The 54,470-nt window shown below is 66.3% G+C and carries 60 protein-coding genes and 1 riboswitch (1 of these 61 only partly in view); of the genes, 25 read left to right on the forward strand and 35 right to left on the reverse strand.

Going from position 1 to position 54,470, the window contains the following annotated elements; all coding sequences use genetic code 11:
- Positions 1-860, reverse strand: the 5' end (the start) of a protein-coding gene (locus AC5Y49_RS09895) for a nitrate reductase subunit alpha (RefSeq protein ID WP_499886527.1). Its footprint begins 2,809 nt before the window's first position; 860 of the gene's 3,669 nt are visible here — the first part of the coding sequence; its start codon is at positions 858-860; its stop codon lies beyond the left edge, outside the window.
- Positions 861-1,300: 440 nt separating this feature from the next.
- Positions 1,301-1,702, reverse strand: a complete 402-nt coding sequence (locus AC5Y49_RS09900; protein WP_499886529.1) for a (deoxy)nucleoside triphosphate pyrophosphohydrolase — start codon at positions 1,700-1,702, stop codon at positions 1,301-1,303.
- Positions 1,703-1,729: 27 nt separating this feature from the next.
- Between AC5Y49_RS09900 and AC5Y49_RS09905 the strand changes: the two genes are divergently transcribed.
- Positions 1,730-2,014, forward strand: coding sequence for a 4a-hydroxytetrahydrobiopterin dehydratase (locus tag AC5Y49_RS09905; RefSeq protein ID WP_499886531.1), 285 nt, complete (start codon positions 1,730-1,732; stop codon positions 2,012-2,014).
- On the opposite strand, the gene AC5Y49_RS09910 is transcribed toward AC5Y49_RS09905, so the two are convergent.
- A complete protein-coding gene (locus AC5Y49_RS09910) occupies positions 1,992-3,248 on the reverse strand; it encodes a mannosyltransferase (RefSeq protein ID WP_499887225.1) in 1,257 nt (418 codons plus the stop codon). The genes AC5Y49_RS09905 and AC5Y49_RS09910 overlap by 23 nt on opposite strands.
- A gap of 133 nt (positions 3,249-3,381) precedes the next feature.
- On the opposite strand from AC5Y49_RS09910, the gene AC5Y49_RS09915 reads away from it, so the two are divergent.
- Together AC5Y49_RS09915 and AC5Y49_RS09920 are read left to right on the forward strand one after the other, a co-directional pair.
- Positions 3,382-4,011: a hypothetical protein gene (locus AC5Y49_RS09915; RefSeq protein WP_499887227.1), complete on the forward strand. Its 630-nt coding sequence runs from the start codon at positions 3,382-3,384 to the stop codon at positions 4,009-4,011.
- Positions 4,008-5,033 (forward strand): Rv1157c family protein, encoded by a 1,026-nt coding sequence (locus AC5Y49_RS09920; RefSeq protein WP_499887229.1) that lies wholly within the window; start codon positions 4,008-4,010, stop codon positions 5,031-5,033. Before AC5Y49_RS09915 ends, AC5Y49_RS09920 begins: the two co-directional genes overlap by 4 nt.
- Before the next feature lie 87 nt (positions 5,034-5,120).
- Here AC5Y49_RS09920 and AC5Y49_RS09925 read toward each other — a convergent pair whose 3' ends face one another.
- From AC5Y49_RS09925 to AC5Y49_RS09940, 4 genes are all read right to left on the reverse strand, one after another.
- On the reverse strand, positions 5,121-5,267 hold the full coding sequence (locus AC5Y49_RS09925; RefSeq protein WP_007169078.1) for a hypothetical protein: 147 nt from the start codon (positions 5,265-5,267) through the stop codon (positions 5,121-5,123).
- Positions 5,264-5,833 carry an HhH-GPD-type base excision DNA repair protein gene (locus AC5Y49_RS09930; RefSeq protein WP_499886533.1) on the reverse strand — a complete coding sequence of 190 codons (570 nt, stop codon included), beginning with the start codon at positions 5,831-5,833 and terminating at the stop codon, positions 5,264-5,266. The genes AC5Y49_RS09925 and AC5Y49_RS09930 overlap by 4 nt, the downstream gene beginning before the upstream one ends.
- 99 nt (positions 5,834-5,932) lie before the next feature.
- Positions 5,933-6,121: a DUF5302 domain-containing protein gene (locus AC5Y49_RS09935; RefSeq protein WP_499886535.1), complete on the reverse strand. Its 189-nt coding sequence runs from the start codon at positions 6,119-6,121 to the stop codon at positions 5,933-5,935.
- 70 nt (positions 6,122-6,191) lie between these two features.
- Complete coding sequence (locus AC5Y49_RS09940; protein WP_499886537.1) at positions 6,192-6,635, reverse strand: PPOX class F420-dependent oxidoreductase; 444 nt, start codon at positions 6,633-6,635, stop codon at positions 6,192-6,194.
- Between the two features lie 77 nt (positions 6,636-6,712).
- Here AC5Y49_RS09940 and AC5Y49_RS09945 point away from each other — a divergent pair, with 77 nt between their 5' ends.
- Positions 6,713-7,228 carry a DUF1697 domain-containing protein gene (locus AC5Y49_RS09945; RefSeq protein ID WP_499886539.1) on the forward strand — a complete coding sequence of 172 codons (516 nt, stop codon included), beginning with the start codon at positions 6,713-6,715 and terminating at the stop codon, positions 7,226-7,228.
- Between the two features lie 24 nt (positions 7,229-7,252).
- Entirely contained in the window at positions 7,253-8,077 is an 825-nt protein-coding gene (locus AC5Y49_RS09950; protein WP_499886541.1) for a class I SAM-dependent methyltransferase, read from the forward strand.
- Here the strand turns inward: AC5Y49_RS09950 and AC5Y49_RS09955 are convergent.
- The gene (locus AC5Y49_RS09955; protein WP_499886543.1) at positions 8,074-8,439 is read right to left on the reverse strand and encodes an Rv1152 family transcriptional regulator; all 366 of its coding nucleotides are present in this window, start codon (positions 8,437-8,439) and stop codon (positions 8,074-8,076) included. The two genes, AC5Y49_RS09950 and AC5Y49_RS09955, sit on opposite strands and share 4 nt — an antisense overlap.
- Positions 8,440-8,475: 36 nt before the next feature.
- Here AC5Y49_RS09955 and AC5Y49_RS09960 point away from each other — a divergent pair, with 36 nt between their 5' ends.
- Positions 8,476-9,189, forward strand: a complete 714-nt coding sequence (locus AC5Y49_RS09960; protein WP_499886545.1) for an NAD-dependent deacylase — start codon at positions 8,476-8,478, stop codon at positions 9,187-9,189.
- Between the two features lie 97 nt (positions 9,190-9,286).
- Here AC5Y49_RS09960 and AC5Y49_RS09965 read toward each other — a convergent pair whose 3' ends face one another.
- Genes AC5Y49_RS09965 through AC5Y49_RS09975 form a run of 3 tightly spaced genes read right to left on the reverse strand, consistent with a single transcriptional unit; the run spans position 9,287 to position 13,000 of the window.
- The gene (locus tag AC5Y49_RS09965) at positions 9,287-9,922 is read right to left on the reverse strand and encodes a class I SAM-dependent methyltransferase (RefSeq protein WP_499886547.1); all 636 of its coding nucleotides are present in this window, start codon (positions 9,920-9,922) and stop codon (positions 9,287-9,289) included.
- Entirely contained in the window at positions 9,919-10,611 is a 693-nt protein-coding gene (locus AC5Y49_RS09970; RefSeq protein WP_499886549.1) for a TetR/AcrR family transcriptional regulator, read from the reverse strand. Before AC5Y49_RS09970 ends, AC5Y49_RS09965 begins: the two co-directional genes overlap by 4 nt.
- Complete coding sequence (locus AC5Y49_RS09975; protein WP_499886550.1) at positions 10,604-13,000, reverse strand: MMPL family transporter; 2,397 nt, start codon at positions 12,998-13,000, stop codon at positions 10,604-10,606. Before AC5Y49_RS09975 ends, AC5Y49_RS09970 begins: the two co-directional genes overlap by 8 nt.
- Positions 13,001-13,317: 317 nt before the next feature.
- Here AC5Y49_RS09975 and AC5Y49_RS09980 point away from each other — a divergent pair, with 317 nt between their 5' ends.
- A complete protein-coding gene (locus tag AC5Y49_RS09980) occupies positions 13,318-13,449 on the forward strand; it encodes a hypothetical protein (protein WP_499886552.1) in 132 nt (43 codons plus the stop codon).
- Between the two features lie 89 nt (positions 13,450-13,538).
- Here AC5Y49_RS09980 and AC5Y49_RS09985 read toward each other — a convergent pair whose 3' ends face one another.
- Genes AC5Y49_RS09985 through AC5Y49_RS09995 form a run of 3 tightly spaced genes read right to left on the reverse strand, consistent with a single transcriptional unit; the run spans position 13,539 to position 16,429 of the window.
- On the reverse strand, positions 13,539-14,540 hold the full coding sequence (locus AC5Y49_RS09985; RefSeq protein ID WP_499886553.1) for an NAD(P)H-dependent flavin oxidoreductase: 1,002 nt from the start codon (positions 14,538-14,540) through the stop codon (positions 13,539-13,541).
- Positions 14,537-15,289: a 3-hydroxyacyl-CoA dehydrogenase gene (locus tag AC5Y49_RS09990; protein WP_499886555.1), complete on the reverse strand. Its 753-nt coding sequence runs from the start codon at positions 15,287-15,289 to the stop codon at positions 14,537-14,539. The genes AC5Y49_RS09985 and AC5Y49_RS09990 overlap by 4 nt, the downstream gene beginning before the upstream one ends.
- A gap of 57 nt (positions 15,290-15,346) precedes the next feature.
- Positions 15,347-16,429, reverse strand: a complete 1,083-nt coding sequence (locus AC5Y49_RS09995; protein WP_499886557.1) for a CaiB/BaiF CoA transferase family protein — start codon at positions 16,427-16,429, stop codon at positions 15,347-15,349.
- Between the two features lie 145 nt (positions 16,430-16,574).
- Here AC5Y49_RS09995 and AC5Y49_RS10000 point away from each other — a divergent pair, with 145 nt between their 5' ends.
- Positions 16,575-17,375, forward strand: a complete 801-nt coding sequence (locus tag AC5Y49_RS10000; RefSeq protein ID WP_499886558.1) for an enoyl-CoA hydratase — start codon at positions 16,575-16,577, stop codon at positions 17,373-17,375.
- Between the two features lie 21 nt (positions 17,376-17,396).
- Here AC5Y49_RS10000 and AC5Y49_RS10005 read toward each other — a convergent pair whose 3' ends face one another.
- Both AC5Y49_RS10005 and AC5Y49_RS10010 read right to left on the reverse strand, forming a co-directional pair.
- Entirely contained in the window at positions 17,397-18,119 is a 723-nt protein-coding gene (locus AC5Y49_RS10005; RefSeq protein ID WP_499886560.1) for a CPBP family intramembrane glutamic endopeptidase, read from the reverse strand.
- Positions 18,116-19,255, reverse strand: coding sequence for an NAD(P)H-binding protein (locus AC5Y49_RS10010; RefSeq protein WP_499886562.1), 1,140 nt, complete (start codon positions 19,253-19,255; stop codon positions 18,116-18,118). Before AC5Y49_RS10010 ends, AC5Y49_RS10005 begins: the two co-directional genes overlap by 4 nt.
- 362 nt (positions 19,256-19,617) lie before the next feature.
- Here AC5Y49_RS10010 and AC5Y49_RS10015 point away from each other — a divergent pair, with 362 nt between their 5' ends.
- From AC5Y49_RS10015 to AC5Y49_RS10025, 3 genes are read left to right on the forward strand one after another with little or no spacing between them, the layout of a single operon-like run.
- On the forward strand, positions 19,618-20,700 hold the full coding sequence (locus AC5Y49_RS10015; RefSeq protein ID WP_499886564.1) for a type III polyketide synthase: 1,083 nt from the start codon (positions 19,618-19,620) through the stop codon (positions 20,698-20,700).
- Positions 20,701-20,703: 3 nt separating this feature from the next.
- Positions 20,704-21,207: an isoprenylcysteine carboxyl methyltransferase family protein gene (locus AC5Y49_RS10020; protein WP_499886565.1), complete on the forward strand. Its 504-nt coding sequence runs from the start codon at positions 20,704-20,706 to the stop codon at positions 21,205-21,207.
- A complete protein-coding gene (locus AC5Y49_RS10025) occupies positions 21,204-22,217 on the forward strand; it encodes an NAD(P)/FAD-dependent oxidoreductase (protein ID WP_499886567.1) in 1,014 nt (337 codons plus the stop codon). Before AC5Y49_RS10020 ends, AC5Y49_RS10025 begins: the two co-directional genes overlap by 4 nt.
- 11 nt (positions 22,218-22,228) lie before the next feature.
- On the opposite strand, the gene AC5Y49_RS10030 is transcribed toward AC5Y49_RS10025, so the two are convergent.
- Together AC5Y49_RS10030 and AC5Y49_RS10035 are read right to left on the reverse strand one after the other, a co-directional pair.
- Complete coding sequence (locus tag AC5Y49_RS10030) at positions 22,229-23,017, reverse strand: enoyl-CoA hydratase-related protein (RefSeq protein WP_499886569.1); 789 nt, start codon at positions 23,015-23,017, stop codon at positions 22,229-22,231.
- Positions 23,014-24,162, reverse strand: coding sequence for a thiolase family protein (locus tag AC5Y49_RS10035; protein WP_499886571.1), 1,149 nt, complete (start codon positions 24,160-24,162; stop codon positions 23,014-23,016). The genes AC5Y49_RS10030 and AC5Y49_RS10035 overlap by 4 nt, the downstream gene beginning before the upstream one ends.
- An 86-nt stretch (positions 24,163-24,248) precedes the next feature.
- Between AC5Y49_RS10035 and AC5Y49_RS10040 the strand changes: the two genes are divergently transcribed.
- Together AC5Y49_RS10040 and metE are read left to right on the forward strand one after the other, a co-directional pair.
- Complete coding sequence (locus AC5Y49_RS10040; RefSeq protein WP_499886573.1) at positions 24,249-24,899, forward strand: SDR family oxidoreductase; 651 nt, start codon at positions 24,249-24,251, stop codon at positions 24,897-24,899.
- Positions 24,900-24,971: 72 nt separating this feature from the next.
- Positions 24,972-25,189, forward strand: a riboswitch (cobalamin riboswitch).
- Between the two features lie 131 nt (positions 25,190-25,320).
- Positions 25,321-27,597 (forward strand): 5-methyltetrahydropteroyltriglutamate--homocysteine S-methyltransferase, encoded by a 2,277-nt coding sequence (metE, locus tag AC5Y49_RS10045; RefSeq protein ID WP_499886574.1) that lies wholly within the window; start codon positions 25,321-25,323, stop codon positions 27,595-27,597.
- Here the strand turns inward: metE and AC5Y49_RS10050 are convergent.
- A complete protein-coding gene (locus AC5Y49_RS10050; RefSeq protein ID WP_499886576.1) occupies positions 27,594-29,339 on the reverse strand; it encodes a DUF3556 domain-containing protein in 1,746 nt (581 codons plus the stop codon). The two genes, metE and AC5Y49_RS10050, sit on opposite strands and share 4 nt — an antisense overlap.
- A gap of 97 nt (positions 29,340-29,436) precedes the next feature.
- On the opposite strand from AC5Y49_RS10050, the gene AC5Y49_RS10055 reads away from it, so the two are divergent.
- Together AC5Y49_RS10055 and AC5Y49_RS10060 are read left to right on the forward strand one after the other, a co-directional pair.
- Complete coding sequence (locus AC5Y49_RS10055) at positions 29,437-29,985, forward strand: hypothetical protein (RefSeq protein WP_499886578.1); 549 nt, start codon at positions 29,437-29,439, stop codon at positions 29,983-29,985.
- Positions 29,897-30,238, forward strand: a complete 342-nt coding sequence (locus tag AC5Y49_RS10060; protein WP_499886580.1) for a thiol-disulfide oxidoreductase DCC family protein — start codon at positions 29,897-29,899, stop codon at positions 30,236-30,238. Before AC5Y49_RS10055 ends, AC5Y49_RS10060 begins: the two co-directional genes overlap by 89 nt.
- Here the strand turns inward: AC5Y49_RS10060 and AC5Y49_RS10065 are convergent.
- Genes AC5Y49_RS10065 through prpD form a run of 3 tightly spaced genes read right to left on the reverse strand, consistent with a single transcriptional unit; the run spans position 30,184 to position 33,754 of the window.
- Entirely contained in the window at positions 30,184-31,353 is a 1,170-nt protein-coding gene (locus AC5Y49_RS10065) for a bifunctional 2-methylcitrate synthase/citrate synthase (RefSeq protein WP_499886582.1), read from the reverse strand. The genes AC5Y49_RS10060 and AC5Y49_RS10065 overlap by 55 nt on opposite strands.
- A complete protein-coding gene (gene prpB / locus AC5Y49_RS10070) occupies positions 31,350-32,252 on the reverse strand; it encodes a methylisocitrate lyase (RefSeq protein ID WP_499886584.1) in 903 nt (300 codons plus the stop codon). Before prpB ends, AC5Y49_RS10065 begins: the two co-directional genes overlap by 4 nt.
- On the reverse strand, positions 32,249-33,754 hold the full coding sequence (gene prpD / locus AC5Y49_RS10075; protein ID WP_499886585.1) for a 2-methylcitrate dehydratase PrpD: 1,506 nt from the start codon (positions 33,752-33,754) through the stop codon (positions 32,249-32,251). Before prpD ends, prpB begins: the two co-directional genes overlap by 4 nt.
- A 127-nt stretch (positions 33,755-33,881) precedes the next feature.
- Between prpD and AC5Y49_RS10080 the strand changes: the two genes are divergently transcribed.
- Together AC5Y49_RS10080 and AC5Y49_RS10085 are read left to right on the forward strand one after the other, a co-directional pair.
- Entirely contained in the window at positions 33,882-35,285 is a 1,404-nt protein-coding gene (locus AC5Y49_RS10080) for a short-chain fatty acyl-CoA regulator family protein (protein WP_499887231.1), read from the forward strand.
- 46 nt (positions 35,286-35,331) lie between these two features.
- Positions 35,332-36,705: a flavin monoamine oxidase family protein gene (locus tag AC5Y49_RS10085; RefSeq protein WP_499886587.1), complete on the forward strand. Its 1,374-nt coding sequence runs from the start codon at positions 35,332-35,334 to the stop codon at positions 36,703-36,705.
- Here AC5Y49_RS10085 and AC5Y49_RS10090 read toward each other — a convergent pair.
- Positions 36,689-37,195, reverse strand: coding sequence for a DoxX family protein (locus AC5Y49_RS10090; protein ID WP_499886589.1), 507 nt, complete (start codon positions 37,193-37,195; stop codon positions 36,689-36,691). The two genes, AC5Y49_RS10085 and AC5Y49_RS10090, sit on opposite strands and share 17 nt — an antisense overlap.
- An 80-nt stretch (positions 37,196-37,275) precedes the next feature.
- Here AC5Y49_RS10090 and AC5Y49_RS10095 point away from each other — a divergent pair, with 80 nt between their 5' ends.
- The 3 genes from AC5Y49_RS10095 to AC5Y49_RS10105 are packed head-to-tail and all read left to right on the forward strand — an operon-like array spanning position 37,276 to position 39,988.
- Positions 37,276-37,878, forward strand: coding sequence for an NADPH-dependent F420 reductase (locus AC5Y49_RS10095; protein ID WP_499887233.1), 603 nt, complete (start codon positions 37,276-37,278; stop codon positions 37,876-37,878).
- Between the two features lie 2 nt (positions 37,879-37,880).
- Complete coding sequence (locus AC5Y49_RS10100) at positions 37,881-39,386, forward strand: pyruvate, phosphate dikinase (RefSeq protein WP_499886591.1); 1,506 nt, start codon at positions 37,881-37,883, stop codon at positions 39,384-39,386.
- Positions 39,383-39,988, forward strand: coding sequence for a MarR family transcriptional regulator (locus AC5Y49_RS10105; protein ID WP_499886593.1), 606 nt, complete (start codon positions 39,383-39,385; stop codon positions 39,986-39,988). The genes AC5Y49_RS10100 and AC5Y49_RS10105 overlap by 4 nt, the downstream gene beginning before the upstream one ends.
- Position 39,989: 1 nt before the next feature.
- Here the strand turns inward: AC5Y49_RS10105 and AC5Y49_RS10110 are convergent, their stop codons facing one another.
- Positions 39,990-41,228 (reverse strand): WS/DGAT domain-containing protein, encoded by a 1,239-nt coding sequence (locus AC5Y49_RS10110; protein ID WP_499886595.1) that lies wholly within the window; start codon positions 41,226-41,228, stop codon positions 39,990-39,992.
- A 105-nt stretch (positions 41,229-41,333) separates the two neighbouring features.
- Between AC5Y49_RS10110 and AC5Y49_RS10115 the strand changes: the two genes are divergently transcribed.
- Positions 41,334-42,698, forward strand: coding sequence for an HNH endonuclease signature motif containing protein (locus tag AC5Y49_RS10115; protein WP_499886597.1), 1,365 nt, complete (start codon positions 41,334-41,336; stop codon positions 42,696-42,698).
- 10 nt (positions 42,699-42,708) lie between these two features.
- Here the strand turns inward: AC5Y49_RS10115 and AC5Y49_RS10120 are convergent, their stop codons facing one another.
- From AC5Y49_RS10120 to AC5Y49_RS10135, 4 genes are all read right to left on the reverse strand, one after another.
- Positions 42,709-43,608, reverse strand: a complete 900-nt coding sequence (locus AC5Y49_RS10120; protein ID WP_499886599.1) for an alpha/beta fold hydrolase — start codon at positions 43,606-43,608, stop codon at positions 42,709-42,711.
- 92 nt (positions 43,609-43,700) lie between these two features.
- Positions 43,701-44,222 carry a hypothetical protein gene (locus tag AC5Y49_RS10125; RefSeq protein ID WP_499886601.1) on the reverse strand — a complete coding sequence of 174 codons (522 nt, stop codon included), beginning with the start codon at positions 44,220-44,222 and terminating at the stop codon, positions 43,701-43,703.
- Entirely contained in the window at positions 44,219-44,785 is a 567-nt protein-coding gene (locus AC5Y49_RS10130; protein ID WP_499886603.1) for an Rv1363c family protein, read from the reverse strand. The genes AC5Y49_RS10125 and AC5Y49_RS10130 overlap by 4 nt, the downstream gene beginning before the upstream one ends.
- Before the next feature lie 54 nt (positions 44,786-44,839).
- On the reverse strand, positions 44,840-45,313 hold the full coding sequence (locus AC5Y49_RS10135; RefSeq protein WP_499886604.1) for a VOC family protein: 474 nt from the start codon (positions 45,311-45,313) through the stop codon (positions 44,840-44,842).
- Between the two features lie 87 nt (positions 45,314-45,400).
- Here AC5Y49_RS10135 and AC5Y49_RS10140 point away from each other — a divergent pair, with 87 nt between their 5' ends.
- The gene (locus AC5Y49_RS10140) at positions 45,401-46,249 is read left to right on the forward strand and encodes an alpha/beta fold hydrolase (RefSeq protein WP_499886606.1); all 849 of its coding nucleotides are present in this window, start codon (positions 45,401-45,403) and stop codon (positions 46,247-46,249) included.
- On the opposite strand, the gene gnd is transcribed toward AC5Y49_RS10140, so the two are convergent.
- The gene (gene gnd, locus AC5Y49_RS10145) at positions 46,246-47,274 is read right to left on the reverse strand and encodes a phosphogluconate dehydrogenase (NAD(+)-dependent, decarboxylating) (protein WP_499886608.1); all 1,029 of its coding nucleotides are present in this window, start codon (positions 47,272-47,274) and stop codon (positions 46,246-46,248) included. The two genes, AC5Y49_RS10140 and gnd, sit on opposite strands and share 4 nt — an antisense overlap.
- 15 nt (positions 47,275-47,289) lie before the next feature.
- Positions 47,290-48,699, reverse strand: a complete 1,410-nt coding sequence (locus tag AC5Y49_RS10150; RefSeq protein ID WP_499887235.1) for a glucose-6-phosphate dehydrogenase — start codon at positions 48,697-48,699, stop codon at positions 47,290-47,292.
- A gap of 195 nt (positions 48,700-48,894) precedes the next feature.
- Here AC5Y49_RS10150 and AC5Y49_RS10155 point away from each other — a divergent pair, with 195 nt between their 5' ends.
- Positions 48,895-49,683, forward strand: coding sequence for an adenylate/guanylate cyclase domain-containing protein (locus AC5Y49_RS10155; RefSeq protein ID WP_499886610.1), 789 nt, complete (start codon positions 48,895-48,897; stop codon positions 49,681-49,683).
- Here AC5Y49_RS10155 and AC5Y49_RS10160 read toward each other — a convergent pair.
- Complete coding sequence (locus AC5Y49_RS10160) at positions 49,680-49,838, reverse strand: hypothetical protein (RefSeq protein WP_499886612.1); 159 nt, start codon at positions 49,836-49,838, stop codon at positions 49,680-49,682. The two genes, AC5Y49_RS10155 and AC5Y49_RS10160, sit on opposite strands and share 4 nt — an antisense overlap.
- A gap of 86 nt (positions 49,839-49,924) precedes the next feature.
- On the opposite strand from AC5Y49_RS10160, the gene AC5Y49_RS10165 reads away from it, so the two are divergent.
- The gene (locus AC5Y49_RS10165; RefSeq protein WP_499886614.1) at positions 49,925-50,617 is read left to right on the forward strand and encodes a guanylate cyclase; all 693 of its coding nucleotides are present in this window, start codon (positions 49,925-49,927) and stop codon (positions 50,615-50,617) included.
- A gap of 24 nt (positions 50,618-50,641) precedes the next feature.
- On the opposite strand, the gene AC5Y49_RS10170 is transcribed toward AC5Y49_RS10165, so the two are convergent.
- Entirely contained in the window at positions 50,642-51,154 is a 513-nt protein-coding gene (locus tag AC5Y49_RS10170) for an OsmC family protein (protein ID WP_499886616.1), read from the reverse strand.
- A gap of 32 nt (positions 51,155-51,186) precedes the next feature.
- Positions 51,187-52,452 carry an MFS transporter gene (locus AC5Y49_RS10175; RefSeq protein WP_499886618.1) on the reverse strand — a complete coding sequence of 422 codons (1,266 nt, stop codon included), beginning with the start codon at positions 52,450-52,452 and terminating at the stop codon, positions 51,187-51,189.
- 74 nt (positions 52,453-52,526) lie between these two features.
- Here AC5Y49_RS10175 and AC5Y49_RS10180 point away from each other — a divergent pair, with 74 nt between their 5' ends.
- Positions 52,527-53,405, forward strand: coding sequence for a LysR family transcriptional regulator (locus AC5Y49_RS10180; RefSeq protein WP_499886620.1), 879 nt, complete (start codon positions 52,527-52,529; stop codon positions 53,403-53,405).
- A gap of 12 nt (positions 53,406-53,417) precedes the next feature.
- Here the strand turns inward: AC5Y49_RS10180 and AC5Y49_RS10185 are convergent, their stop codons facing one another.
- Positions 53,418-53,969, reverse strand: a complete 552-nt coding sequence (locus tag AC5Y49_RS10185; protein ID WP_499886621.1) for a VOC family protein — start codon at positions 53,967-53,969, stop codon at positions 53,418-53,420.
- A gap of 71 nt (positions 53,970-54,040) precedes the next feature.
- Complete coding sequence (gene arr, locus AC5Y49_RS10190) at positions 54,041-54,442, reverse strand: NAD(+)--rifampin ADP-ribosyltransferase (RefSeq protein WP_499887237.1); 402 nt, start codon at positions 54,440-54,442, stop codon at positions 54,041-54,043.
- Positions 54,443-54,470: the final 28 nt, after the last annotated feature.

Below are 54,470 nucleotides of genomic sequence, written 5' to 3' on the forward strand. Positions count from 1 at the left end.
TTCTGCCCTCGGTAGCGGGCCTCGGCCATCCAGTGCGCATCCGGGGTGCGGGTGATCGGGACGTTGGAGCCCCACATCATCAGGTAGGCGGCATCCCACCAGTCACCGGATTCCGGCACGTCGGTCTGGTCGCCGAACACCTGCGGCGACGCCACCGGAAGGTCGGCGTACCAGTCGTAAAACGATGTCATCACGCCACCGAGCAGTTCGACGAACCGCGACCCCGCGGCGAACGACACCATCGACATCGCCGGGATCGGTGAGAACCCGGCGACCCGGTCGGGACCGTATTCCTTGATGGTGTGTACGTGGGCTGCGGCGATCATCTCGGTGGCTTCAGCCCAGCTGACCCGCACTAACCCGCCCTTGCCGCGGGCCTGTTGGTAGCGACGACGGCGCTCGGGATCGGCCTGGATATCGGCCCAGGCAAGTACCGGGTCGCCGAGCCGAGCCTTGGCCTCCCGGAACATCTCGACCAGCACACCGCGCGCGTACGGGTAGCGCACCCGGGTCGGGGAATAGCTGTACCAGGAGAACGAGGCGCCGCGGGGGCAACCGCGTGGCTCATACTCCGGCCGATCGGGCCCCACCGACGGGTAGTCCGTCTGCTGCGTTTCCCAGGTGATGATGCCGTCTTTGACGTAGATCTTCCACGAGCACGACCCGGTGCAGTTGACCCCGTGCGTCGAACGCACCACCTTGTCGTGGCTCCACCGATCGCGGTAAAACACGTCGGCTTCCCGGCCGCCTCGCCGGGTGACCGTGCGCAGGTCCGCGGAGAAGTCGCCGGGAGTGAAGAAGCGACCGCTGCGCTCCAACAACTCCTCGAGAGGACCTCCGACTCGCGGCGTCACAGTCAACGAAGACCTCCTCATCAGTGCCGTATGCCTGCAGCCTCAGCGCCGCGTATTTGGGATTGGCCAGCGCCCCGACGGCGATCTCGCCGACCCGTTTGACCAGCCCCGACGAGGCCGTCACCATCGGCGGCCCACGCGCTGGTCAGCAACCGCTCACAAGCATAAGTGCTCGCGACCACGCCGAGCACGCCGACAACCGGCGGGCTGTTGATAGGCGATGCTGGGTGGCCGACCTGGCGCGCACCGTTGTCGACCGAAACCGCCGTATCCACGGGTTACACGAAACCATTCAGGCTGGCAGCAGCATGACAGGCGGACGTTAATATTCCGTTTAGCTTTGTAAAAACCCGATTACGACGCGTTCCTTCGACAGTTCTGTGGCTTTCCTGGCAAACCGCTGTGCGCGTTTCGGACAGGTCGTTGCGAAGCTGAGCCAGGCCTCTTCAGTGCGCGTCGAGCGCCCGGATCAGCGCGGGCAACCATTGCCGGTCGGCGGGGACCCAGTCGATGTCGTGCAGTTCGGCTGCGGTCACCCAACGCAGTGCGCGGTGGTCGTGCGGATGGGGTTCGCCGCGCAGCAGAGCTACCCGATATGCCCGCAGCGTCGTCGTGGCGTTCAGGGCAATGTCGGCGCCCAGGCGTTCGCCGACCTCGACCGCGTCGGCGTCGACACCCAATTCCTCGGCCAATTCACGGGCCAGCGCATCGGGCTCGGTTTCACCGTCTGCCACCTTGCCGCCGGGCAACTCCCACCGACCGGCCAGTTCCGGCGGCCGGCAGCGCTGGGCCACCAGCAGCGCCGCATCCGAGATGATGGCGCCGGCGACCACGATCTGGTTCGGCATCGCGAGTGACGGTATACCGTCGGAAGTATGGCTGTGTTAACCGATGAGCAAGTCGACGCCGCACTGCCCGAACTCGACGGATGGGAGCGAGCCGACGGTGCCTTGCGGCGGTCGATCAAGTTTCCGGCGTTTCTCGCCGGTATCGACGCGGTACGCCGGGTCGCCGAGCACGCCGAGTCCAAAGATCACCATCCGGATATCGATATCCGTTGGCGTACCGTGACTTTCGCCTTGGTGACGCATTCCGAGGGTGGGATCACCGAGAACGACATCGCGATGGCCCGCGACATCAACGGAATTCTGGGGAGCTGACCGTTCGCCCAGTCGCCGCGATCCATGCCAGCGTCGCCAGCGTGGCGACGATGTAGACCAGCCCGGCCCAGGCCAGATACCAGGGCCGGTCGCTTTGCCAGATCGTCGGCTGGGCGAAGCTCAGCAGCCACGGCACACCGATGAGCGTCAGCACCAGCCAGCCCCACCCGAGGATTCCGGCGCCGCGCTGGCGGGACAGCGGCCCGTGGATCAACCAAATCATCAACGGCACCAACCACACCCAGTGATGGGTCCAGGAAATCGGCGAGAGCAGCAACCCGAACAACTCGACCACCAGCAGTCGGCCGAGCCCGTCGTCGTTCAGCGCTCGCCAGGCCAGGATGGCCAGCACGGCGGTGACCGCAAGCCCGGCCAGCACCACCGGGCCGTAGCCGGCGTCGTGGCCGACGAGGCGTGAGATGGCCCCGCGCCACGATTGATTGAACGACGTCGCGACCGGACCAACCCGGCTGGTGTCGCGCAACAGCACGGTGAAGTAGTAGCGGGTTTGATCGCCGACGACCAGCCACGACACTGCGACGGTGGCCATGAACACGACCGCTGAGAACACCGCGGCGCCCCACCGCCGGACTCCGAGGAAGTACAGACCGGTGATCGCCGGGGTCAGCTTCACCCCCGCCGCTACACCGACCAGCAGACCCGACAGCCACCACCGGGTGGTGTAGACCGCCAACAGGCCGGCCAGCACCAAGAGCACATTGACCTGTCCGTAGTCGAAGGTGCTGCGCAACGGTTCGATCCAGATGGCGACGGCGGTCCAGCACATCGCGACACGATGCCCTTCACCGGCCGCCACGCCGAGCAGTCGTTGGCTGATCCGTACCACGCCGTAGAGCGCGGCCATAGTGCCGACCTGCCAGCAGAACGCCACCAGTCCGAACGGCAGCAGGTGCAGCGGATAGAAGACGACCGCCGCGAATGGTGGGTAGGTGAACGGCAGCGGGAAATCGGGTGTCTGGTCGGCGTAGACGTAGCTGTACAGCGTGCCGGGGTGGTCGATGGCGGCTGCGCCGCCGATGTAGACGTGCAGGTCGACGAAGTTGGCGCCGTTGGGCACCAAGTAGGTCCAGGCCAGCCGCGCGGCGACACTCAAGAACAACAGCGCCGGCGCGGCAGCGTTCAACGAGATCGCGCGCCGGCGGATGATCGGTGCCGCCGGGGCGGCCGGGGTCGTGTCTATTCGCCCGACTCTAGCGATGGCGCTATCGATCAGGCAGCGCCGTCTGGCCGGATAACCGCAATCACTCGGGTGCGTAACGATCGAATAAATGCCACACGTGTCACTTGAGTCACTTTGGCATCACGCGAACGATCAGGTCGACCAGTCGTCGAAACCAGGGAGAACCATGACCATTTGGACGTTGTTACGCGCGGCCGCCGTCCTCGCCGGCGGGTCAGCGGCGTTGCTGGCCGGCGGTGTCGCCCACGCCGACCCGGCGCTGCCAGTGCCGGCTCCCAACATTGGGGAACAGCTCGTCAACACGGCAACCCACGCACCACAGATGCTGCAGAGCCTCGCGACGGCTCTCGGGGCCACCCCGCCCGCGCCGTCCACCCCGCCGCCGCTGGCCGGCGCCACGATCAGGGCCCCGCAGCAGCCCGGCGGCGCTCCCAACGCGGCGTCGACCGTCCCCGGTGCGAGTTCGCTTCTGCCCGGCGCAACCACGGGCGCCCCGGCGACCGCTCCGGCCACGCCCGGGGTATCCACCGGTATCCCGGGGCTTACGCCGGCGGCTCCCGCGGCTCCGGCCAGCCCTGCGCAGCTGATGCCGACGGCGCAGCTGGATATGCCCCAGGTGCCGTTCCTTCCGGTGCCGCTGCCGCAGCAAGTGTCGCTGCCCGGCGACCTGGCGTCGTTGGCTCCGGGTGGCCTGCCGGTTCCGCATGGCGTGCAACCGGGCATGCCCGCGGTTGCCGCTCCGGCGCCCGCCGCGCCGAGCAACCCGCTGCTGATACCGCTCTCCGCACTGCCCTGACACGCACGGTTAGCCGGCCAACCCACGTTGGCCGGCTCACCACAACCGAGGATCGGGAGAACACCGTGGTACGCACTTCGAATCTGACCATTGGTTTGGCCGCTGCGGCCATCGCCTCAACCACTGCATTCGGGCTCTGCCCGACCGCCGCCGCGGACCCGGCGCCCGCGCCACCGGCGCCGTCTCAGCAGTTGCCCGGCCTGCCGGCGCTCGACCAGTTGAGCCCGATCATCCAGCAGGCTGCCGCCGACCCGCAGCAGGCGTCGCAGCTGCTGATGGCTGCCGCATCGGCGTTTTCGCGCAATCCCTCGGCGCCGGCGGAATCGAAAAACGTTGCATCGTCGGTGAATCAGTTCGTGCAGGATCCGACGGCCCACATTCCGGCGGTCGGTGTGGAACCGGGTTTCCAAGCACATCTACCCACCGGTATCGACCCTGCCCACGCCGCTGGCCCGGGCCCCGTTGCCGCGACGGCACCGGCCCCGGCTATCGCGCCCGTCGCCGCGCCGGTGCCCGCTCCGGCACCGCCCGCCGGCGCACCAGCTCCGTCGGCAGGGGCGCCGGCGGCTGCCGACACCGCGGCACCGGCTGCCGCCCCGGCGTACAACCCCGACGCTCCGCCCACGCAGGACTTCATGTATCCCTCGATCGGCACCAACTGCCTGGCCGACGGCGGCAATGCCATCGCGACCGCGCTGTCCGTCGCGGGGCCGGCCAAGATCCCGACACCCGGCCCCCGGCCCGGCCAGACCGCCTACGTGTTCACCGCGGTTGGCACACCTGGACCCGGCGAGGTGCAGAAGCTGCCGTTGAATGTCACCTGGGTCAACCTGACCACCGGCAAGTCAGGCAGTGCCACGCTCAAGCCGCAAGCAGACATCAACCCCGAGGGGCCCACGACGTTGACCGCGATCGCCGACACCGGGTCGGGCAGCATCATGTCGACGATCTTCGGCCAGGTCACCACCAAGGACAAGCAGTGCCAGTTCATGCCCACCATCGGTTCGACGGTGGTGCCGTAGTCGCTCGGGGCGCGAGCGTGCGCAGTTGTACGCCGCACACGGCGTGTCGGCGTACAAACACGCACGCTCGCGGTAACGAGTCAGCCGTCAGTAGGCCATGAACAGGATCGCATCGCGGTCATACTCGAGGCCGGGATGAACGCTGGCAAGGTGCGCCTGGGTCAGTTCGACCAGTTCGTCTTCGTCCTTGCCGACGATGGCCTCTCCGCACGGACACGTCAGATGTGTCTTCACGTTGCCGCCTTTCCCTTCATCCGCTTCTTGTAGGACCGCACCTGGTCGAGCGACCGGGCGTCGACGATGTCGGCAACCGACATGTGAGTACCGGCCTTGCCGTACTCTCCGGCCGCCGCCCGCCAGCCGGTCGGGGTGACGCCGTATTGCTTGCCGAGCAGCGCCAGAAAGATTCGTGCCTTCTGCTCGCCGAAACCGGGCAGGCCCTTGAGCCGCCGCAGCAACTCCGCCCCGTCCGGGTCGTCGGCCGTCCACAGCGCGGTGGCGTCACCTTGGTAGCGATCCACGACGAGCTGCGCCAAGGCCTGGATCCGCTTAGCCATCGATCCTGGAAAGCGGTGTATCGCAGGCCTTTCCGAGCACAGGGCGGCGAACTTCTCCGGGTCGTAATCGGCGATCTCGGCGGCGTCGAAACCGCCGATCCGGTCGGCGATCTTCTTGGGGCCCGCGAACGCGGTTTCCATCGGCACCTGCTGGTCGAGCAGCATGCCGACGAGCAGAGCGAACGGGTTGGCCGCCAGCAGCGCGTCGGCGGCCGGGTCTTGAGCAAGCTGCAGGTTGGGCACTTGCACAGTTTAAAGCGGGCCGGTAGCACCGCGCCGCGGGCATCCACAGTGCTGGCGGATAGCGACCGCGCAGCAGCAAAAAGCCTTGTGGTGCAGTAACTATCCGCTCTTGCGACGGAATTCGCGGCGGTTCTCCACCGGACCGTGCGTTCGCGACTGTTTGGCGCCGCTGTCCTTGTGCGCCGATCCACCGGCTGACTTAGCCTTCTTGCGGTCCAGAGCTTCGCGGAACCTGCGCTTGGTTTCGTCCTCCGAGGTGGAATCCGATTCGGAGTTGGATGCTGCCATGACGGCAGCCTAGCGCGGCGACGATGCGGGCGGGTACCGCCCGACAAGCAGGCGCAACGAGCCTGCGCGGCTACCGCATTCCGGGCGGCATGCCGTACACGTGGGCGATCGGCATCGTCAGCACCACGCGCCGGTCGGTGACCATCGCCTGGCGGTACTCTTCCCAGTCCGGGTGTTCGCCGGCGATGTTGCGGTACAAGGCGATCAACGCCCCCACGGTGTCGTCGTCGGGAGCGCCCGCCGGGGGCGTCAATTCCGCGGTGCCCTCGGCCACCGCATACGACCACCCGTCGTCGGAGCTGACCAGAAGCGAAGCCCGCGGGTCACGCCGCAGGTTGCGCGTTTTTGCCCGTGGCTCGGTGATCGACACCTGAATGGCGTTGCGGCGGGCGTCGAAGTAGTACTGCACGTTGGACAGCTGTGGACGCCCGTCGCGCTTGATGGTGGCCAGCACGCCGAGGGAGTTGTCGGCGATCACCGCCAGCAACTTGTCGTCGAACACTTGGCGTCCCATGCCGGAAGCTTACTCGGTTACCATCACGACATGATGGCCGTCCATCCTTGGGATCGCGGACTTTTCGAGGCGCCCGGATGACCAGATATGCGGGTTTCCTGCGCGGCGTGAACGTCGGTGGCGTCAACCTGAAAATGGCCGAGGTGGCCACTGCGCTGACCGACGCCGGATTGCACAATGTGCGCACCATCCTGGCCAGCGGCAACGTGCTGTTGGAGTCACCCGCCGACGCCGACACGGTTCGTGCGACGGCCGAGCGCGCGCTGCGAAAGAGATTCGGCTACGACGCCTGGGTGCTGCTCTACGATGTCGACACCGTGCGCGACATCGTCGAGGCTTATCCGTTCGAGCCCGAAGTGGACGGATACCACTCCTACGTCACCTTCGTCACCGACGCCGCGGTGCTCGACGAACTCAGCGCGCTGGAACCCGGGCCCGACGACAAGGTCGCTCGCGGCGACGGCGTCGTCTATTGGCAGGTGCCCAAGGGCGACACTTTGAACAGCACTATCGGCAAGACGATGGGCAAGAAGCGCTACAAATCGTCGACTACCACCCGCAACCTGCGCACCCTGGGCAAAGTACTGCGCTGAGCAGCGGCCGGTAGGGTTTCTCCGATGAGTCCCGACCGAGAAACGGCCACCCTCACCGGGGTTTCCGAGACGGCCCTGCTGACGTTGCGGGCCCGCGCCCGGGAGGCGAGCCGCGCTGACGCGGTCATCGACGACCCGTTGGCAATCAATCTCGTTGACTCGATCGATTTCGACTTCGCGAAGTTCGGCGCGACTCGCCAGGACATGGCGCTGCGGGCGCTGGCGTTCGACATCCAGACCCGCCACTACCTGGCTCGCCACCCGTCGGCGACGGTGGTGGCGTTAGCCGAGGGTTTGCAGACCAGTTTCTGGCGTCTCGACGCCTCTCTGCCTAACGGTCAATTCCGTTGGCTGACAGTTGATCTCCCGCCGGTCGCCGGTCTTCGCCAACGGTTGCTGCCGGAATCACCGCGGGTGTCGGTGTGCGCCCAGTCCGCACTGGATTACAGCTGGACCGAACGCGTCGACCCCGCGCACGGAGTGTTCGTCACCGCCGAGGGCCTGCTGATGTATCTGCAACCGCAGGAGGCGCTCGGGCTGATCGCCGAGTGCGCCAAGCGGTTTCCCGGCGGGCAGATGCTCTTCGATCTGCCGCCGGCCTCGCTAGCCCGGTATACCCGGGGCGGGCATCGGATCTCACGGCGCTATAAGTTCCCGCCGATGCCGTTCACCATGTCGGTGGCCGAAGCTGCCGATCTGGTGAACACAGTGCCGGGTGTCCGCGCCGTTCGCGACGTAGCGCTGCCATCGGGCCGCGGCCGGCTGCTCAACTTTCTGCTGACGGCCACCCACCGGTTCCGCGCGCTGGACTCGCTGCGTCCGACGTTGACGCTGCTGAAATTCGGCTAGTCACCGAAGGCGTCGCCGAGATAGCGCAACGCCTCCGCCTTGCCGAGTCCCAGCGCGCGAGCCACGTCGGCGTATGCCGCTGCCGCGTCCGCCATCGCGCGGTCCGACGGGTCGGCCCGGGCGACGAATGTGCCGAAGCGACCCCGCGTTTCGACGACACCGCGCGCCTCTAACTCCCGGTATGCGCGGGCAACGGTGTTGACCGCCATCCCGAGCTCACCCGCCAGTTCCCGGACAGTGGGCAGCCGGGCGCCGGGCGCGAGCGTGCCGGCGCGAATCGCGTCGATGATCTGCGTCCTGAGTTGGTCGAACAGCGGACGACCCGCTTGGTCCTCGATACGCAGCCACGCCCCCAGTTGCACATGCCCAGTATCGCGCAGTCCCGCTACATTAGTGGTGTGCGAGTAACGGTGCTCAGTGGCGCGGGTATCTCCGCCGAGAGCGGCGTACCGACGTTTCGCGACGACAAGAACGGGTTGTGGGCAAAGTTCGACCCCTATGAGCTGTCCAGCACGCAAGGGTGGCTGCAAAACCCCGAACGGGTCTGGGGTTGGTATTTGTGGCGGCACTACCTGGTGAGCCGCGTCGAGCCCAACGACGGCCATCGCGCAGTCGCGGCCTGGCAGGACCACGCCGAGGTCACCGTCGTCACCCAGAACGTCGACGATCTGCATGAGCGTGCCGGCAGTGCACCGGTGCACCACTTACACGGCAGCCTATTCGAATTCCGTTGCGCCGCTTGCGAGGAACGCTTCGCCGGTGAACTGCCCGAGATGACCGAACCGGCGCTGGAGGTCGAGCCGCCGATCTGCGCCTGCGGCGGACTGATCCGGCCCGACATCGTCTGGTTCGGGGAACCGCTCCCCGAGAAGACGTGGCAAAGCGCGGTCGAGGCCACCGCGGCGGCAGACGTGCTGGTCGTCGTCGGGACCTCGAGCGTGGTCTACCCGGCTGCCGGCCTGCCCGATTTGGCGTTGGCCCGCGGCGCGATCGTCATCGAGGTCAACCCGGAGCCGACGCCGCTATCGGCCAGCGCCACGCTCACCGTCCGGGAAAGCGCCAGCCAGGCTCTCCCGTCACTGCTGCAACAACTGCCCGCCCTGCTCAACTAGCCGGAGGCTGCGATAGCGGCGGCGAAACTGCGCACAGATGACATTTCGAGGCCGCAGATCGCGCGCTCACCGCAGTGTCGGCGCGAAGGCGCAACCGTCAGGTGCGACGCGCGCGGCCCAACGCGAACTCCGAAACCGGTAACGGCACCCACACCGGCATCGTCGACTCCCGTCGAGCGTCCTCGACGTCGAAACCGGCGCCGACGATCGCTCGCTCAGTGTCCCGATGCGTGTGGCAGTTGCCCAGCAGCCGCGGCCAGACCGTCGCGTCCGCGAGGCGCTGCAGCCGGCCCCGGAACCCGCCGCTGGCCACATGCTCGAGATACCGCAACTGGCCGCCCGGGCGAAGCCGCGAATGCAGTTGGCGGAGCACGTCATCGGGGTCGCCCACCGAGCACAGCACCAGCGAGCACACCACCGCGTCAAACGGCTCATCGCTGGCGAAGTTTTCGACAGCGTCGTCAATCACCCGGACCGGAACGGGGGCCTCTGCTGCGGCGGCGCGGGCACGCTCCGACAGCCGCGGCTCCGGCTCCACTGCCACCACCTGGTCCACGGAGTTCGGGTAGAAGGCGAAGTTGGTGCCGACACCGGCTCCGACTTCCAGGACCCGGCCGGATAGCCCGGACAAATTCTCCCGGCGCAGCGCACGGATCTGCTCGGTTTCGTGTGCTGCGATAGTGGGCCAGATCCGAGCGAAGAACGGGTTGTCGACCGTGGATGCCGGCGTCATACGTGCGAACCTTCCGACGATTGATGCAATACCAACCATTCCATCGTCTGTTCGGGCGTGGCGTCCGGCCCGACCAGTCCCGCCACGATATGCCCGAACGACACCGTGCACAGCACCCGGTCGACGAATGCTTCCACATCGCCAAAGGGCAGGTGTGGCTTGGCTATCAGCAGCGCCGCCACCCCGTGTGCGGCGCTCCAAAGCTGCAAGGCAACCGTATTCGGATCACCGGGCGGGTAGATGCCCTCGCGCATGAGTGCCTGCACGGTATCGCACAGGTGCTTGAACGCTGAGCTGGCCAAGGCGGCGTCGACGTCGCTGCCCGAGCGCCATTGCCCCATGGTGGCGATCCGGTACAACTCGGGGGTCTGCGTCGCGAACCGCACGTAAGCCAGGCCCTGGGCCCGCAGCACCTTCGCCGTGGACGGTTGACCGACCGCCGCCCGCTGCATCTCCTGGTCAAGCTTGTCTAAGTAGCGTGCGCAGACCGCATCCAGCAACGCATCTTTGTCCACGAAATGCAGATAGATCGACGGCGGCGTCACACCGACGCGCTGGGCTACCGAGCGGATCGACACCTCCTTGGCGTGCCCGACCTCCAGCAGCAGTTCGGTGGCGGCGTCCAGGATCTCGTCGCGGAGCAGGTCGCCCGACCCACGCGGGGCCCGCCGGCGCCGGAAATCACCCATCGGAACGCAAACCACCGTCCATGACCGACCCGGCGGGCTGCCCCACATCGTTGCGGTGCACGAGCGGTTGAGCCGGCACGACGCTGTCGCGGCGGTGCCGCCCCGGCCGGTGTTCCGCGGCTGCGGGCTTGGCACTACCGCTCTCACTGATCCCGAACCGCTCGTGCATCCAAGCCAGCGGTTTGGGCGCCCACCAATTCCACCGACCCAGCACGTGCATGAAGGCCGGAACCAGCACCATGCGCACCAGAGTCGCGTCCACCAGCACGGCAAGGGTCAGGCCGACACCGAACATCCGCATGAACGACACCTGCGCCGCGATCAGGGCAGCGAACGATATCGACATCACCAGCGCAGCGGCCGTGATGACCCGGCCGGTGCGGGCCAGTCCGAGCGCCACGCTCTCGTCGTTGGCGGCGCGGGCCGCCGCTGCGGCCGGACGTGCCAGCCGGGCAACCGGGGACTGCAACCAGTACTCGCGGATTCGGGAGACCAAGAACACTTCGTAATCCATCGACAACCCGAACGCAATGCAGAACAGCAACACCGGCATGTTGGCCTCCAGCGTTCCGCTGGGTGTGGTCCCCAGCGCGCCGAGATGTCCGTCCTGGAAGATCCACACCAGCGCGCCGAACGCGGCGGTCAGCGACAACACATTGAGCACCAGTGCTTTGAGTGGCAACACCACGCTGCCGGTAAGCAAAAACAACAACGCAAAGGTGATCGCGGCGATCAGCCCGAGCACCAGCGGCAGCCGGGTCATGATCGCGTTCACGCTGTCGCGGTTGATCTGCGCCAGCCCCGCCATGTCGGTGGCCCGGTCGGCCGGGCCGGGCACGGCTTTCAACCGGTCCAGCTGGGTGGCCGAGGCCTGGGAGAACAGCGGCGCGCTGCTGGCGACGGTCAAAAAAGCGCTGCCGTCGGCCATACCGGTGGGCGCGGCCGGTGGCCCCGCCCGGCTGCCCGCGACGAACGTCCCAGTGGGCGCGGTCACCGCAGCGACGTCGGACACCCGCGACAGGTCGGCGGCGTAGCGCTCGAGGTCGCTTTGGCTCACTCCACGAATGTCGGTCACGACGACGGGCACCGCCGTCGTCGAATTCTCGGTGAAATTGTTGCGCAGCTGGTCGCCAACCTGATGTGGCGATGCCGACTGCGGCAGCACCCGGTCGTCGGGAAACCCCCACTTCACTCCGAGGAACGGGGCCCCGAGCACCAGCAGCAACGCGATGACAGCCGATCCGATCGGCACCGCGCGGCGCATCACAAACTTCGTCGAGCGATACCAGAACAACTGCTCCACAGGTCTGTCCGCGAGGTCTGAGCCGCGCCGTAGCCAGGGCAACAGCACACGCACCAGTCGGCGCACGTCCAGCGAGTCCAGCCGCGGGCCCAGCAGAACGATGGCGGCCGGAGTCACCACCACGGCCGCGACCGCCACGAACGCCACGGTGGCCACGCCGGCGTAGGCGAACGACTTCAAGAAGTACATCGGGAACAGCACCATGACCGCCATCGACAAGGCGACCGTCGTCGCGGAGAACAGCACTGTGCGCCCGGCGGTAGCCATAGTCCGAATCAGCGCCTCGTCTCGAGGTGTGCCCTCGGCCAGCTCCTCGCGGTAGCGGCTGATGATCAACAGCGTGTAGTCGATAGCCAACGCGAGTCCCATTGCGGTGCTCAGGTTGAGCGCGAAGATCGACACGTCGGTGCTGAAACTGATGAACCGCAACACCGACATCGAACCCACGATGGCCAGCCCGCCCAGCATCAGCGGCAATGCCGCCGCCAGCAGTCCGCCGAACACCCAAATCAGCACAAAAAAGCTCAACGGGATCGCGATCGACTCCATCAGCAGCAGGTCGCGCTCATTCTGATGAGTGATCTGGGCGTACACCATCGCCACCCCGCCGGCTTCGACGCCGACGTCGCCGCGATCGTGGACCACCTCATCCGAGAGCGTCCTGGCGTACTTCTGCGCATTGTTCTCGCCGCCCTTGAGGTTGGCCACGATCAACCCGGACTTACCGTCCTTGCTGACCAGGTCGGCGGCAGCCTGCGGTGAGGTCCAGGCCGAGGACACGTTGAAGACCATCGGCGACCGCTGCACGTGCTCGACGATGTCGGTGCCCACTTGGCGGGCCTGCTCGCTGGTGACACCCCCCGGCGCTGTTACCACGATCAGCATCTTCTGATCGCTCTCGCCGAATTTGTCGGTCAGCAGCCGAGTGGCTCGCGCCGACTCCGACGTCGGATCCTGAAAGCCGCCCGCGGACAGACTCTTGGGCACTGGGATGCCGAAGACCACGGCTCCCACCAGGACGAGCAGCGCTACCGCCAGAATCTTGCCCGGGGCGACCAGCGCCAGTCGAGCGATTCTCTCCAGCATGCGCGTCCTTCCGCCGCCATACCAGCGGTAACTTATCAGCGATAAGTTACGCGCAGTTCGAGGCCGTGGCCTCGATGTCCTAGCAGTTAGGACGTGTGGGTATCCGGGATGGTTCACCGCAACGCCGGCCGTCAAAACATGCGTTCCCGAAGCGTATGGCTTTAGACATCTGACAAATAGCCGGTTCCAACAACCCGGACTCTTTGTCTCTCCCGTCGTACCTGCGGCAGAGCGAACCTACCCAGCGGTAAGAATTGCCATCATTTTCCGAATCGTGACTCAACGATTCCTTAATGGTGACCCATACGCTCATGAACATGTGGATCGACGACTCGAGTGCCGACGTCATCAAGGCCGACTTCGAGGCTCTCTACCACGGCGACATGCTGGTAGAAGGCGAGACCTCGGAGCAGTTCGACGACTGGCACCCGCTACCTACCGCGAGCTGACTGTCGCGAACGGCGTGGCCCCCGTGGCCGCCCCGCTGATGAGGTGAGTTTGCCCTCGATGTTGGTCCTGCTTTTGTTCTGATCCCCCGTCAGGCGGAAATCTTCTCGTCTTCGGCGCTGCTGACCATGTCACCCAGCCGGTCGGTGATCAGTTCTTCGGCCTCAATGACGATCCGCGATACCAGCTCTCCGACGGTCGGAATGTCGTTGATCAGCCCCATCGCCGTGCCGACTGACCAGATGCCGGCCTCCACGTCGCCGTCGTCGAACACCTTGCGGCCGCGCGCTCCGGCCACTAATTCCTGCACATCGGGGAATTGGCCGCCGTTGTCCAGGATTTCGACGACCTCACGCGAAACGGTGTTGGACGCCACCCGCGCGGTGTTGCGCAGCGGACGGAAGATCAACTCGGTACCCCGCTCGTCGCCGGCGACGATGGCTTCCTTGACGTTCTGGTGGATGCACGACTCGACCGTGCACATGAATCGCGAACCCATGTTGATGCCGTCGGCGCCCAACGCCAGCGCGGCGACCAGTCCACGCGCGTCGGCGAACCCGCCGGAGGCGATCATCGGGATGTCGATCTTGGCTGCGGCCGCCGGAATCAGCACCAGGCCCGGGATGTCGTCCTCGCCGGGATGGCCGGCGCACTCGAACCCGTCGATACTGATGCCGTCGACCCCCAGGCTCTGCGCCTTGACCGCGTGGCGCACCGACGTGCACTTGTGCAGCACCTTGATCCCGTTGTCGTGAAACATCGGCAGATGCGGCGCCGGGTTGGAGCCGGCGGTTTCGACGATCTTGATGCCGGCGTCGACGATGACTTGGCGGTATTCGTCGTAGGGCGGCGGGTTGATTGTCGGCAGGATTGTCAGGTTGACCCCGAACGGCTTGTCAGTGAGGTCCCGCGTCTTGGCGATTTCATTGGCCAAATCGGCCGGGGTGGGCTGGGTCAGCGCGGTCAAGAAACCCAGCGCGCCGGAGTTGGCGACCGCTGCCACCAGTTCGGCACGACCCACCCACTGCATGCCGCCCTGCACAATCGGGTGCTCGACCCCGAACGTCTCGGTGAACTTCGTCGTCAGGCTCATCGCGGCGCCATCCGGATCGCGCCGTCCAGCCGGATGACTTCGCCGTTGAGCATCGGGTTTTCGACGATATGCACGGCCAGCGCACCGTACTCGTCGGGCTTGCCCAGCCGGCTCGGGTGCGGCACCTGCTGGCCCAGCGACTCCTTGGCCGGCTCGGGCAGACCGGCCAGCAGCGGGGTATCGAACAGCCCGGGCGCAATCGTCACCACCCGGATGCCCTTGCCGGCCAGGTCGCGGGCAATCGGCAGGGTCATGCCGACCACACCGCCCTTGGAGGCTGAATACGCGGCCTGACCGATCTGGCCGTCGAAGGCCGCGACCGAGGCGGTGTTGATGATGACGCCGCGCTCTTCGCCGATCAGGTCGGTCTTGGCGATCCGCTCAGCACCCAGCCGCAACACGTTGAAGGTCCCGATCAAGTTGATGTCGACCACCTTGCGGAACGCCGCCAGCGGAAAGACACCGTCCTTGCCCAGCACTCGAATGGCGTTGCCGGTGCCGGCGCAGTTGACCACGATCCGCAGTGGGCCCAGCGTCTCCGCCAGATCGAGTGCGGAGGTGACAGCGTCTTCGTCGGTGACATCGGCCGGGGCGAAGCGGGCCCGGTCGCCGAGCTCGCGAACCACCTCTTCGCCTTTGAGGTCGAGCACCACCACCTGCGCGCCCGCGTCAAGCAGCCGCTTGGTGGTGGCCAGGCCCAGGCCCGACGCACCGCCGGTGACAAGTGCTGCGGCGTCTTTGATCTCCACGCGAAAATTTCCTTTCCGGCCGACCGCCGGGGCGCCGACCTACTGGTTGGTTGGGAACTATACCCAGTCGTCGAGAACGGCTTCGGCGTTGCCTCCGGACTGTACCGGCGGCCGCGGCACGTCCGGAGCACTGCGGGAGAACCGTGGCGCCGGCAACGGCTGCAGCCCGCCGTCGGCCTGATAGAAGGTATTGCGCTCGGTGACGTGCGGCTCGATTTCCACCTCGCCGAAGGCCAGTACCGGCGTCACACAGGCATCGGAATCGGCGAACACCCCGGCCCAGTGATCGCGGTCTTTGGCGGCGAACGCCTCGGTGAGCCGGGCCCGTAGTTCCGGCCAGCGCTTGACGTCGTTTTGCCCCGGCAAGTCGGCGGTGTCCAGCCCGAGACCGGCCAGCAGCGCCGCGTAAAACTGCGGCTCGATGGCGCCTACCGCGACGTAGCGGCCGTCGGAGCACTCGTAGGTGTCGTAGTAGGGCGCGCCGCCGTCGAGCATGTTGGTGCCGCGCTCGTCGGACCAGACGCCCGACGCCCGCATCCCCCACATCATCTGCACCAGCACCGAGGACCCGTCGATCATCGCGGCGTCGACGACCTGGCCCTTGCCCGAGGCCTGCCGTTCCCACAACGCGGACAAGATGCCGACCAACAAAAACATCGACCCGCCGCCGAAATCGCCGACCAGGTTCAGCGGCGGCACCGGCCGCTCGCCCGCGCGGCCGATGGCGTGCAGGACGCCGTTGAGCGAGATGTAGTTGATGTCGTGACCGGCTTGCTGGCTCCGGGGACCGGTCTGGCCCCAGCCGGTCATCCGGGCATACACCAGCCGCTCGTTGACCTTCGCGCAGTCCTGAGGGCCCAAGCCGAGCCGCTCGGTGACGCCGGGGCGGTAGCCTTCGATCAGCACGTCGGCCTTGGCGGCCAGCTTGAGCACCAGGTCGCGTCCCTCGTCGGATTTGAGGTCGGCGGTCACCAGCCGTCGGTTGCGCAGCGTGGACTGCGGAGTCCCCGCGCCCGGTGAGCCCGGCCGTTCGATGCGCACCACGTCGGCGCCGAGGTCGCCGAGGATCATCGCGGCATGCGGGCCCGGCCCGATGCCGGCCAGTTCGACTACCCGCAACCCAGTCAGCGGTCCCGCCATCTACCGACCTCCTTGTCGAGAACAACCGTGGCGATCGCCAGCGCGGCGAAGCCGGGCGTAGCGGGTCGCCACCAAACAACCCGGTGCTCGCATCTTCGCAGCCGCGCCGGACTGCCGTGCAGCCCGGTCACTTAAGGTGATCCACATGTTGGATTCAAGCGTCCTCAGGCCCGTTGCGGGCTTGTCCGTCGCGTTGGCCGACGGTGTGCTGTCGGTGACGATCGATCGACCGGACAGCCTCAACTCGCTGACGACCCCGGTGTTGGCCGGCATCGCCGAGGCCATGGAACATGCCGCTGTTGATCCGCGGGTCAAGCTGGTGCGGCTGGGTGGCGCCGGGCGAGGCTTCAGCTCGGGCGCGGGAATGAGCGCCGACGACGTCAACGGCCAGGGACCGGCGACTGACATCATCGTGGAAGCCAACCGCGCAGTCCTTGCGATCACTGCGGTGCCGCGACCGGTCGTCGCCGTCGTCCAGGGACCGGCCGCCGGTGTCGGCGTCTCACTGGCATTGGCGTGCGACCTTGTATTGGCTTCGGACTCAGCGTATTTCATGCTCGCATTCACCAAAGTGGGCTTGATGCCCGACGGCGGCGCGTCGGCGTTGGTCGCGGCCGCGGTCGGCCGCACCCGGGCGATGAAGATGGCGTTGCTGGCCGAACGCCTACCCGCCGCCGATGCACTGGCCAGCGGCCTGATCAGCGCGGTGTATCCGGCGGCCGACTTCGAAGCGGAGGTTGACAAGGTGGTGTCCGGACTGCTGTCCGGACCGGCAGTGGCCTTCGCCAAGACCAAGGAGGCCATCAACGCAGCCACGCTCGCCGAGTTGGAGCCGGCGCTGCACCGCGAGCTGCAGGGTCAGGCGATGTTGCTGAAATCCCACGATTTCATCGAGGGCGCAACGGCTTTCCAGCAGCGCCGCACCCCGAACTTCACCGATCGCTGAGTCGGGGCGGCTGGCCGACGGCTAGAACCCGAACAACGGCGGCAGCGCGAGTATGACGACCAGGCTCCACACGAAGTGGGTCAGTATCGGCGCCAGCACCCCGCCGGTCGCGCGGCGCTCCAACGCACACACCGCACCGAGGATGATCGCCGCGAATCCCAGCATCAGATTCTGGCTGGCCAATGTGGCAATGACGTAGATGACCGTCGAGATGACCACCGGGTGGTGCCGACCCAACGCCGTGTACAGCGCCCCGCGGTAGAACAATTCCTCGGCGATAGCACCGAGCAGCGCGATCGCCAAAGTCAGCCGCCACGAGCCCTGGTCGGCGAATTGGAAGACCCGGGAGATCAGATCCGAAACGGCCGGAATCTGTTTGGCGATAACCCCGCCGAGCACGAACACGCCGCCGAGCACCAAGCCGGTGGTGCTGCCGGTGATCACCGGACGCTGGTTGCGGCCGCGCCAGCAGATGCCGCCCAGATGGAGCGGTCCGGAGGCAAGCGCGCCGACCAGCCACACCGCGCTCAACGCCAGCGTCAGCCAGTAGAAGCTCGCTTCGCCGGGATGCCGGGTCATGGACAGTCCCAGCACCACCGCGCCGAGTACCAGCACGATTGCGACCACGATGCGCCGCCGGCGCACCACCGACGGCGGCTCATGGTGCGGTACCGCGACATTGGTGATCGCGCGGCGGATCTCCTGCAGCGCGCTGGTGTGCGGGCGAGTACTCAGGTCGGTCATGCAGGACGCCCCTTCGGGGTCAGAGTGATCAGGATGTCGAGGCCGGTTCGCAACGCACCGGCAATCGGGCCGGGGACCGCGTTCACCAGCCCAAGACCAGACCGCGCTATCGGCGGTGTCACCGCTTTGGCGAGCCGCCGGATGCGCAACGTGTCACCGCCGGCCCACACCGGATCGCTGTCGGCGAGGTGATGCGGGTCGGCCAGCGCGTTGACCGGGCGCGGTCGGCGGTTGGACAACGCTCGGGTGACGGCTTCGTCGACGCCGATCAGTCCGCCGGGCGGATCGGGCACCAGATCCCGCAGGCCGGCGCCAGAGGCGCGCATCGGGTGATCCAGCGATTCGACCAGGTCAGCAGCCAACCCGTCGGGCACGGGCAATGCGATCGCCGTGAGGCGCGAGGCCACTGCGGTGTCCACACCGCGCACCGGCAGGCCGGTGTGCCATTTGCCGGAAATGCGTGCATAGGTTTTCAGCAGTTCCCGGTACGACGTGGTGTCGGGGCCGGCGATGTCGTAGGAGCCCGCGGGTACTCGTTCCGGGTCCGCGGCGGCGACGAGGTAGTGCAACACGTCCCGGATGGAGATCGGGTCCACCGGGTTGTCCATCCAGGGCGGTATCGGCATGAGCGGAAACCGGTCGCCGACATAGCGCAGCATCTCGAACGACGTCGAACCGGCGCCCATGATCAGCGCCGCTCCGAGCCACACCACTTCCGGTCCGCCCTCGGTGGTGAGTGCTGCGGCCACCTCGGCTCTGCTGGTCAAATGCTCGGACAAATTGTCGTCATCGGGTACGAAGCCGCCCAGGTAGACGATGCGCTGCACCCCAGCGTCCTTGGCGGCGGCCGCGACGTTGGCAGCCGCGCTCTGGTCGGCGTCGCGGAAGCCGGGTTGACCGATGGCATGCACCAGGTAATAGATGACGTCGATTGGGCCGGCGACGGCCAGCGCCGCGCGCGTCGAGGCGGGCTCGGAGGCATCCAGAGCAACCGCTGTGATGTCGTCGACCCAGCCGAACTGGCCCAGGCGCGCCGGGTCACGGGTCGCGGCGAACACGTGGTGGCCGTCTGCAAGCAGTGCGGTAACCAGGCGCGATCCGATGTAGCCCGTGGCGCCGGTCACAAGAATCCGCACAACCCCCAACCTAGCGATGATGGCGGCGCCGGTGGGGTGGAAACGTGAGCCGAGTAGTCCGCCGGTGGCTGCCGCAATATTTGCGCGCCGCGGCGCCCCGCAGGTGCCGCAAATCCGGTGCAGGCAGTTTTGTAATGCAGTAAATGGCCGCGTCGAGTTGATTTGCGCAGGCTGTTGTGCCGTCAGATGCAGCCGAGTTCCGGTGCGGGACAACGACTTGACGGTCCTCGCAACGGTGCATGCGCGTGGACGAAAACTCGCTCCGGTCGATTAGACGGTGCTGCCCCATTACACACGTGTGCAATTTTTTGGCTGAACTGACAATGCGCCAGTAACGTAATGCGTACATGGATAATGACAGGATGCGCCCCGAGACCTCTGGGCTGCGCGTACCGACGGCCAGCACGTCGGCAGCCCCATCTCTCGCGGCAGTGGCAATCCAATTTCCGCCGCACTTCAACAGTCAGGACGACATATCCTCCGCAGTGACCGGCTTCGGCGGTGCTGAGTTCGCCCGGTTCACCGCCAGCAGCGGGGTCGCGTCGCGCCACCACGCGCTGCCACTGTCGCGCTACGCCGAACTGAGCGGCTTCACCGAGGCCAACGACGCCTTTCTCGAGGTCGCCTTGGATCTCGGCGAGCAGGCGCTGCTGTCGGCGTTCGACGCCGCCGAAGTCAAACCTTCCGAGGTCGATATCGTCTTGTCGACGACGGTGACCGGACTTGCGGTGCCCACCCTCGAGGCGCGATTGGCCACCCGGGTCGGCCTTCGCCCTGACGTCAAACGGCTGCCACTGTTCGGGCTGGGTTGTGTGGCCGGTGCCGCCGGGATCGCCCGGGTCTCCGACTATCTGCGCGCCTACCCCGATCAGGTGGCTGCGCTGCTGGCCGTCGAACTCTGCTCGCTGACCATCCAGCGAGATGACCATTCGATGGCCAACCTGGTCGCCTCCAGCCTCTTTGGCGACGCCGCAGGCGTCGTCATCGCCAAAGGATCCGATCGGCCGGCTGCCGGGCCGCGGGTACTGGCCACCCGCAGCCGCATCTACCCCGACACCGAGGACGTGATGGGCTGGAACATCGGCACCGAGGGGTTCAAGATCGTTCTGTCGGTCGAGGTTGCCACCGTCGCGGAGAAGTACCTGGGTGAAGACGTCCGCCAGTTCCTCAGCGACAACGGACTGACCACCTCCGACATCTCGACCTGGGTTTGTCACCCCGGCGGTCCGCGGGTGATCGATGCCGTGGAAAACGTCCTGGACCTGCCCGTCGATGCCCTCGATCACACCCGAAATTCGTTGCGCATCAACGGCAATCTCTCTTCGGTATCTGTGCTCGACGTGCTTCGGGCCAACATGGCCGATCCGCCGCCGCCGGGATCGCTGGGGCTGATGATCGCCATGGGCCCGGCCTTCTGCTCTGAACTCGTGCTGCTCGGCTGGTAGATCGTGTACTACCTGCTGATCCTGGCGATCGGCATCGAACGGCTGGTCGAGCTGGTCATCTCCAAGCGCAACGCGCGATGGGCTTTTGCCAACGGCGGTAAAGAGTTCGGCCGCAAGCACTATCCGGTCATGGTCACCGTCCATGCCGCGCTCCTGCTCGGCTGTGTTCTCGAGGTGTGGGCACTGCATCGGCCGTTCCTCGGCTGGCTCGGCTGGCCGATGCTGGCGGTGGTGGCGTCCAGCCAGCTCTTGCGGTGGTGGTGTGTCGCCACGCTGGGCCGTCACTGGAACACCTTGGTGATCGTCGTGCCGGAGGCGCCGTTGGTGCGACGAGGGCCCTACCGATGGCTGCACCATCCGAACTATGTGGCGGTGGTCGCCGAGGGCATGGCGCTGCCGTTGGTGCATTCGGCTTGGCTGACCGCGGCCGGATTCACACTCGCCAATGCGCTGCTGCTGAGTGTGCGAATCCGGGTGGAGAACCGGGCGCTGGGTTACGCCGCATGATTTACGACGCTGATGTGCTGATCGTCGGCGGCGGCCCGGCGGGTCTCGCTACGGCGTTACATGCTCGCAGACAAGGACTTTCGGTGGTGGTGGCTGAGCCACGAGCGGACCCGATAGACAAGGCCTGCGGTGAGGGTTTGATGCCCGGCGGTCTGGCCGAACTCACATCACTTGGCGTAGATCCCGCGGGTCTGCCGTTCCGCGGCATCGCGTATGTGAGCGAACACCGGCGGGCCGAGGCACGCTTTCGCGACGGTCCCGGCCGGGGCGTGCGGCGCACCACCCTCCATTCGGCGTTAATGGCCCGCGCCAAAGAGCAAGATACCGAATGGATTTCGACCCGGATCGACAACGTCGAGCAGGACGCCACCGGCGTGATCGCAGCCGGAGTGCGCGCAAAGTGGTTGGTGGCAGCCGACGGCCTGCATTCAGCGGTGCGCCGCGCCGTCGGAATCACGGCGGTTGCCGGTCGGCCGCGACGGTACGGCGTGCGCCGACACTACGCGGTGCCGGCATGGTCGGAATTCGTCGAGGTGTACTGGTCGCGGTGGGGCGAGGCGTACGTGACGCCGGTCGAGCCGGATCTGGTCGGTGTCGCGATCCTGTGTAACGGTCAACCGCAGCTGGAGTGGTTCCCCCGGCTGGCATGTCGACTACGCGGCGCTCAGCCCGGTCGAGCCCGCGGCTGCGGTCCGTTGCGCCAGGTGGTCTCTCGACGGGTCGCCGGCCGGGTGTTATTGGTAGGCGACGCAGCCGGTTACGAGGACGCCCTGACCGGTGAAGGCATCAGCCTGGCAGTCAAGCAGGCCGCCGCAGCGATCAGCGCCATTGTGGACGAGACGCCGTCGTCGTATGAACAGGCGTGGCGGCGGATCACCCGCGACTACCGCCTGCTCACCCGCACACTGGTATTGAGTACCGTCCCGCGCCCGGCCCGGCGTGCCATCGTCCCGGCTGCCAAAGCCCTGCCCGCCGTTTTCCGGCAGGCCGTGAACACGCTGGCGCAGTAGTTCGCGGTCCGTTAACGCGCCTTCCAGACCGGTGGGCGCTTCTGGGCGAATGCCAGCGGCCCTTCTTTGGCGTCTTCGGATTTCAGCAGCGTGCCGAATTCACGGGTGGTTCGGGCCCAGGCAGGTTCCTCCCCGGGTATGACACCGTCGTCGGCACCATAGGCGATCCGCTTGCTGGCCTGCACCGACAGCGGTGCGTTGACGGTAACCCGCTCAGCCAACGCCAGCGCGGCGTCCAGCACGGTGCCGTTCGGCACAACCTGGTTGATCAGGCCCCACTTGGCGGCCTCGGCCGCAGTGATCGGCTCACCGGTCAGCAGCATCTCGAGGCCGACTTTGCGGGGCAGCTGGTCGACGATCCGGAACACCCCGCCGGCGCCGGCGATCAGACCCACCTTCACCTCGGGCAGCCCGAACTGCGCGCGCTCCTCGGCGACCACCAAGTCGCTGGCCAGCGCCAGCTCGGTGCCACCCCCAAGTGCGGTGCCGTTGACCGCGGCGATCGTGGGCTTGTCGATGAAGTGGTGCACGTAGCCGGCGAATCCCCACTCGGCATGGTCGGGGTGGTACAGGTTCTCCCGGCGCGAGATCGCCTTGAGATCGGCTCCGGCGCAAAATGATTTGTCACCGGCGCCGGTGATGACGACCGCCCGCACCTCTGCATCGTTTTGGGCCTGCTCCAGCGCGTCGCCGACAGCAGTACTCACTGCCCCGTTAACGCAATTGCGGGCCTCAGGCCGGTTGATCGTGATGACCAATACATTGCCGCGGCGCTCGGACAGCGCAGCCGCATCCGTCACAGCAATTCCAGAATGGTGGCGTTGGCCTGTCCGCCGCCCTCGCACATTGTCTGGAGCCCGTAGCGAATTCCGTTGTCCCGCATGTGGTACAGCAGTGTCGTCATCAGCCGCGCCCCGGATCCGCCGAGCGGATGGCCGAGGGCGATCGCCCCACCCTTGGGATTGAGCTTCTTCTCGTCGGCGCCGATGTCTTTCAGCCAAGCCAACGGCACCGGCGCGAACGCCTCGTTGACCTCGTAGGCACCGATCTCGTCCAGGCTCAGCCCGGAGCGCTTCAGCGCCTTCTGGGTCGCCGGGATGGGCCCGGTCAGCATGATCACCGGGTTGGAGCCGGCCAGCGTCGCGGTGTGCACCTTGGCGATCGGCTTGAGCCCCAACGACTTCGCCTTCTCCGCCGACATGAACAGCAGCGCAGCCGAGCCGTCGGAGATCTGGCTGGAGTTACCGGCGTGGATCACGCCGTCCTCTTTGAAGGCCGGCTTGAGCTGGGCCATCTTCTCCATCGGTGTGCCGCGGCGGATGCCTTCGTCTTTGAGAATCGTGTTGCCGTCCTGGTCCTTGATGGCAACGATCTCATCGTCGAACGCCCCGGAATCTTGTGCCGCAGCGGCCTTTTCGTGAGAATCGAGGGAGAACTGGTCGAGCGTGGTGCGGTCGAATCCCCACTGCTCGGCGATCATCTCGGCGCCGATGCCCTGGTTCGGGACGGCGCCGTCGTAGCGGTCCAGGAAGTCCTGCGGGAACGGCCTGCCACCGCCGGCGAGCGACGAGCCCATCGGCACCCGCGACATCGATTCCACACCGCCGGCCACGACGACGTCGTAGTGACCGGCGACCACACCCGCGGCCGCGAAGTGCACCGACTGCTGGCTGGACCCACACTGGCGATCGACGGTGATACCCGGCACGCTCTCGGGCCAGCCGGCCGTCAGCAACGCGGTGCGACCGATGTCGAGGGCTTGCTCACCGGCCTGCATGACACATCCCCAGATCACGTCGTCGACGATCTCGGGGTCGACGCCGGCTTTGCCGACGAGCCCGTTGAGCACCTGGGCGGACAGGTCGGCGGGGTGCACCCCGGACAGACCACCGTTGCGTTTGCCGATCGGTGAGCGCACCGCTTCGACGATGACGGCTTCAGCCATGACGTTCTCCTTTGACTCGTGTGCCTCGATTCTTGACCACGGCGCCGGGCGGGTCGGGGGCGGGGTTGCCGGGTAGCGTCGGCGGCATGGCACGCATCGTCGTCATCGGCGGCCACGGCAAGGTCGCCTTGCATCTGGCCCGAATCCTGACCGAGCGCGGCGACGCGGTGACGTCGGTTTTCCGCAATCCCGACCACGCCGAGGAAGTTGCCCTTACCGGGGCCACACCCGTCGTCGCCGACATCGAGCAACTCGACACCGACGCCCTGGCCGACCTGGTGGCCGGACATGACGCGGTGGTCTTCACCGCCGGCGCCGGTGGCGGCAATCCGGCCCGCACCTACGCCGTCGATCGCGACGCGGCCGTCCGGGTCATCGACGCCGCCGCCAAGGCCGGAGTTCGGCGCTTCGTGATGGTCTCGTATTTCGGCGCCGGACCCGGCCACGGTGTGCCGCAAGACGATCCGTTCTTCCCCTATGCCGAGGCCAAGGCCGCCGCCGACACCCATCTGCGCAGCAGTGACCTCGACTGGACCATCCTGGGACCCGGTCGGCTCACGCTCGATCCCGCGACCGGGCGCATCGCCGTCGGTGCCGCGCCGCATGGCCGGGAAGTCACCCGCGAGGACGTCGCGCTGGTGGCGGCGGCCGTGCTGCACGACGACGCGACGATCGGGCGAACCATCGAGTTCAACAACGGCGACGTGCCCATCGCCGAAGCACTGGCCGCCGACTAGGCGATCGCAAGCGCGGCGAAGCCGGGCGCGGGGGGTCGCCGTCATCAGACCTAGTAGTCTCGATTACGCAACTGGTTTGCCGTCGCCGCAAGGTGTCGGCATCGAGCGAGGCATGTTGGCTATGCGTCGCGAGAGGGAACCCGGTGAGAATCCGGGACTGTCCCGCAGCGGTATGCAGGAACGACCGCCGTCTAGAAGCACTGGTCAACGACCGGGAAGCGACGGCCATTAGGAGCACCACGTGGTGCATGCCTGCGAGTCCGAAGACCTGCCAGCTGTGCCGGACGCGCCGCGTCCGGCGGTTCACCGCCTCGTGGGATGGGCGTTGGCCGTACCGGTTGCCGTGCCCACCGGGCGCAGTGCACCCGATCGGCTGTGCGTCCGCTGGCGGTGACCACCACGTCGAGTGAAGGACGAACACGTGACCGCTCAGCCGTTTACCGCCACCATCACCGGCTCCCCGCGCATCGGTCCGCGCCGCGAACTCAAACGCGCAACCGAAGGCTACTGGGCCGGCCGGACCAGTCGATCCGAGCTGGAGTCCGTCGCCGCCACCCTGCGCCGCGACACCTGGGCGGAATTGGCGGCCGCGGGGCTGGACTCCGTCCCGGTGAACACGTTCTCCTACTACGACCAGATGCTCGACACATCGGTACTGCTCGGCGCGCTGCCGGCCAGGGTCGCGGACGTGGCCGACGAGCTGGACCGTTACTTTGCGGCGGCCCGCGGCAACGACGACGTCGCGCCGCTGGAGATGACCAAGTGGTTCGACACCAACTACCACTACCTGGTTCCCGAGATTGCGCCCGGCACCCGCTTCGAGCTGCATCCTGACAAGGTGCTCGCCGAGCTGAAAGAGGCCCGCGACCAAGGGATTCCCGCGCGACCGGTAGTCATCGGCCCGATCACCTTCCTGCTGCTGAGCAAGCCGGTGGATGGTGCCGGTACACCGATCGAACGCCTCGACGAACTGATCCCGGTGTACACCGAGTTGCTGTCGCTGCTGGCCGACAACGGCGCGCAGTGGGTGCAGTTGGACGAGCCCGCGCTGGTGACCGATGTCGCCGCCGACGCGGCCGCGCTGGCCGAACGCGTCTACACCGCATTGGGCTCGGTGGGCAGGCGGCCGGCGATCCATGTCGCCACCTACTTCGGCGATCCCGGCGCCGCGCTGCCTGCACTGGCTCGCACGCCGGTCGAGGCGATCGGCGTGGACCTGGTCCGCGGCGCCAACGCGGAGCTGGCATCGATTCCCGAGCTGGCCGGCAAAACGCTGGTCGCCGGTATCGTCAACGGCCGCAACATCTGGCGCACCGACCTGGAGTCCGCGCTGAGCCGGCTGGCGACGCTGCTGGGGTCGGCGCAGGCAGTTGCGGTGTCGACGTCGTGCTCGACGTTGCATGTCCCCTACTCCCTGGCTTTGGAAGAGGGCGCCACCGATCTGGACGACAACCTGCGCAGCTGGCTGGCGTTCGGCACCGAAAAGGTGCACGAGGTCGTCACGCTCGCGCGTGCGCTGCGCGAGGGCCGCGACGCGGTGGCCGACGAGGTCGCGGCCTCCAATGCCGCAGTGGCGTCGCGCCGTTCGGATCCGCGGCTGCACAACGGCCAGATCCGCGAGCGCATCGACTCGATCGTCGCATCGGGTAACCAACGCGGACCCGCGGCCGATCGCCGCAGCAGCCAACAGGAGCGGCTCCAGCTGCCGCTGTTGCCGACGACGACGATCGGCTCCTACCCGCAGACCTCGGCGATCCGCAAGGCCCGGGCGGCGTTGCGGACCGGCGAGATCGACCAGAGCGAGTACGTCGCACGGATGAAGTCCGAGATCGCCGACGTGATTGCCCTGCAGGAGCAACTCGGACTCGACGTGCTGGTGCACGGCGAGCCGGAACGCAACGACATGGTGCAGTACTTCGCCGAACAACTCGACGGATTCTTCGCCACCCAGAACGGCTGGGTGCAGTCCTACGGCAGCCGCTGCGTGCGCCCGCCGATCCTCTACGGCGACGTGGCGCGGCCGCATCCGATGACGGTCGACTGGATCACCTACGCGCAGTCGCTGACCGAGAAGCCGGTCAAGGGCATGCTGACCGGCCCGGTGACGATCCTGGCGTGGTCGTTCGTCCGCGACGACCAACCGCTGGCCGACACCGCCGAACAGGTTGCGCTGGCGATCCGCGACGAGACGATGGATCTGCAGTCGGCGGGCATCGGGGTCATCCAGGTCGACGAGCCCGCGCTGCGGGAGTTGTTGCCGCTGCGGCGTGCTGATCAGGACGCCTACCTGGCTTGGGCGGTCGGCGCATTCCGGTTGGCGACGTCCGGCGTCGCCGACTCGACGCAGATCCACACCCACCTGTGCTATTCGGAGTTCGGCGAAGTGATCGGCGCGATCGCCGACCTCGACGCCGACGTGACGTCCATCGAGGCGGCCCGCTCACACATGGAGGTGCTCGACGACCTCAACGCGGTCGGTTTCGCCAACAGCGTGGGCCCAGGCGTCTACGACATCCACTCGCCGCGGGTGCCGGCCGAGTCGGAGATCGCGACATCACTGCAAGCAGCGCTGAAAGCCGTTCCCGCGGAGCGGCTGTGGGTCAATCCCGACTGCGGACTGAAGACGCGCAGTATCGACGAGGTGAAGGCGTCGCTGCAGCACATGGTGAGCGCGGCGACGAAGGTGCGCGAAGGCTAATCGGGCGCCGCTGCCCGGCTTTCATACACCTGCACCGGGATGTCGTCATCCCACGGCTGGCGGGTCACCATATCGGCGACGCACACGTAGCCGCGCTCGAACTCGCCGGTGGCGGCGTCGACCAGCCGATACTGCTGGGTCTGGCGGTGGATCGGCTGGGCGTCGAGCATCACGATGCGCACCTCGCCGGGTTCGAAGTGGCAACGCTTGTGCAGCGCGGCGACCAGCTGCTCGTTGCTGAAGTGCCCGTCGCCGAAGTTCCAGCCGATGGCGGTGCTGGTGATCCGCTCACCGTCGGTGAGGACATAGTCGTCCTCGTTCTGGCCGGCCATGGCGCGGTGCGCCAAGGTGAACAAGGCCCGGCCGTGGGTGTTGAACGCGCGGAACGCATATCCCATGTACATCGGGATCTGAGCGGCTTCCTTGCTGCCGTAGAACTTCTCCAGTTGAGCGGCGGGCATGCTGGCGATCGCCACGATGCCCTTGCCGATCTTCTCGTCGGCGGAGGGCTTGACGCACCACAGCGTGGTGTCCCAGTTGCCCGCGTAGTAGCGCATGCCCGGCAGGAAGGACACCTTGCGCGGAAACAGGTTTCCGAGCACCACCGTCCCCGCGACGACGGCGAACAGCAGTATCGGCAGCGGCGTCGTCAAGTCACCGAGCCCGACGGAGGGGTGGCCGACGAACAGCGCCAGCACGCAAAACATCATGAAGACGTTCCACTCCAACGGCACGCCCATCGGAATCGCCGACAGGATGCCCCAGTGGAAGCACAGCATGACGAACGCGGCGATTGCCGTGAGCCAGCCGCCGTCGCTGAAGAACAGCACCAGCGGCACCAGTCCCTCGATCACCGTGGAAAAATGCGCGAGCCAACGTGACCGCCGGCCCGGGCGCAAATCGTCCGGGAAGTGCTCGAAGAACTTCCGTTTCATCGACCGCGAGCGAAACAGCGGGTTGTTACTCATCATCGTCGAGATGACGAACGGGAAGTGCTTGTTGAGTTTCGACGTCGCGGCACCCAGCCAGATGACCAGGCACACCAGTTTGGCGCCCAGGATCATGTCCACGCTGAAGCCGGTGAACAAGAAAGCGACGGTGAACGAGGCATACACCTCGCCGCGGGCGGCCAGGAAGATGACTTTGTCGCGCAACCCCAGCACCGCCAGCACGCCCAGCACCGCCCAGATCTGCCATAGCGGTAACACCCCCACCGTCGTCCCCAACGCCGGGGCGGGGCCGGTGCCGTCGGAGAACAGTGCGATGACGAGGAGCACGAGCAGGGCCCCGTAGAGCAGTGCGTCGAACGGGGTGCGCCGGTCCCCTCTGGTCAGCGGTATGCGATCCGGCCACGGTGGCAGCCGGATGGTGCCCGGCCGCAGCCAATACAGGATCGAGCCCAACGGCGGAAAGAACCGGTTGTTCAGCGGCCCGAACCCGCAGCCCAGGCCGACCACCTCGAACAGCATGGTGTACAGCACGACCTTCTCGAACACGATCGGCTCGGCATACCAGTGCGCGACGTTGGTGAACCCGTCGATGCCCGTGGTGGTCAACGCGATCAGCCAGGCCGCCAGGATGTAGAGGCCGATCTTGACGACGTAGAACAGGTGCAACAGCGCCGGAGTGCCGAAGCCGACCTCAGCCCAATGCCGGGCCATCGGGATGATCTTCTCAGCGCGGGTGCCCTTGCTCCACTCCTCGAAGTCGATTTGGGGGGTGTCCTGTTTGAGAAATCCCATGGCGCCTAAGACTAGAACGTGTTCTAGACCGATGGGTCCGGTTCTTGACTACTACTGTCCGTAGTAGTAGAACGGAGGGTGAGCAGGCCGACGGACGGTGATCGTGATGGTCGAACAGATCCAGCAGCAACGAGACGACGCGGTTCGGTACCTGCCTTGCGCCGCACTCGCATTCGCGCTCGGCTTTTCGATACACGGCGTCGACCATCTGCTTCGCGGCATGTCCGCTTCACCCCCGTTCATCATGGCCGCCGGCATGGTGCAGGGGCTGTTCGTCGTGCTGGCAATCGCGATGGTGGCGATGAATCGCCCTCGTGCACCGCTGGCCGCGATCGCGGTCGGGTTCGGAAGCGCAGTGGGGTTCACCTATGCGCATGTGTTGCCGACCTTTCTGCCGGGTTATCAGGACAGCTTCATCTCGGCGCCGCACCTCAACGTAACGTGGTTCTCGTGGTTGTCTGCTCTGGCCGAAATCGGCACGGGCATCGTCTTCGGGATCGTCGGCGTGCAGGAGGTGAACAATGCCAGGAACCCTGTTCTTCGACGGCAAATGCGGAATGTGCACCAGAGCGGTGGAGTCGATCCTGAAGCTCAATCGGACCGGAGGCCTGCGGACCGAACCACTGCAGGGCCCGGGAGTCGCTGAGCGACTGGGCGTTCCGCCATCGCAGCTGCTGGATTCGGCCCGGTGGCAAGGCGAGTCGGGAACGGTTTACTCCGGCGCGGAGGCGATGAACGCGGCGGTGTCGACGGGGCTTGGCAGCAGGCTGCCGCTACTGCTCTACCGCCTGCCCGGTATTCGCCACCTCGAAGACGCGATCTACCGGTGGGTCGTTGCGCACCGCTATCGATTCCCCGGCACAACACCGCATTGCGAATCACATCCCGCCAGTTGCTGATGCCCGCCGGCCAGCGCACGCTGCGGACGGCCGGAGTACTCGCTGAGCGGACGGATCAGCGCATTGGAACCGGCTTGCTCGATGATGTGGGCCGTCCAGCCGGTGATCCGGCTCATCACGAACAGCGGTGTGAACATCGGGATGTCGAAGCCCATCAGGTAGTACGCCGGACCGGTCGGGAAGTCGAGATTGGGCTTGATTCCGCTTGCGCTGAACATCTCGCTTTCCAGAATGCTGTAGATGTCCAGCCAGCGCTGTCCGCCACTGACCGCGGCGACCCGAGCCAGCGCGTCTTTCATTGTCGGCACCCGGGAATCGCCGCTCTTGTAGACGCGATGACCGAATCCCATGATCTTCTCTTTGCGGGAAAGCTTGCCGTGCAACCATGGTATTGCGTTGCCGGCGCAGCCGATTTCGAGCATGTCGTGCATGACGGCTTCGTTGGCGCCGCCGTGCAGTCGGCCTTTGAGCGCCCCGATCGCCGCGGTGACCGCGCTATAGATGTCGGACTGGGTCGAGGTGACCACCCGGGCGGCGAACGTCGAGGCGTTGAAGCCGTGCTCGGCGTAAAGGATCATCGACTGTTCGAACGCGGCAACGGCCACGGGTTCTAAGGGGGCCGGCGCCTCGCCGAAGCACATCCGCAGAAAGTTCTCCGCATACCCGAGCTGACTGTGTGGTGCGATCGGCGCCAGGCCACGCCGGCGACGCATGTCGGCGGCCACGATCGTCGGCAATACCGCGAACATCCGCAGCGCCTTGGCGTAGTTCGCCGATTCAGCGCTGTCGTCCTCGTCGGGGTCCTCGGCGCCCAGATAACTGATCGTGGTGCGTACCACGTCCATCGGATGGCAGTTGTCCGGCAACTTGGCCAACAGCGACAGCATCGAGCGGTTCAGCCGGCGGCCCGCGCGTTCGCGTTGGCAGAACAACGCCAACTCGGCGTCGGTCGGCAGTTCGCCGTGCCACAGCAGGTAGGCGACCTGCTCGAAACTGCAGTGCGCGGACAGGTCCTGCACCGGATAGCCCCGGTAAGTCAGCGAGTTGGTCTCCGGCACTACTTTGGAGATCGCCGTGGTGTCGACAATGACGCCGGCCAGTCCCTTGTGAATCATCGATTGCCTCCCGCGATGTCGGTATCGAACTGGGTGTAGTCGGCGTAGCGCAGCAACTCATAAAGCCTGCTGCGGTGCTGCATGTGCTCGAGCAGTCCGGATTGGGTTCCGGTGGAGTCGATTTCGCGCAGTCCCTGCTCGACTGCGAACATCGCCAGCCGCAGCGTTGTGACCGGGTAGAGGACGACGTTGTAGCCGATGTCGGAAAGCTGCCGCACGCTCAGCAGCGGCGACTTGCCGAACTCGGTCATGTTGGCCAGCAACGGCACGTCCAGCGCGGTGCGGAACCGTTCGAACTCCGCCGTCGCTGTCAACGCCTCGGTGAAGATCAGATCGGCCCCGGCGTCGGCGTAGGCACGGGCGCGCTCGATCGCGGCGGGAACGCCCTCGACACCCGCGGCGTCGGTGCGAGCGCAGACGACGAAGTTCGGGTCACGCCGAGCCGCTACCGCCGCGCGGATCCGCTGGACCATCTCAACAGTGGGTACGACGTCCTTGCCGTCCAGGTGCCCGCAGCGCTTGGGGTTCACTTGGTCCTCGAGATGGCAGCCGGCCAGCCCGGCGTCTTCCAGCATCGTGACGGTACGCGCGGCATTGAGAGGTTCGCCGAATCCCGTGTCGGCATCGATCAGCGTGGGCAGGTCGGTGGCCGCGGCGATCTGCGCTCCGCGAGCGGCCACCTCCGACAAGGTCGTCAGACCGATGTCCGGCAGTCCCAGGTCGGCCGACAGCGCGGCGCCGGACACGTACACGCCGTCAAAACCGATCTCGGCGATCAGTTTGGCCACCAACGGCGAGAAGGCACCTGGAAAGCGTTGCAACCTACCGGAATTCAATCCTGCCCGGAAGGTCATCCGCTTGGCGGCGGCGCTGGAGGCCGCACCCATCAACCCGTTCACCGGAAGATTCCCGACGACACTGTTGGCGCCTTGTCCAGCACCTGCGGATCCACCAGTACGTTCAATGCTCCCAGCGTGCCGGTTTTCATCTCGGCGAGGCCGTCGACCGTCGACAAGAACCGTTGCTGTTCAGCCGGTTTGACCACGCCTTCCGCGAGCCGGCGGAATTTAGCGACGTACTCGTCTCGCCCGAACGGCCGCGCACCCAGCGGATGCGCATCGGCAACCGCCAGCTCGTCGCTGATCACCTCACCGCTTTTCAGCGTGACTTCGGCTCGCGCCCCGAACGCCTTCTCGGCAGGGTCGGTCGAGTGGTAGCGGCGGGTCCACTCAGGATCTTCGACGGTGGAAACCTTGCGCCACAGCTCGATGGTGTCGGGCCGGTGGGCCCGCTCGGGTGTGTAGGACTGTTCGTGGTCCCAGCTGCCGTCCTGGAGCGCCACCGCGAAGATGTAGGGCAGCGAGTGATCGAGCGTTTCCCGCGATGCGTCCGGGTCGAACTTCTGCGGGTCGCCGGATCCCGTGCCGATCACAACGTGAGTGTGGTGACTGGTGTGCAGCACGACCGATGCCACCTGGCTGAGATCACCAATGCGGTCGCGCAGCCGCCGGGCCAGGTCGATCGGCGCCTGGCTCTGATACTCGGCAGAGTGCTCCTTGGTGAAGCTGTCCAGAATCGCGCGCTTGGGTTCCCCGGGCGCGGGCAGTGGAACTTGATAGGTGTGCTCGGGACCCGAAAGTAGCCAAGCGATGACGCCGTCTTCACCCTCCCAGATCGGGGCCGGCGAACCCTCGCCCCGCATCGCCCGGTCGACGGCCTCGATCGCCACCTTGCCGGCGTGCGCCGGCGCGAACGCCTTCCAGCTGGAGATCGATCCCTTGCGGGACTGCCGGGTCGCCGTGGTCAGGTGCAGCGCTTGGCCGATCGCTTGGTAGATGGTGTCGACGTCGAGCCGCAACATAGTGCCGAGGCCGGCGGCCACCGACGGGCCCAGGTGCGCGACATGGTCAATCTTGTGCTCGTGCAGGCAGATTCCGCGGACCAAATCGACCTGGATCTCGTAGGCGGTGGCCAGGCCGCGAATCAAATCGGCTCCGCGCACCCCAAGTTGCTGGGCGACCGCCACTAGCGGTGGGATGTTGTCACCGGGATGGGAGTACTCGGCGGCCAGGAACGTGTCGTGGAAATCGAGTTCGCGCACCGCGACACCATTGGCCCAGGCCGCCCACTCCGCCGAATACGTTCCCTCCACACCGAAAACCGCGGCGCCGGGTCGGGCCCGGTGTGCCACCGCCTGCAGCCGAGCCACCGTGACCGGTCGCCGCACCACCGAGGCGGCGCTGACCGCCGCGTCGTCGATGATCCGGTTGAGCACCATCGCCTCGGTCTGCGGATCGACGCCGACGGGATCGGCGGCCACCTCGGCGATCTTGTACGCCAGGTGGTCGCGCTGCGGAAACTTGTCGGCACTGCGCCGCGTCCGGACCGGATGAATGTCCATGATCCGCACACTATGCAACGCCAGCCGAGAGCGAAAGACCCTGTACATGCATAATTTTGCAACCCGTACCGGTGCCAATTGCGAACATTGCGAATAGACCCGGGAGTACGGTGTCAACGTGGCGAAGATGTTTTCCGGCCCCCGGCTGCGGCGGTTGCGTGAAGACCGAGGGCTCACGCAAGCGGCGTTGGCCCGCACCCTGGATCTGTCCACCAGCTACGTCAACCAGTTGGAGAACGACCAGCGGCCGATCACGGTGCCGGTGCTGCTCGCGCTCACCGAGCGCTTCGACCTGCCGACGAACTATTTCTCCCCCGACTCCGACGCGCGGCTGGTTGCCGACCTTTCCGACGTTTTCACGGCGACTACCGCCGAACACGTCAGCCGGGCGCAGGTCGAGGAACTGGTCTCGCGAATGCCCGAAGTCGGCCGCAGTCTGGTGGCCGTGCACCGTCGTTTGCGCGACGCCACCGACGAAGTGGAGGCCTATCGCTCCCGCGCGACCACCGAGACGTCACTGCCGCCCGAGCGGCCGATGCCGTTCGAGGAGGTGCGTGATTTCTTCTACGACCGCAACAATTACATCGGTAATCTCGACGTCGCGGCCGAACGGCTCTTCGCCGAGAACCAGATGCGCGTCGGAGGGCTGGACATTCAGCTGCCGATGCTGATGGCCGACCAGTTCGGCATCACCGTTGTCGTCGATGCTGATCTGCCCGAAACCACCAAGCGCTCCTTCGATCCGGCCACCCGGGTGCTTCGGGTCGCCCAGTGGCTGATGCCAGGCCAGCGTGCGTTCCAAATCGCCACCCAGCTGGCGCTGGTCAGCCAGTCGGAGCTGATCTCGAGCATCCTGGCCACCGACGACCAACTCAGCGTCGAGGCGCGTGGCGTCGCCCGGATAGGACTGGCCAATTACTTCGCGGGCGCGTTTCTACTGCCGTATCGTGAATTTCAACGGGCCGCCGACGAACTGCGTTATGACATCGACTTGTTGGGCCGCCGCTTCGAGGTGGGCTTCGAGACCGTCTGCCATCGACTCTCGACGTTGCAGCGCCCGGCGTCGCGCGGGGTACCGTTCATCTTCGTGCGCACCGACAAGGCCGGCAACATCTCGAAACGCCAGTCGGCCACCGCTTTTCACTTCAGCCGAGTCGGCGGCAGCTGCCCGCTGTGGGTGGTGCACGACGCGTTCGCCCAGCCGGGCCGGATCGTCACCCAAGTGGCGCAGATGCCCGATGGCCGCTCGTATTTCTGGATCGCCAAGACCACCGCCCCGGAAGGCCGCGGTTATCTCGGCCAGCACACCAGTTTCGCGATCGGATTGGGCTGCGACCTGGGCCATGCCGACAAGCTGGTCTACTCCACCGGCGTCGCTCTCGACGACCCGGGCACCGCGGTACCCATCGGGGCAGGCTGCAAGATCTGCAATCGCGCCGCATGCGCGCAGCGCGCGTTTCCCTATCTCGGTGGCCACGTTGCGGTCGACGAGAACACCGGCAGCAGCCTGCCTTATTCGCCGAGTGTTTGACCACTTTTCGCTCCGGCGGGACCCCCACCGGTGTAGCTTGCTGCTGGTGCCGGATGTCGACTATTGCGTCGTAGGTGCGGGATTCGCCGGTTTGACGGCCGCGCTGCGGCTGACACAGGCCGGACGCTCGGTGGCGGTGCTGGAGGCTCGCGACCGGGTCGGCGGACGCACCTACACCGAGGACCTTCCGGACGGGACGTGGATCGATCGCGGCGGCGCCTGGATCGGGCCCGGCCAGACTCGAATCTATGCGCTGATGAACGAATTCGGCGTTCCGGAATACAAGCAGTACGTCGACGGCGAGTCGATGATGATCATTGACGGCAAGCAACATCGCTACGCCGGCACGATCCCTTGGACGGTGAGCCCGTGGGCCACCACCAACCTCGGGGTCGGGTTGCTCAAAGTACGCCAGATGTGCAGATCGATTCCGCTGCAAGCTCCCTGGGAGGCCAGGAAGGCCGCCGAGTGGGATCAGATCAGTCTGGCCGCATGGCTCGACAAGAACCTGTGGTCGGCGCAGGCCCGCGACATGCTGGACATGGCGCTGGCCGGCCCCTACACCTCGGCCGCATCGGAGGTGTCGATGCTGTGGATGCTGTACCAGATGGCCTCGGGCGGTGGGCCGGACTTTGTCGTCTCCAACAAGAATGGCTCCCAGGATGCCCGACCAGTCGGTGGGATGGGCGCCGTCTACCGCCCAGTGGCCGCCGAACTCGGCGATGCGCTGCGCTGCTCGCAGCCGGTACGGCGGATCACGCAGGACGCCGATGGGGTGATCGTGGGATCCGATGACCTGCGCGTCCGCGCGCGGCGGGTGATCGTGACCGTTCCGCTGGCCATCGCAAGCCAGATCGTCTACGAGCCGATGCTGCCGATGGAACGATCCTTTCTTCACCAGCGGATGCCCGGCGGCGCAATCGTCAAGATTTCGGTCAGCTACGACGAGCCGTTTTGGCGCGCCGAGGGCCTCACCGGCCAATCCGCGGCGCCCGGCTCGCTGGCCACGTTGACCATCGACGCCTGCACCGATACCGGGACGCCAGGGGTCATGTGCGTCATCACCGAGGGCCGTGCCGCGCGTCAGCTGACCCGGCTCGACGAGGCGGCGCGCAAAACGGCCGTCGTGCGTGAGCTCGTCGACCGGTTCGGCCCCAAGGCGGGCTCACCCGTCGGCTACCACGAGCAGAACTGGACCCTCGAGCGCTATTCCGGCGGCGGCATGATCAGCCACGCACCTACCGGCGTATTGACCGAATTCGGTCCCGCCCTGCGCGAGCCCTGCGGCCGCATCCATTGGGCCGGCACGGAGAGCTCCGCCGTCATGTGCGGGTGGGTTGACGGGGCCGTTCGGTCCGGTGAGCGCGCCGCGAGCGAAGTGCTGGCACTCGAGGCGACAGCCGCTACTGCTCCTGCTTGACCGGCCGCCGGTAAAAGATCAACAGCTGGCCGATGGCCCCGCCCAGTCCCAGCAGCACCGAGATCAGCAGGCCGGTCCAGCCGCCGAATGAGTTCCCGAGGAGCAGCCAATCCAGGCTGTACTGGCCGGGGCCCACGGTGGCCACCGTGACGGCGCCGACCGCGAGCACCATGACGTACTCCCAGCCTTCGTTGATGATGAAGAACCCGTGCGGCCGGTGTACCGTCCAGGCGGCGACGAACATCAGCGCCACAAAGCCGGCGGCAGGGATGGGAGTGAGCAACCCGGCGGCGAGTCCCAGGCCGGCGGCCATCTCGGTGCTGGCCGCGACCAGGGCCTGGAATCTGCCGGCCTTCATGCCGATGCTCGAGAACCAGCGCGCGGTTCCCGGGATGCGGCCGCCGCCGAAGAACTTGTTGTAACCATGGGCGGCCAGCGTCAGCCCCAGCACCAGCCGCAGAATCAGTAAACCGACATCATAGGCAGTCATAGACGCCAACCTAGATCATCGGGTAGGCAGAAGTATCCTGCCACCCGCCAACAACGCAAGGAGCTGACATCAAGATCGCGATCATTGGCGCCGGCAACGTCGGGCGCGCCCTGGGCACGGCGTGGCGGAACCGCGGCCACGACGTCACATTCGGAGTGCGCGACCCCGACGATCCCAAGTACGAGTCGCTCGGTGCGATCTCGGCCAACGAATCCGCTGTAGCCGCAGCCGATGTCGTGGTGCTGTGCACGCCATGGCAGGGCACTCAGCTGGCCGTACAGAGCTGCGGCGACTTGGGCGGCAAAGTCCTCATAGATTGCACCAACCCGCTCAGCCCCGACTTCACCGCGCTCGAGGTCGGCCTCACCAGCTCCGGCGCCGAACAGGTCGCATTCTGGGCGCCCGGCGCTCGGGTCTGCAAAGCGATGAATCAGATCGGCGCGGCACTGATGGACGGGCCGCAACTTTCCGGTCAACCGGTGATGTTCATTTGCGGCGACGAGGACCAGGCCAAGTCGATGGCCGCCGGGCTGGTCGTCGAGCTGGGCTTTGAGGCCGTGGACGCCGGAGACTTGCGGGTGGCGCGGCTGCTGGAGCCCTACGCGCTGCTGTGGATTCACTTGGCACTGCGCCGGGGATTCGGCGCCAACTTCGGCTTCGGTCTGCTGCGCGGCCAGTCCTGACGATGTCAGGCAAAGCGGTACTGTCCCTCGACGGCGACGGGAATCACCCGCCCGAACTCTTGGGCCACAAGGGGTTCGGCATCAACACCATGCGCCGGCACGATTTGCCGGTGCCGCCGGCGTTCTGCATCACCACCGAGGTGGGCGCCCGGTACCTGGCGGCGCCCGAGTCGACGATGGCCGCGATGTGGGACAACGTGCTCGCGGAGCTGCGCGAGTTGGAGGCCGCAACGTCGCGCACCTTCGGACGGGGACCGCGTCCGCTGCTGGTCAGCGTGCGTTCCGGTGCGGCTCTGTCGATGCCGGGAATGATGGACACGGTGCTGGATGTGGGCATGTGCGACGCCACCGAAGAGGCGCTGGCCCAGTGGGGTGGAGCGGCTTTCGCCCGTGATACGCGGCTCCGGTTCACCCGCTGGTATCAGCGCATCGTCGCCGATGCGGTGCCCGAAGACCCGTACTCGCAGTTGCGTGCGGCGATCGAGGCGGTGTTTGCGTCGTGGAACTCACCGCGCGCCGTGGCCTACCGTGCTCACCACGGCTTGGACAACCAGGGCGGCACCGCGGCGGTTGTGCAGGCGATGGTGTTCGGCAACCTCGACACTAATTCCGGTGCCGGCGTGATGTTTTCGCGCAACCCGACGACTGGTGCCGACGAGGAGTTCGGTGAGTGGCTGGTCGGCGGCCAAGGCGACGATGTGGTGTCAGGAACCGTCGACGTCCACCCGATCACCGAACTGCGCGAGCAGCAACCGGACATCTATGCCGAGTTGACCGCTGCTGCCGGCACGCTGGAGCGGCTCACTGCCGACGTCCAGGAGATCGAATTCACCGTCGAGAGCGGCAGACTGTGGCTGCTGCAGACCCGGGCCGCCAAGCGATCGGCACAGGCCGCGGTGCGGCTGGCACTGCGCCTGCGGGCCGACGGCCTGATCGACGACGCTGAGACCCTGCGCCGCGTCACCCCGGCTCACGTCGAGGCGCTGCTCCGACCGGCACTGCAGCCCGAAACCCGCTTGGCTGCACCACTTTTAGCCAAGGGATTGCCCGCCTGCCCGGGAGTGGCAGCCGGTCGGGCCTATACCGACGTCGACGAGGCGGTAGATGCCGCCGAGCGAGGCGAAGACGTCATCCTGGTGCGCAGCCACACCAGTCCCGATGATGTGCACGGCATACTGGTCGCTCGCGGGGTCGTCACCGAAACCGGCGGGGCTACCAGCCACGCAGCAGTGGTCAGCCGCGAACTCGGTCGGGTCGCCGTGGTCGGCTGTGGCGACGGAATCTCCGATTCGTTGGCGGGCAAATTGATCACCGTCGACGGCACTGAGGGCGAAGTGCGCGACGGCACCCTCGAACTCGCGGTGTGGTCGGAGAACGACACGCCGGAGCTGCGCGAGTTGTCCGAGATCGCACGGCGTTTCACTTCCCTGCGCGGGCCTGCCGGCGGCGAGAGCCCACTGATCACGATGCTGACCGAGCTGCGACGCAGCGACGGCGGTCAGACATGAGCGAATTGGCTGTGCTGCAAGCGGTTCGCCTAAAAGGCCGGATAAGCCCCGCCGACCTGGGCGCAACATTGAGTGCAGATCCAGCCGAACTCGCCGATACCGTCGAGCGACTGACCCAATCCGGCCTGCTGATCGCCGGGACGACTTTGCGGATCAGCACCGACGGACGCGCAAGGCTTAGCGAACTGTTGGCCGAGGAGCGTGCCGGTATCGATGCTGCCGCGCTGGCGGCTGCCTACGACGAATTCCGGGCGGTCAACACCGAATTCAAGGCGTTGGTCACCGATTGGCAAGTCAGAGCCGGAGAACCAAATACTCACGACGATGCCACCTATGACGCGGCGATCGTGGCCCGCCTGGATCGTGTGCATCAACAGGTGCTGCCAGTCATTGCCGCGGCCGGCGCACAGCTGCCGCGACTGAGCAGCTATTCGGCCAAGCTGCAGGCGGCGCTGGACAAAGTCCAGGCCGGGGAGAACATCTGGCTTTCTCGACCGCTCATCGACTCCTACCACACCGTGTGGTTCGAGCTGCACGAGGAGCTGATCGTCGCGGCCGGTCGAACCCGCGAGGCGGAGGCTAAATCCGGTGAGGCCCAGTGAGTTACAACGCGGCATCCAATCGCTGCAGATAGGCATCGATGTCGGCGAGCGCCGATTCTGCCGCGTGGACGCTGATCGCGATGGTATCGCCGATACCGTGCACACCGTGGGTGAGACCCATCGCCGGTGACAGCGCCGGGTATCCGGCAGTCAACAACACGGGTGCACCTCCCAAGCGCAGGTCAGCATGTCCACGGTAGACGCTGGACACCACGGTGTTCCCGGATACTTCGGTGGGCCGCGCATCGGCGTCGAACTGGGCGACGCCCCAACGCAACAGCGGTGCGGGAACCGCCGCGAATGCCCGGTCGGCGGCGCGTGCCGCCGGATGCTCGGCACGACGGCGGGCATCGGCCAACTCGGCAACGATCCGCTCTGCTCGAGCCTCGCGGGGCAGTCCCGGGTACAGCCCGACCGCGACGTTTCGGAAATGGTTATGCGCCTGTCGCGCACCGGGCTTGGCCATCGGCACCTCGGCACCCAACGCGTCGGCTGCCGTGCCCAGATGTTCGGACAGCGCCGTGGACACGGCGGCCAACACCGCGACGGTGACCGTGGGGCCGGGCAATTGGGAACGGTCGCGCACCAGTGTTCGTACCGTGCGGGATCCCGTCGGGTGGGCGTTGGTGCTCAGCACCGGCCGAGATCCGACCGGCGGCTCAAATAGTCCGGCCTGCCTGTCCTGGGTCAGCTTGCGGTGGGCACGGGCCGCCACCACGGCACGCCACGGCAGGAAACCCGGCGAGGACGCGGCGACGTCGGGCACAGCGGCGTGGCGACCGAACAGCCAGCCGGCCAGCGCCGCGGTGCGGCCACCGTCGGCCAGCGCATGTGCGACCTGCAGGACCGCGACGGCGCCCGGGCCGGTGCTGCCGGGGATGTCGTGCACCGGCGTGAAAAGGTGTAGCCGCCAGGGTGTTCGGCGAGCATCCAGCTGGTCGTCGGCGAGCCGTACCACCGCGTCCAGACAGCCGCGCCAGCTGTTGTCGTGCAGTTTGTGGCAGAGCGTGTGGGCTGGCTCGACGGCCATCGGCACCCACTGCGGGTAGGTGAGCGCGGATCCGTCCTCGACGCGCATCGCCAAGGCCGGACAGGCCTGGGCGCGATGGCGCAGTTCGTCGGCGAGGCGCTCGACATCAGCGGGTTGGCCGTCGAATGCGTAGAGCAGAAACTGGTCGTTGGGAATCTTGGCCGACATCCAGTAGAACTGCGCGTCGACTGCCGCCATCCGGGTCGACATGAGTACAACACTAGGGCTGTGTGGTTTATCCACAGTTCGCGCCTGGTCCACAGGTCGCGCTTTTGGCGCTAGCGCCGCGTCGTACCCCGTCGATAGAATTCGAACATGCGTTCGGATAGCCGGGAAGAGATCGATGAGGTCTTCGACGGGCTGGCGACATACCTCAAACGGGCCTTGGACCTGTGCTTTGACGGCCTGACCGCGCCCGAGCGGCTGACCATGCTGCAGCGGTGTGAGATGCTGCGCCGCCAACTGCCCGCCGTCGAGCATCCGCTGATCAACCAGCTCAGCGAGCAGGCCGACGAAGCCGAACTGGGCGGCAAGCTGGGGTTTGCGCTAGCCGAACGGTTGGGCATCACCCGCGCCGACGCCGCCCGGCGCATCGGTGAGGCCGCCGACCTCGGACCACGCCGCGCGCTCACCGGCGAACCGCTCGAGCCACTGCTGCCCGCCACCGCCGCCGCCCAGCGCAGCGGGGCCATCGGGGCCGGCCATGTGGCGGTGATCCGCAGCTTTTATCACCGGCTGCCCGACGCGGTGGACGTGGAAACCCGCCAGCGCGCCGAAGCCCACCTAGCCCAGCTGGCCGGCGAACATCGCCCCGACGACTTGCACAAGCTCGCCGACCGACTCACCGACTGCCTCAACCCCGACGGCGATTTTTCCGACAACGATCGCGCCCGGCGGCGCAGCCTGATCCTGGGCAAACAAGACCTCGACGGCATGTCGAAGATCAGCGGGCTACTGACGCCGGAGGCCCGCGCCACCCTGGATGCCGTGCTGGCCAAACTGGCCGCCCCGGGCATGTGCAACCCGGAGGATTCCACGCCGTGCCTCGGCGGCACACCGTCGCAGGAAGCCATCCAGGGCGACACCCGCACTACTGGCCAACGCAACCACGACGCGCTCAATGCTGCCGGGCGCGCGCTGTTGGCTTCCGGAAAGCTGGGCCAACACAACGGGCTACCGGCCACCATCATCGTGTCCACCACCCTGGCCGAACTCGAAGCCGGCGCCGGCAAAGCCCTCACCGGCGGCGGCACCCTGCTGCCGATGAGTGATGTGATTCGGCTGGCATCGCATGCGCACCACTACCTGTCGATTTTCGACAACGGCAAGGCGATCGGGCTCTACCACGCCAAGCGGTTGGCCTCACCCGGTCAGCGCATCGTGCTCTACGCGAAAGACCGCGGCTGTACGTTCCCCAACTGCGATGTGCCCGGCTACCTCACCGAAGTCCATCACGTCACCGACTTCGCTCGGTGCCGGGAAACCGACATCGACGATCTCACCCTGGCCTGCGGGCCGCACCACAAACTGGTCACCTCCGGCGGCTGGAAAACCCGCACACTCAAAAACGGCGACACCGAATGGATCCCGCCGCCCCACCTCGACCACGGCCAACCCAGGACCAACAACTACCACCACCCCGAACGGCTCCTGCGTGAAGATGACGACGAGGTGCCCTAGCTTCGTCGCTCTACGCCGACCCGATGAAGGCCAGCACCAAGTCGGCAACATTCTCCGGTTGTTCGAGCTGTAGGAAATGCCCGGCGTGTTCGACGATCGCCACGTCGCTGCCCGCGGGAAGCACCTTCCCCGTCCAGTGCGCGAAAGTCGGTGCGAAACAACCGTCGTCGTGGCCGTGCAGGTAGAGGCTTGGCAGTTTGGGCGCTGACGTCCAATGCCGGTGCAATTCGGCATACCGCGCCGGTGGCCGCGTGTTGCGGATCGTCGCCCGGTACGGCCCCAATGCGGCACGCCAGCTCTCCGGTGTCCCGATCGCGGCGTCGACGTGGCGCAGATCCTCCTCGGCGTCATAACCCGGTGACCACCGCCGCCACAGCCGTGGCACTATCCAGGAAGCGGAACGTTCAGGCAGCCAAGGTGTTTGGAAGTACATGATGTACCAACTGCGCAGCAGCTGGGCCGGAAGCTCGCGGACGACCCGCAGCTGATCGACCACACCCGGCGGGCGGAAGCCCGCCGACAGCGGCACGGACATGATCACCGCCTTGGCGAACGGGCTGTCTGGCATCGCGGCCAAGCCAGTCGCGGCGATGGCGCCCCAGTCGTGGCCGATCACCACATCGCGGTCGGTGCCGCCGATCGCCGCCCGCACCTGCAGTGCATCGTGCATCAGCGCGCCGATGTGATAACTGCCGTCGGCCGGTATCGACGAGGGCGCATAGCCACGCATGAAGGGCGCCACCACCCGCCAACCCGAGTCGGCCAACTGCGGAGCGAATTTGCGCCAGCCGTAGGCAGTATCGGGAAAACCGTGAAGGCACAGTGCAATCGGGCCTTCGGGCGGTCCCCAGGTCAGCGCTTTCAGCTCGACCTCAGGGGCGTGCGTGTCGATCCAGCGCGGTCCAGTCATCACCGATCCTTCTCGTGTCGACTGCGGCTCGTGCGGCGGTTCCCGCCTGACGAGTATCGCTCACACCCCCGCGGTATGCCGATCAGGTCGCGTCAGATGGTGTCCCACCCAGCGATCAGCCAGCGCTCGCCGACTTTGTCCAGGGTGGCCCGGATACCCGTCGCGGCCTCGGACGGCGGCGAGCTGCCGACAGTGACGGTCTGGTCGACGAACACCAAAACCACCGCACGGTTGTCGGTCGCCGATACCGATGCCGCAGCGGGCACAGTGGCAGACGCCGACACCTGTTGTTCTTTTGCGTTGGGAACAAGCACCTCCCGCGTCACCTGCAGGTAGGTCTCACGAAAGGGGTCGGTCAGGCGACTCCGCGCGGCCTCCACGTCCTTCTCGACGGTGTCGGGCCGAAACGACAGCAGGGCGACCGCAGATTCCTTTGCGGCCCGGACTGATTGAATGCGAGCGAGGTCGGTATCGCGGGCCGACGAGTCCTGCCATTTCAGCAGCGCCGCCGCTACTGCGAGCAGCAATGCCAAACCCGGAAGGACACCGTAAACCAGTACATGCGCTTTCGTGTCAACCGCGGTCTCGTGCCGGCCAGATTCCGGTCGGGTCATGATACGAATGCGACGTTGGACAGCTTGGCCTCGTCGCCCATCTTCTGCACAGTGATCCGCAGCCGCCAGAGCTGTGCCTCGTGCTGGCTGCCGCCCGGAGTCGTCGACCTCACTTCCACCGCCACCAGCACCTGACCCGCGTCGCCGGTCTGCGACTCCAGGCCGGCTTCGGCCACGGTGCCCGCCAACGTCGCCCGGTTTTGCTTGACGAAGTCGAGGAATGGCCGCCACCGCTGCGGGAAGTTGGCGTAAAAGCTGCCCGTCGCTGACCCCAGGATCCGCTGCGTCTCGGCGTCGGCATGCTCGTAGTCGAGCGTGGTGAGGTTGACCGCGCCCCGCCGTGCGGCTTGTACGAACAGGTCGCGGTGTACTTCGGCTTCGTGCGACTCGTAAGCACGGAACCCCAGCCAACCCACCAGCGCCGCCAACACCGCCACCCCGATCAGCCCGGCGACCAGCGCTGTCCGCTGAACCGCGATCGGACTCGTCATCGGCGGCGCTTGCTCGGCAGCTGATTCTTCGTCGGGCTTCTCGTCAGAGGTGGCAGCATCGGGCCAGGCCATACTGTCCAACCTACGTGCCTGCGTCGAAGCGATCACGTCGAGCAGTGCCGCCGCTCAGGCCTGTGCGACAGCATTTTCCACGTCGGCAACGATGATTTTGCGCATGCCGAGCATCGCCTTGGTGGCCGCGGCCGCACGCAGGGGGTCGGGATCACCGATCAACTCCGGGAGCCGCCGGGGGACGATCTGCCAACTCAGCCCGTAGCGGTCCTTGAGCCAGCCGCACTGCGACTCTTCTCCGCCATCGGTCAGCCGACCCCAGTAGTAGTCGACCTCCTCTTGGTCGCTGCACTCGACGGTGAACGACACCGCTTCGGTGAACCGAAAATGCGGACCGCCATTGATGGCGATGAAGCGGGTGCCATCCAGCACGAAGATGCCTGTCATCACCGCGCCCGGCTCGCCGGGCCCGGCATCGGTATAGCGGCTGAGCTCCTCGATGTGCGAGTTCGGAAAGATCGAGGTGTAGAACTCGGCGGCCTCCTCGAGGTCGTTGTCGAACCACAGCGACGGCGTGATCGCCGGCATGGTGCCTCCTATCGTCGATTTCCTCCTGTCTGACCCGGGCGACGACCGAAACTCATCGGGCAATCCGGCCTGGGTAACGTCAGCACGGTGAGCAGCACACCGCGCACTGTCAAGTACTCCGGCGTCGACGGCATCACCCTGGTGGCCGACGAGTGGAACCGCGACGCGCCAACCGACCGGCCGACGATTCTGATGCTGCACGGCGGCGGCCAGAATCGGTTTTCCTGGAAGGGCACCGGTCAAGTCCTCGCCGACGAGGGATTTCACGTCGTCGCGATCGATAGCCGCGGGCACGGCGACAGCGACCGGTCTCCCGACGCCGACTACGACGTCGACACCTTGACAGCGGACGTCATGCAGGTCCTCGATGCCATTGGCCGTCCGGTGGCGCTGATCGGCGCGAGCATGGGCGGGTTGACCGGCATCCTGGTCGCGGATCAAGCCGGAGCTGACCGGGTAACGGGGTTGGTGCTGGTCGACGTCGTGCCGCGGTTCGAGAAGAACGGCAGCGCACGCATCCGAGACTTCATGTTCAGCGGTCTCGATGGGTTCGGCTCACTCGAAGAGGCCGCGGACGCCGTTGCCGCGTATCTGCCGCATCGGACCAAGCCGCGCAGTCCGGAGGGCTTGAAGAAGAACCTGCGGCTGCGTGATGGCCGCTGGTACTGGCATTGGGATCCGGCGTTCATGACCAAGCCCGGCGACGATCCGCAATTGCGCACCGAGAAGTTCGAGCACGCCGCCGCATCCTTGACGATTCCGGTGTTGTTGATCCGCGGAAAATTGTCCGATGTGGTCAGTCCGGAAGGGGTGCAGCACTTCCTGGCGACAGTGCCCAGCGCGGAGTTCGTCGAACTGACCGGAGCCGGCCATACCGCAGCCGGCGACGACAACGACGCCTTCAGCGACGTCGTGGTGCAGTTCGCCAAACGCTAGGTGCCGGACTTCTCGTCGTGCCCGCCGAACTGCTTGCGCATCGCCGACAGCGCCTTATCGGCGAACTCGTCGAGGCGGCGGGAAGCGAAGCGGGAATACAGCGCTGAGGTCAGCACCGGCGCGGGCACCCCTTCGTCGATCGCCGCGATGGAGGTCCAACGGCCCTCCCCGGAGTCGGAGACGTGACCAGTGAACTCTTTGAGGTCGGGAGCCTCGTGCAGCGCAATCGCGGTCAAATCCAGCAGCCATGATTCGATCACGCTGCCGCGTCGCCAGAGTTCGGTGACCTCGGGGATGTCGATGTCATATTGGTAGAACTCGGGATTGGTCAGCGGTGCGGTCTCTGCGTCGCCCTCGCCCTTTTTCATCCGAGTACCGATGTCGGCGTTGCGCAGGATGTTCAGCCCTTCGGCCAGCGAGGCCATCATCCCGTACTCGATGCCGTTGTGCACCATCTTGACGAAGTGCCCCGCGCCCGAAGGCCCGCAGTGCAAATAGCCCTTCTCTGACTGAGCGACCTCGCCGTCACGACCCGGCGTGCGCGGTGCCGCTTCCACCCCGGGCGCCACCGCGGCGAAGATCGGCTCGGCGTGAGCGACCGCGTCGGCGTCACCGCCGATCATCAGACAGTAGCCTCGTTCCCGACCCCACACGCCACCGCTCGTGCCGCAGTCCAGCAGGCGTATGCCTTTCTCGGACAAGGCTTTTGCGTGCCGCATGTCGTCGCGGTAATAGGAGTTGCCGCCGTCGATGACGATGTCGCCCTCGGCGAGGGTATTGGCCAGCTCGATGATCACCCCGGTGGTGATGTCGCCGGCCGGCACCATCACCCAGACCACGCGCGGCGCCGCGAGCTTCTCGGCCAGCTCGGACAACGACGACACCCCGGTGGTGTTGTCTTCGCCGGCCATCGCTTTGACCGCATCGGGGTTGTGGTCATAGACCACGCATTCATGTCCGTCTTTGACCAGGCGGCGGACGATATTGGCGCCCATTCGGCCCAGGCCGATCATCCCTAGCTGCATTTTCGTCCGTTCTCCTTACTTCGACGCTTGGTTGGTGGCCGGCATCCACGGCTCTTCCCAACCGTGGTGGCCGCGCAGCAGCGACCGCGCGGCTTCGGGGCCCCACGAGCCCGGTTCGTAGGGGTGAACTTCGCCCGGAGTGTCGAGCAGCGGCTGCACAATCCGCCACGTTTCCTCGATGCTGTCTTCGCGGGCGAACAGCTGGCGGTCGCCGGTCAGCCCGGCATGCAGCAGGCGCTCATAGGGCCGTATCGGTTCGCCCAGGTCCGCCGCGAAGGATGAGTCCAGGTGGACGTCGCGCCACGAGTCGCCGTCCAGCGCCACCAACTGCAGGCGCAATCCCGGATCGGGGTCGACCCGCAACACGATCTGGTTGCGTTCGGCGCGTTCGCGTTTGGGCAGAAACGCCAATGCAGGAACGCGGCGGGTGAACAGCCGAACTTCGGTCACCTTCTCCGGCAGCGCCTTACCTGCCCGCAGGAAAATCGGCACGCCGGACCAGCGCCAGTTGTCGATCTCGGTGCGCAGCGCGACGAAGGTCTCGGTCTGCGAGCCGTCGGCCACCCCGTCGATGTCGGTGTAGCCCGCATACTGACCGCGCACGTAATGCGCAGGATCCAGGGCGGGCATCGCGCGGAACACCTCGTAGCGTTTGTCGTTGAGGTCGTCGGCGCTCGGGCCGACCGGCGGCTCCATCGCCACCAGCGCCAGCACTTGCAGCAGATGGTTTTGCACGACGTCGCGCAGCGTCCCGACCGCGTCGTAGAACTTGCCCCGGTCCTCGACGCCGAAATTCTCGGCCATCGTGATGTGGATTTCGGAGATACTGCGACGGTCCCACAGCTCGGCCAGCGTGGTGTTGGCGAACCGCAAATATTCCAGCTCGACGACCGGTTGTTTGCCTAAGAAGTGGTCTACCCGCAGGATCTGCTCTTCGTCGAGTACCGCGCGCAATTGCGCGTTGAGTTCCTGTGCTGACTTCAAGTCGTGGCCGAACGGCTTTTCCACCGCGACGCGCGATCGCTCCAGCAGCCCGACCTTTCCCAGATTTTCGACGATCGGCGCGAACAGCGACGGCGGCATTTCCAGGTAGTAGAGGCAGGTGCGGTCGGTGCCGATTTGCTCGGCCAGCTCCTTGTACAGCCCCGCGTCGGTGACGTCGCCGTGCAGGTAGGACAACCGGTCGGCCAGCCGGTCGAACACCGCGTCGTCCAGTTTCTCGCCGGTCTCGCCGATGGCCTTGCGGGCCCGCTTGACCAACTCGTCTTTTGCGATGTCGTCGCTGGCCACGCCCAAGACCGGACATTGCAGCAACTCACGGCGTTCCAGACGGTACAGGGCTCGGAAGGTCATCTTGCGGGCCAGATCGCCGGTGATGCCGAAGATCACCAGCAGATCAGAGGGATTTCCACCGCATTCGGCCAATCCGGGACCTCCACCCACAATCGATTAGTCAGCATTGCGTTTTGATACTTGTGTCTTGCCCCCGGCAGCCAACTTCAACCCTAGACATTCCGGATGCGCCCCGACAACCCACGGACCTAGTCGGGAATCACGTCGGCAGTTGCACTTTCGTGGCCTCCTGTCCACAGCCAAGCTCGATAGGTAAAGATGCCTGTCATGATCGCGATCTACGTCCTGGCTGGAGTCGCGGTGCTGGAAGCCGCGGCGCTGGCCGTCTTGGGAGTGCTATATACCCGCAGCCGACGCGAAGTCGACGAACTCCAGCAGCGACTCGACAGCCGCAACTGGCTGCTGTCGGGCGGCCGTGAGGCGGTCAAGACGGTGTGGCAAACGGCGAACCTCGTTCGCAAAGAGGGGTTCGGGGCTGCGGTACGCAGCTCGATCGAAGACCTCGCCGATTGGGCGGAGGTGGAGCGCCCCGACCTGGCCCGGATCACTCCGGACGGCCGCGTGGTCATTTTGTTTTCCGATATCGAGGAGTCCACCGCGCTCAACGAGCGGATCGGCGACCGCGCCTGGGTCAAGTTGATCGGTGCCCACGACAAGCTCGTCCGGCGACTGGTCAAGAGCCACTCAGGACACGTGGTGAAGAGTCAGGGCGATGGGTTCATGATCGCGTTCGCGCGTGCCGAAGATGCAGTGCGATGCGGTCTGGATGTCCAACGCGAATTGCGCAGGGACGCTAAGAACGACCGGCGCAACGGTATTCGAGTGCGGATCGGCATTCACATGGGTCGCTCGGTGCGTCGCGGCGACGACCTGTTCGGCCGCAACGTCGCGATGGCGGCTCGGGTCGCCGGGCAGGCCGCGGGGGGTGAAATCCTGGTCAGCGACGCAGTACACGGCGCCCTGCACGAGTGTGACGACATCGCGTTCGACGACGGCCGTGACGTTGAATTGAAGGGTTTCAGCGGATCCCAGCGGCTATACGCGGTCAGCCGCTAGCGCTGGTCCGACTCGGCCAGGCGTTGATGCAGGCGGGCCCGGACCTCGTCGGATGTGTAGGCCTTTCGCCGGCGCTGGTCACGGGCGACCAGCACTCCCCCGGCCGCGACGCCGACGAGACCGGCCAGCCCAAGCCACTTCCATACGTTGCGCATGGGACAAGTCTGCATAAGCTGCGGGGGTGGATGCGAGCCGCGCGGCGACGATGCGCTCGGCGCGTTGAGCGAGGAGGAGCCGCGCAATGGAACCGGTGACTTTAGATCGCGCGCTGAACGAGACCCGCACCGGCGACATCTGGCTCTTTCGCGGCCGGTCCGGACCGGACCGGGCCATCCAAACGTTGTCGAACAGCCCGGTGAACCACGTCGGCATGACGGTGGCGATTGACGATCTCCCGCCGCTGATCTGGCACGCCGAACTCAGCGACAAGCTGACCGACGTCTGGACCGGCACCAACCACCGCGGCGTGCAACTCCACGACGCTCGACAAGCCGTCGAGCGGTGGGTGGAGCACTACCACCAGCGCTGCTGGCTGCGACAGCTAACGCCCTACGCCAACCGTGAGCAGGAGGACCGCATGTTGCGGGTCATCGCCCGCCTGGACGGCACTCCGTTCCCCACCGCGGCCCGACTCACCGGGCGCTGGTTTCGCGGCCGGATCCCGACCGCATATGACTGGGTACGCGGAATACCCTTGGTGGACAAGAGAGTTCGTGATTCCACCCAGCGGCGTAAGGCGCAGCGGCGCAAAGAGGTCGGACTGGAGACGGCCTACTGCGCCGAGACGGTGGCCATCACCTACGAAGAAATGGGGCTGCTGGTTACCGACAAGAACGCCAACTGGTTTGACCCCGGCTCGTTTTGGAGCGGTGACTCCCTGCCGCTGGCCCCGGGATATCGGTTGAGCGACGAAATCGCTGTCGTGGCCGACTAATCGGGGCAAGGGCAACCGATTTGCCTACGCAATCTCCAAGCTGGTCTGCACCGGAGTCGCGTTGCGGGTGAGGTCGAGCACCGGGCAGTGCGCGTCGACGGCGTCTTGCAGTTGCCGGTAGCGCTCCGGGGTTTCCGGCCCCGACACCGTCACCACCACTCGCACGGCGCTGAAGCCCGCCCGCACGGCGTCGTCGAACCCGAAGAAGCCCCGCACGTCCAAGTCACCCTCAGCCCGAGCGGAGACGTCGTCGACCGCAATGCCGAGCTTCTCGGCCCAGAACCGCCACGTCACGATCTGGCATGACAGCAGCGACGCAAGGTAGTACTCGACGGGATTCGGTGCCGCGCCCTCCCCGCCCAACGCCGGCGGCTCGTCGACCTCGACGCGGTATTTGCCCAGGCTGACGGCGCTGGCGACCGCATCATGGGGCTGCGCCGAGGCTTCGAACATTACGTGGGCAGCGGTCTCGTCGGCCGCTATCGCGTCACCGGTGGCGGCGATCAGGCCACCGAGATGGTTAGTTGAGGTCGTCACGGCTCACGCTCCTTCAGTCGGGTCGAGACTAATCAGCGTTCGCCTACCGGCAAGGTTGTTTCTCGGCGCGGTGCCGCTGAACTGGGCGTTCCGGTTCGGTCACCATGAGCCGAATCCCCAGCCTTACGTGTCATTTCCACCAGCCAGATGATGGTGCCGATGGCGGGGAAGACGGCGCCCAGGACGCACACCGCGCCCCAGCCGTAGCTACCGTAGACAATGGCAGAGAGCATGCTGCCCAGCGAGCCAGCGGCGAAGTAGCTGGTCATGTAGGCGGTATTGAGCCGACTGCGGGCCTCCGGGCGCAGCGGATAGAACACGCTTTGGTTGGTGATGTGCGTGCCTTGGATGCCCAGATCCAGCAGCGCCACTCCGAGCGCCAAGGCTGCCACCTGGGTCTGCCCGATCCACAGCAGCACAAAGCTCAGGGCGGTCAGCACGATGAATGCGCCGGTCTGCGCGCGGGCGTAACCGCGGTCGGCCAATCCGCCGGCGAACTTCGCTGCCAGCGCACCTGCGACGCCGAACAGCGTGAACAGCCCAATCTGGCCGTCGGACCAGTGATAGATGCCGCCGGCGAGCAGGAAGCCGACGCTGGTCCAGAACACACCGAAGCACGCGTAGGTCAACATGCCGTACCACATGCGCAACCGCAGGACCGGCTCCTCACGCACGATCTGCACGACCGAGGCCAGCAGTCGCCGGTAGCTCATCCGGACCTCGGGTGCCCGCACCGGTAACGAGCGCACCAGCGCACAGCTGACCAGCATCAGCGCCGCAGCGACGACGAACACCGCGCGCCAGCCGGCGATGGCGGCGATCAGGCCGGCCACGACGCGGGAAAGCAGGATGCCTAGCAGGAGGCCGGTCATCACGCTGCCGATAACGCGCCCGCGCTCCTCCTCGTAGGCGAGCGATGCGGCGAACGGCACCAGCACCTGTCCGACCACCGAGCCGATGCCCACCAAGATCGCCGCGGCCGCCAGCACCGGCCAACTCGGCGAGACAGCCATGCCCAGCAGACACGCACATGTCGCAATCAGCATGCCGGTGAGCAGCTTTCGTCGCTCGGTCAGATCGCCCAACGGCACCAGCAGCGCGAGGCCTATCGCGTAGCCGATTTGGCTGGCCGTGACAATGAGGCCGACGCTGGTGGTCGAGGCGTGAAAGTAGTCGGCGATGGTGCCGACCAACGGCTGAGCGTAATAGCTGTTGGCCACCACCAGGCCAGAAGTGAGCGCCATGACGAACACCAGCCGACGGTCCATCCGCGGCTGGGCTGACTCGGTGTGGCTCATAGCCCTATGGTGCCCACCGGGTTGCCAGTTGTAAAACAATTAGGTTTTATCAGATTAAGAACTAACATCGATATATGGAGCTCAGGCAGCTGCACCACTTTGTGGCGGTGGCCGAAGCCGGGCAGTTCACCCAGGCGGCGGCCGAGCTGGGCATCTCCCAGTCAGGGCTGAGCGCGTCGATCCGCGCGCTCGAGGACGTCCTGCATACGCCGTTGTTCGAACGCAGCACCCGCTCGGTGGTGCTCACGACCGCGGGTCGGGCGTTGTCGGAGCACGCTCAGCACATCCTGCGTGAGGTGCAAGCTGCCGAACAGGCGATCACTGCGGTCCGCGACGCCGGGGCCGGGCAGTTGGCGCTCGGTGTGGTGCAAACGTTCACCGCCGTCGACCTGCCCGCGCGCATCGCCGCCCTACACGCGCGGCATCCCGGCGTGGAAATTGTGCTGCGTGAGGCGCCGACGGTCGACCTGCTGGCGGCCGTCGAGGACGGCGAGTTGGACCTGGCATTTGTCGCGCTTGACGCCACCCCGCTGCCGGAGCGCCTTGTTGCGCTACGGGATTACCCCGAGATGCTGGTGCTGGTGGTCGGGCCGCAGCATCGGTTGGCGGAGCGCGACGCCGTGCGACTGGTCGAGGTGGCCGGGCAGCCGTTCGTCGACTTTCAGGCCGGGCTGGGACTGCAAACGGTCGTTGAGGCGCTCTTTCGTACCGCCGGTGTTGAACGACGGATTGCCTTCCGCACCAGCCAAATGGAGCAGGCGCTGAGTTTGGTCCGCCACGAGCTCGGGATTGCAGTGGTGCCCGAGCCGGTCGCGCGCCGCAGCGGGCTGCCCATTGTTCGGCTGCGACGGGTCGGCGGCGACACCCATCCGCCGGCCCGAAGTCTTGCGCTTGTCGGCCGGACACGGGTGCCGACCAACCCGGCCGCCCGCATCTTCCTTGAATTGCTGTAAATCCGATTCTCATTACCGACGCGGCAGAGATCGCCTGGCCTGCACGGTGACGCCGGGCACCGTGTCCGCCAGATCTGGCCGACTCTTGGCAAAACCACGAAGCGCACGGTAAAACGACCAAACTTGGCGGGGAGTAGGAACTTTCGGTATCCACGCCAGCTCCCAATGAATGCCGTTTCTCGGGTCGTCGAAGAACACCGCGTAATAGCCGGGCCAGTACTGCGGGTACTCCTGCGGCTCGTCAGTGACGGGAATACCACGCTTGACCAAGAAGTCGCGATGAAAGCAGTCGACCTCTCTTCTGTTGCGGGCCCACAGCGCAATGTGGTTGATGCCGACCGCCTGATCGCTATGTGTCAACTTCTCCCCGGTATGGGCCGGCTGAATACCGATGTAGCTGTGCGGGTTGACATATCGAGTCATGTAATACGTCGACTGGTACTCCATGTTCAGCGACGAGAAGCTGCTGTATCCGAGCCAGCCGAACATTGCGTCGTAGAACGCGATGGACTCGTCGTAGCCCAACACCGCGAATTCAACGTGACTAACGCCGCGCCACCGCATTGCGCCTCCTGAAATGACTCGAACTTCGCGCCGGATCCGGTTGCGGCCAAACACGATCGGCGGACCCGGATCTAGTCATAGATGATTGCCAGCCCACGCCGCCGAAGGTCGGCTAAGGAATCGCACATGGATTGAAGCTGGTCGGGCGAATGGCCCACCCAGTCCGTGAGCTCGCCAATAATTCGCACGGGGTCGCGGGTGCGGAAGGAGCGAGTCGGATTTCCAGGATGCCGTTTGTCCGTCACGTTCGGGTCGTCTTCCAGTGTCCCGGTTGGTTCCACAACGTATATGCGACAACGGCCGTCGCCGACAGCTAATTCTGCTCCCCACACTGCCGCGTCTAGGGTCTGGGTGACATAGACGTGGTTTGAGAGGCGCCCGGTCTCGTAGTTCGACTGACGTCGGGGCACCAGAAGATCACCCACCGAGAGGTCGGCTTTGGTCCCGTGCAGCAGTGCACCCGACTCGTGCATTTCAAAGGGTTTCGGCGTGCTCGGCACC

The organism is Mycobacterium sp. NGS62 (assembly GCF_059812285.1).

Coding starts and splice junctions, on each gene's coding strand:
- AC5Y49_RS10160 (WP_499886612.1), bottom strand. CDS start 49,838: ATGCGCAACGTATGGAAGTGGCTTGGGCTGGCCGGTCTCGTCGGCGTC.
- AC5Y49_RS09905 (WP_499886531.1), top strand. CDS start 1,730: ATGGCTGTGTTAACCGATGAGCAAGTCGACGCCGCACTGCCCGAACTC.
- AC5Y49_RS10175 (WP_499886618.1), bottom strand. CDS start 52,452: ATGAGCCACACCGAGTCAGCCCAGCCGCGGATGGACCGTCGGCTGGTG.
- AC5Y49_RS09985 (WP_499886553.1), bottom strand. CDS start 14,540: ATGAGCCTGACGACGAAGTTCACCGAGACGTTCGGGGTCGAGCACCCG.
- AC5Y49_RS10155 (WP_499886610.1), top strand. CDS start 48,895: ATGATCGCGATCTACGTCCTGGCTGGAGTCGCGGTGCTGGAAGCCGCG.
- AC5Y49_RS10080 (WP_499887231.1), top strand. CDS start 33,882: ATGTTTTCCGGCCCCCGGCTGCGGCGGTTGCGTGAAGACCGAGGGCTC.
- AC5Y49_RS10005 (WP_499886560.1), bottom strand. CDS start 18,119: ATGACCGACCTGAGTACTCGCCCGCACACCAGCGCGCTGCAGGAGATC.
- AC5Y49_RS09915 (WP_499887227.1), top strand. CDS start 3,382: ATGACCATTTGGACGTTGTTACGCGCGGCCGCCGTCCTCGCCGGCGGG.
- AC5Y49_RS09980 (WP_499886552.1), top strand. CDS start 13,318: ATGTGGATCGACGACTCGAGTGCCGACGTCATCAAGGCCGACTTCGAG.
- gnd (WP_499886608.1), bottom strand. CDS start 47,274: ATGCAGCTAGGGATGATCGGCCTGGGCCGAATGGGCGCCAATATCGTC.
- prpD (WP_499886585.1), bottom strand. CDS start 33,754: ATGGACATTCATCCGGTCCGGACGCGGCGCAGTGCCGACAAGTTTCCG.
- AC5Y49_RS10130 (WP_499886603.1), bottom strand. CDS start 44,785: ATGGCCTGGCCCGATGCTGCCACCTCTGACGAGAAGCCCGACGAAGAA.
- AC5Y49_RS09945 (WP_499886539.1), top strand. CDS start 6,713: ATGACCAGATATGCGGGTTTCCTGCGCGGCGTGAACGTCGGTGGCGTC.
- AC5Y49_RS10180 (WP_499886620.1), top strand. CDS start 52,527: ATGGAGCTCAGGCAGCTGCACCACTTTGTGGCGGTGGCCGAAGCCGGG.
- AC5Y49_RS09975 (WP_499886550.1), bottom strand. CDS start 13,000: ATGCTGGAGAGAATCGCTCGACTGGCGCTGGTCGCCCCGGGCAAGATT.
- AC5Y49_RS10060 (WP_499886580.1), top strand. CDS start 29,897: ATGTGCACCAGAGCGGTGGAGTCGATCCTGAAGCTCAATCGGACCGGA.
- AC5Y49_RS10025 (WP_499886567.1), top strand. CDS start 21,204: ATGATTTACGACGCTGATGTGCTGATCGTCGGCGGCGGCCCGGCGGGT.
- AC5Y49_RS10000 (WP_499886558.1), top strand. CDS start 16,575: ATGTTGGATTCAAGCGTCCTCAGGCCCGTTGCGGGCTTGTCCGTCGCG.
- arr (WP_499887237.1), bottom strand. CDS start 54,442: ATGCACGAGTCGGGTGCACTGCTGCACGGGACCAAAGCCGACCTCTCG.
- AC5Y49_RS10120 (WP_499886599.1), bottom strand. CDS start 43,608: ATGACTGGACCGCGCTGGATCGACACGCACGCCCCTGAGGTCGAGCTG.
- AC5Y49_RS10165 (WP_499886614.1), top strand. CDS start 49,925: ATGGAACCGGTGACTTTAGATCGCGCGCTGAACGAGACCCGCACCGGC.
- AC5Y49_RS10125 (WP_499886601.1), bottom strand. CDS start 44,222: ATGACCCGACCGGAATCTGGCCGGCACGAGACCGCGGTTGACACGAAA.
- AC5Y49_RS09940 (WP_499886537.1), bottom strand. CDS start 6,635: ATGGGACGCCAAGTGTTCGACGACAAGTTGCTGGCGGTGATCGCCGAC.
- AC5Y49_RS10035 (WP_499886571.1), bottom strand. CDS start 24,162: ATGGCTGAAGCCGTCATCGTCGAAGCGGTGCGCTCACCGATCGGCAAA.
- AC5Y49_RS09970 (WP_499886549.1), bottom strand. CDS start 10,611: ATGGGTGATTTCCGGCGCCGGCGGGCCCCGCGTGGGTCGGGCGACCTG.
- AC5Y49_RS09950 (WP_499886541.1), top strand. CDS start 7,253: ATGAGTCCCGACCGAGAAACGGCCACCCTCACCGGGGTTTCCGAGACG.
- AC5Y49_RS10135 (WP_499886604.1), bottom strand. CDS start 45,313: ATGCCGGCGATCACGCCGTCGCTGTGGTTCGACAACGACCTCGAGGAG.
- AC5Y49_RS10015 (WP_499886564.1), top strand. CDS start 19,618: ATGCGCCCCGAGACCTCTGGGCTGCGCGTACCGACGGCCAGCACGTCG.
- AC5Y49_RS10050 (WP_499886576.1), bottom strand. CDS start 29,339: ATGGGATTTCTCAAACAGGACACCCCCCAAATCGACTTCGAGGAGTGG.
- AC5Y49_RS09995 (WP_499886557.1), bottom strand. CDS start 16,429: ATGGCGGGACCGCTGACTGGGTTGCGGGTAGTCGAACTGGCCGGCATC.
- AC5Y49_RS10105 (WP_499886593.1), top strand. CDS start 39,383: ATGAGCGAATTGGCTGTGCTGCAAGCGGTTCGCCTAAAAGGCCGGATA.
- AC5Y49_RS10065 (WP_499886582.1), bottom strand. CDS start 31,353: ATGATTCACAAGGGACTGGCCGGCGTCATTGTCGACACCACGGCGATC.
- AC5Y49_RS10185 (WP_499886621.1), bottom strand. CDS start 53,969: ATGCGGTGGCGCGGCGTTAGTCACGTTGAATTCGCGGTGTTGGGCTAC.
- AC5Y49_RS09900 (WP_499886529.1), bottom strand. CDS start 1,702: ATGCCGAACCAGATCGTGGTCGCCGGCGCCATCATCTCGGATGCGGCG.
- AC5Y49_RS10040 (WP_499886573.1), top strand. CDS start 24,249: ATGGCACGCATCGTCGTCATCGGCGGCCACGGCAAGGTCGCCTTGCAT.
- AC5Y49_RS09965 (WP_499886547.1), bottom strand. CDS start 9,922: ATGACGCCGGCATCCACGGTCGACAACCCGTTCTTCGCTCGGATCTGG.
- AC5Y49_RS10100 (WP_499886591.1), top strand. CDS start 37,881: ATGTCAGGCAAAGCGGTACTGTCCCTCGACGGCGACGGGAATCACCCG.
- AC5Y49_RS09935 (WP_499886535.1), bottom strand. CDS start 6,121: ATGGCAGCATCCAACTCCGAATCGGATTCCACCTCGGAGGACGAAACC.
- AC5Y49_RS10090 (WP_499886589.1), bottom strand. CDS start 37,195: ATGACTGCCTATGATGTCGGTTTACTGATTCTGCGGCTGGTGCTGGGG.
- AC5Y49_RS10115 (WP_499886597.1), top strand. CDS start 41,334: ATGCGTTCGGATAGCCGGGAAGAGATCGATGAGGTCTTCGACGGGCTG.
- AC5Y49_RS10110 (WP_499886595.1), bottom strand. CDS start 41,228: ATGTCGACCCGGATGGCGGCAGTCGACGCGCAGTTCTACTGGATGTCG.